Origin of the sequence: Uliginosibacterium flavum (assembly GCF_040566545.1) — a bacterium.
Classification (GTDB): Bacteria; Pseudomonadota; Gammaproteobacteria; order Burkholderiales; family Rhodocyclaceae; genus Uliginosibacterium; species Uliginosibacterium flavum.
In genome coordinates, this window is sequence record NZ_JBEWZI010000017.1 from 1 (window position 1) to 57,009 (window position 57,009).

Consider the following 57,009-nt stretch of genomic DNA (forward strand, 5'->3'; position numbering starts at 1 on the left):
TGGAGCGGGAGAAGAGTCTCGAACTCTCGACCTCAACCTTGGCAAGGTTGCGCTCTACCAACTGAGCTACTCCCGCAAAACTTGTAATTCTGGAGGCGCGGGCCGGAGTCGAACCGACCTACACGGATTTGCAATCCGGTGCATAACCGCTTTGCTACCGCGCCGTATCCGACCAACACCGGGCCTGCACTACTCCGGTACCACTCCGGTTTTACCCGGAACAAAACACTCCAACTAAAAGGGAAAGCCAGCTTCAGCTTTCCCGATTTAATTCTGGAGCGGGAGAAGAGTCTCGAACTCTCGACCTCAACCTTGGCAAGGTTGCGCTCTACCAACTGAGCTACTCCCGCATCACGAGCCGCGCATTTTACGTCACCACGCGTAGCTGTCAAGCCTTTTGCACTACTTTTCGTTCAAAACCGCCATCGCCTTGCGCATGTAATAAATCATTGACCATAAAGTCAGCACCGCCGCCACCCACATCAATATCACACCCATCTTGTGAATCGGCAGGCCCAACAAATCATCTTGAAACAGGAGTAGCGGGATCGCCACCATCTGCGCCGTCGTTTTGAGCTTGCCGATGAAGGAAACCGCCACGCTACGCGACTTGCCCAGTTGCGCCATCCACTCACGCAGCGCCGAAATCGTCAGCTCACGCCCGATGATGATGAATGCCAACAACACATTGCAGCGATCCAGCCAGACCAGCAGGACAAGTGCCGCACACACCATCAGTTTGTCGGCGACCGGATCGAGAAAGGCACCAAAAGCGGAGGTCAGCCCCAGGCGCCGCGCCAGATAACCATCAAACCAGTCGGTAACCGCTGCCACCACAAATAACGCACAGGCCACAGCATTCTGGTGATGAGGCGATAACATCTCAGCTGGCAGGAAAAATACGGCCAGCACCATCGGGATCATCACGATGCGTGCCCAAGTCAAGGCGTTAGGGAGATTGAATTCCATATTGAGTCCGAAAGCGCTTCAGTGAAGCGCGTTGTAAATCTGCTCGGCCATTTTACGGTTGATCCCGTCGACGCGGCACAAATCTTCTACCGTTGCCTCGCGCACCCCCGCCAGCCCGCCAAAGGTTTCGATCAGCTTCTTGCGCCGGGTCGGGCCGATACCGGGAATATCCTCCAGTTTCGACGTGAGCCTAGTTTTGCTGCGCTTGGCGCGCATGCCGGTAATCGCGAAACGATGCGCCTCGTCGCGCACCGTCTGGATCAGATGCAGCGCCGGATGATCCCCCCCCAAGACCAAGGCGGGCCGGCCATCGGCGTAGATAAGCTGTTCAAGGCCCGCCTTGCGCTCTTCGCCCTTGGCCACGCCCACCATCGCGATGCTCTGCAGGCCCAACTCGGACAGCACTTCCCAGGCCACGCCGACCTGGCCCTTGCCACCGTCGATCAGGATCAGGTCGGGGCGCACACCCTCGCCCGCCGCGACTTTCTCATAACGCCGCGTCAAAGCCTGGCGCATCGCGGCGTAATCGTCGCCGCCGGTGATCCCGGTGATATTGAAGCGCCGGTATTCGCTTTTCTTCATGCCCGCGCCGTCCCACACCACGCAGGACGCCTGCGTCGCTTCGCCCTGAGTGTGGCTGATGTCGAAGCACTCGATCCGCTCCGGCCGCTCAGCGAGACCCAGCGCGGCTTGCAGGGCGTCCAGCTGCGATTCGGCACGGCCGGTTTCGCGCATCCGCGTCTCGATGGCCAGATTGGCATTGATCTGCGCCATCTCGACCCAGGCCTTCTCCGCCTGGAAGCGCGCGCTGGCAACCACCGGCGAATGCTCCAGCACCTCAGCCAACAGGCCACGAATCAGCTCGACGTCAGCGCCTTCGATCACCAGCTTGGTCGGCACGGGATGAATCCGGTAATGCTGCTCGACGAAAGCCAGCAAGGCATCGGCCGGCGACAAGCCCTCGCCCGCCTGCGGGAACTGTGGCCGATCGCCCAGATGGCGCCCGCCGCGCACCATCGCCAGATTCACACAGACATGCGCATGGGATTCCAGCGCCACGATGATGTCGACATCCTCGTCCTTGCCCGAATCCACAAACTGCTTGTGCAGCACCGTCTGCAGCGAGCGAATCTGATCGCGAAACACCGCAGCCTGCTCGAAGGCGAAGGCATCGGAGGCGGCCTGCATGCGCGCGCTCAGGCTCTCGATCACGTCCGAGTGCCGACCTTCCAGAAACAGGGTCGCCAGCTTCACGTCGCGCGCATAACTCTCGGCATCAATCACGCCCACACAAGGCGCCGAGCAGCGCTTGATCTGATGCAGCAGACAGGGCCGCGAGCGGTTGTTGAACACGCTGTTCTCGCAGGTGCGCAGCAGAAACAGGCGCTGCAGCAACTGGATGCTCTCGCGCGCAGCCCAACTTGACGGAAACGGGCCGAAGTAGCGCACGCCCTTCTCGAAGGCGCCACGGTAATAAGCCAGCCGCGGCGAGGCGTCGCCCGTGATCGCAATGTAGGGATAGCTCTTGTCGTCGCGAAACAGGATGTTGTAGCGCGGCTTCAGCGACTTGATCAGATTGTTCTCAAGGATCAGCGCCTCCGCCTCGGAGCGTACCGCCGTGATATCCACGCGGGCAATCTGCGCCACCATCATCGCGATGCGCGGGCTCGGATGATTCTTCAGGAAATAGCTGGAAACGCGGCGCTTGAGGTTCTTCGCCTTGCCGACGTACAGCACCTCCTCGTCGGCGCCGATCATGCGATACACGCCGGGCGCTTCGGTCAGCGACTTCAGGAAGGGTTTGTAATCGAAACTCACATCATCCCCTGCCTGTAGAGCCGCGCGCAGCGTATATCTTCAGCCACCAACCTTGCACAGGCAATCTGCAAAAGAATCTACAGCTTACATGTCCGCAGAAGTCCGTCAGGTGCGGCTCTTCAGGCAGATCCATCACGCCAAAGCCTGCACCGAAGTCCAGGCATCTGTGAAGCGCTTGTCGATCGACAGCACTTCCATGGCCGGGTAGTGCGCGGGCTGCAAGGCGGCGATGCGTGCGGCAGACTCGGGGCGCAAGGCCGGCTGCCAGCGCGCCAGCAGATCCGCCGTGAGATCCGGGCGATTACACACCAGCACCATGTCGCAACCTGCCGAATAGGCAGCATCCGCCCGCGCGACGATATCGCCTGCGAACGTGGCGCCCTGCATGGTCAGGTCGTCGCTGAACACCACGCCTTCAAAGCCAATACGGCCACGCAAAACATCCTGCAACCAGAAAGACGAGAAGCCGGCCGGATTCGGATCAATCTGCTCATACACGACGTGCGCCGGCATCACGCCGGAGAGCACGTCTTTAAGTTCGGCACGGTAGGGCGCGATGTCCTCAGCCCAGATCGCCTCGAAGCTGCGCGTATCGACCGGCATGGCGACATGCGAATCGGCCTCGGCAAAACCGTGACCGGGGAAATGTTTACCCACGCAGCCCATGCCCGCTTCGCCCAGACCCATACACAGGGCATGCGCCAGCATGGCGGTGATCTGCGGTTCACGATGGAAAGCCCGGTCGCCAATCACGGAGCTTTGACCGAAATCCAGATCCAGCACCGGCGTGAAGGACAGATCGATACCGTGCGCGAGCAATTCAGACGCCAGCACGAAGCCCACATCCTGCGCCGAGAGCAAGGCAGCGCGCGGCGAACGGGCATACAACTCGCCCAGCTTGCGCATCGCCGGCAAGCGCGTGAAGCCCTGACGGAAGCGCTGCACACGGCCACCTTCGTGATCCACCGCGATGATCAAGGCGGGCCGGCGCAGAGCATGAATCTCTGCGCATAACGCAGCGAGCTGGTCGGGAGTATCGAAGTTGCGCGAAAACAGGATCACGCCGCCAACAAGTGGATGACGCAGCACTTCGCGCTCGGCATCGCTCAGGGCGAAGCCGGCAACATCGGCCATCACCGGGCCATGAGAAATTTGGGGAATAGCGTGACTCATGATCGTTTTTCCAGAATCGCGAAGGCGATGACGTGCTCGCGCTCGTCGCTGATCGAAAGGTGGGCTCTCAAACCAAGGCCGGCCAGATGTTCAGCCAAGGCCTCGCCGAATACGTACAGCGGCTTGCCGAGTTCGTCGTGACTGACACCGATGGCAGACAGCGTGGCGGGCGGGCGCAGACCAGTGCCGAGCGCCTTGGAGAAGGCTTCCTTGGCGGCAAAACGCTTGGCCAGAAAGCGCTCCGGCTCGCGCGCCTTGGCGTAAGCCTCCAACTCCAAGGGATGCAGCAAGCGCTGAGCAAAGCGCTCGCCGTGACGGGCCAGCGAGTCGCGCATGCGCGCAACTGTGACGATGTCGGTACCGATGCCGTAGATCACTCCCGCAACTCAGCGCGCAATACGCGTCGCGTCGGCTTCGCGCATCAGGCGCTTCATTTCAGCCACGGCTTCGCGCAGACCGACAAACACCGCACGGCTGACGATGGCGTGACCGATATGCAACTCACGCACATCCGGTAGCGCGGCAACCGGCTGCACGTTGAAATAGTTGAGGGCATGCCCGGCATTGAAACGCATGCCCAGATCGACGATGGCCCGACCGGCCACACGGATCTTGTTGAGCTCCTCCAGCACCGCCGGACTGCGCGCATCGCGGCCCTTGGTATGGAATGCTGCGGCATAAGGCCCCGTATGGATTTCGCAGACGCGGGCACCGATGCGCGCAGCCGCCTCAACCTGAGCCGACTCGGGGTCGATGAACACGCTGGTCATGATGCCGGCATCGGCCAGACGCGCGATCACGTCCTTCAGGCGCGCCTCCTGCCCGACGATATCCAGCCCGCCTTCGGTGGTGACTTCCTGCCGCCCCTCGGGCACCAGCATGGCCATCTCAGGCTTGATCTGACAGGCGATACCGACCATCTCGTCGGTCGCTGCCATTTCCAGATTGAGCTTGATATGGGTGAGTTCGCGCAGACGCCGCACATCGTGATCCTGAATGTGGCGACGGTCTTCACGCAGATGCACGGTGATGCCGTCCGCGCCGCCCAGATGCGCTTCCACGGCAGCCCAAACCGGATCAGGTTCATAAGTCTTCCGCGCCTGACGCAGCGTAGCAACGTGGTCAATGTTTACGCCTAACTCTATCATTTCAAAGCTCCTGAAGTTCCATTAGGATCCGGCGCGATTCGAGCGCCTGTCCGCCCAGATGGTACTGGATCAGACGGCGCATGAGGCCCTTGGCGTGTGCCAGCGTATCCGCAGCGCTGAAGTCCCCGGCGGCCATTGCCAGAAGCACACGACCCGGCAACAGCAGCTCATTGCCCTGAGGCCCGTCGGCTTCCAGCACCCCTTGCTCGGGCAGCACGAGATACTCGCCCTCGGCACGCACCGCCGCCCCGCTATCAGCAACGACATCCAACGAGGGGGCATAACCCATCTCGCGCAGCAATATCAATTCAAAGCCACGCAACAAAGGCGCGTATGCCTGTCCGACAGAAAGGCGGGCCAGCGTTTCAGCATAGATATCGAAAAGCGCCGGATGCGGATCTTCACGCGGCAACAAGCGCAGCAGCAGTTCATTGAGGTAGTAACCACACAAGAGCCCGACCCCACCCAGCAAAGGTTGACCGCCTTGCCAGGAGGCCTGGGTAAGCGCCTTGATCTCACCTTTGCCGGACCAGGAAACATCCAGTGGTTGAAAGGCCATCAGCACGCCACGCAAAGCCGAAGCCGGCCGCCGGGCACCTTTGGCAGCCATCGGCACGCGACCATGTTCGCGTGAAAAGACATCCACGATCAGACTGGTTTCGCGCCATGGATAACTGTGCAGCAGAAAACCAGTCTGGTTATCGATACGCAGGCGGGTGGTCATACGCCGGTCCCGTCACCAGACAGATTAATCGTAACCGAGCGACTTCAGCGCGCGCTCGTCATCGGCCCAACCACTCTTCACCTTGACCCAGGTTTCGAGATAGACCTTGCTGCCGAAAAGCTTCTCGAGTTCGACGCGCGCCTCGGAAGAGATGCGCTTGAGGCTTTCGCCGCCCTTGCCAATCACGATGCCTTTGTGACTGGCCTTGTCGACGATGATAGCGGCAAAGATGCGGCGTAACTCGCCCTCGACTTCGAATTTCTCGATCTCGACGGTCATGCCATAAGGCAACTCTTCGCCAAGCATCCGGAACAGTTTTTCGCGCAAGAATTCAGCCGCAAGAAACCGCTCGCTGCGGTCGGTCACGTCATCCTCGCCAAACAGCGGCTCGCCCTCCGGCAAATATTTGCCCAAAGCCTTGAGCAAGTGATCCACATTGTGACCACGTTCGGCACTAATCGGCACGATCTCGGTAAACGCAAACTCCGCAGACATCTGCTGCAAAAACGGCAGCAGGCGCGTCTTGTCAGCCTCAAGATCAACCTTGTTGATCACCAGCAAAACCTTTGCTTCGGCGGGCAGCAAAGCCAACACCTTGCGATCATCTGGACCAAAGCGACCTGATTCGATCAGAAACATCACGACATCCACCTCAGCCAACACCTGATTGACGGTGCGATTCATGGTGGAATTCAACGCGTTACGGTGGTGCGTCTGAAAGCCGGGCGTATCGACAAAAATGAACTGTTTGCGGCCTTCAGTCAGAACACCGGTGATACGGTGGCGCGTGGTCTGCGCCTTACGCGAAACGATGCTGACTTTCTGGCCCACCAGACGATTAAGCAGCGTCGACTTGCCCACATTCGGGCGACCAATGATGGCCACCAAGCCGGTACGAAAGACTTCCTGATTCATGCTAATTCCAGTTTCTGTAACGCAGCGGCGGCCGCCAGCTGCTCGGCGATACGCCGGGTGGCACCAACGCCTGCGGTGCGTATTTTCAGGCTATCGATCACGCAGTGCACTTCGAATTCGCGGGCATGGGCTTCGCCACGCTCATCGGCCATCGCATACTGCGGCAAAGGCAAACGACGCGCCTGCAGGGCTTCCTGCAAGGAAGTTTTGGGGTCTTTCAGGCTGCGCTCAGGATCAAGGTCAGCCAATTTTTCGGCGTACAGCGAATCGACGACGCGTTTGACCGCCTCAAAACCTGCATCCAGATAGATCGCGCCAAACACCGCCTCCAGCGCATCAGCCAGAATGGAAGGGCGACGGTGACCACCGCTCTTCAACTCCCCCTCGCCCAGACTCAGGAAACTCCCCAGATCCAGCAGTTCGGCGACATGCTGCAAGGCATCCTGACGCACTAGCTGCGCGCGCAGACGCGACATATCCCCCTCACGCAAACTGCCAAAGCGCTGATACAGTGCCATGGCAATCACCATGTTGAGAATGCTGTCGCCCAGAAACTCAAGGCGCTCATTGTTATCGGCGGAGAAACTACGATGCGTGAGCGCCTGTTTCAACAATTGCGGGCGCTGAAAATGATAATCCAGCGCACGTTCAAGGGGCTCAACTCTCACCGGAAATCATTTGTCAGAAGTGACATCGAAGTCAAAATACAGACCGACATTTGCGAATAAGGGGAGCTCGCGCCGATACAAAACCTGCAACGTCACCTTGCCCCCATCTTTAGTCACAGAAATGGTTTGGGCATCCACGGAAGTGATGTCATTCACATCTCTAAACTTTCCGAACGCCGCACGAAAAGAGCTCGCCGGAGCAGCCGGATCTACCGTCGAGACCACGCTAGCAAACGCCTTCTTGACATTAAAGTATTCATTAAAAACCGGCACCATCTTGAAGCCAAGAATCAACACTGCCATCAAAATAGCGCCAACAATCAAGACCGAAATCAAAGACATCCCGTTTTGTCGTTTCATCTCACCTCCTCCAAGAATCAGTTAAACCTGCCAACACGACTGAAGCTGACTCCACTCGGAACCGGCAGAATCTGGTCCGCATGAAACCAGACAAAGAAAGCCCGGCCCACGATATTTTCGTCCGGCACGAATCCCCAGACCCGTGAATCGGCACTCTGGTCGCGGTTGTCACCCATTACAAAATAATGGCCAGCCGGCACCGTACACGTCACACCAGAAGCTGTGTAATTACAATTACCAGAGTAAGCATGCGGCACAACCGCCTGCTCGCGCACAAGACTCTGCGCATCACGGTTATTCAGAGTCATGTGCTTGCGACCATTGCCCAGATCTTCTTCGAGCTTCTGAAATACGTCAAATGTCTGCGGAATAAGGAAGTCTCCAGCCGGATGAACGGCCATCACCTCGCCGTTGATCTTCAGCCGCTTGTTGCTGTACTCCAGCGTATCGCCCGGCAAGCCAATCACGCGCTTGATGTAATCCTGGCGCGTATCGTGCGGATAACGAAACACCATCACGTCGCCACGCTGTGGATCGCTGACCGCGATGATTTTCTTGTTAAGCACAGGTAAACGCACGCCATATGAGTATTTGTTCACCAAAATGAAATCGCCCACCAGCAAGGTCGGAATCATCGACCCTGAGGGAATCCGGAAAGGCTCTATCCAGAACGAACGCAGCATGAAAATCGGCAGGATCACCGGAAAGAAGCTGGCGCCGTACTCGACCCACCACGGATCAGGCGCCCCCTTGGGACGTTGCTTGCGCGCACTGAACACGTCATAGCACCACAACACACCCGAAACAATACTCAGAACAAACAGAATGAGAGCGAAATCCACGAACACCTCTGATCAGAAACTGGGTTTATTTGATTTCATCCGTACGCAGCACCGCCAGGAAGGCCTCTTGCGGAATTTCCACATTACCGACCTGCTTCATGCGCTTCTTGCCTTCTTTCTGCTTTTCCAGCAGTTTCTTTTTACGCGAGATGTCTCCGCCGTAACACTTGGCCAGCACGTTTTTGCGCAAGGCCTTGATCGTTTCACGCGCAATGATATGCGCACCAATCGCGGCCTGAATCGGCACATCAAACATCTGGCGCGGAATCAGGCTGCGCAGACGTGAAACCAGATCGCGCCCGCGATACTGAGCGTTGGCCCGATGCACAATCACCGACAAGGCGTCAACTTTTTCGGCAGACACAAGCACATCCAGCTTCACGACATCTGCTACGCGGTATTCCTTGAAATCATAATCAAGCGACGCATAGCCGCGCGACACCGACTTCAGCCGGTCAAAGAAGTCCATCACCACTTCCGCCATCGGCATGTCATAGATCAGCTTGACCTGACGGCCGTGGTAGTGCATATCGACCTGATTGCCACGCTTCAGATTACACAGGGTAATCACAGGTCCCAGATAGTCCTGCGGCACAAAAATCGTTGCAGTGATGATCGGCTCACGCACTTCCTGCATTTTGGTAACGTCGGGCAGTTTGGCGGGGTTTTCAACCTTGACCACCGTCCCGTCATTCATCAAAACTTCATACACCACGGTCGGCGCCGTCGTGATGAGATTCATGTCGAATTCACGCTCCAGACGCTCCTGCACGATCTCCATGTGCAAAAGCCCCAGAAAACCGCAGCGGTAGCCAAAGCCCAATGCCTGCGAAACCTCCGGCTCATAATGCAACGAGGCATCATTCAGCTTGAGCTTTTCGAGCGCGTCGCGCAGTTGCTCGTATTCACTGGCCTCGACCGGGTACAAGCCGGCGAACACCTGCGGCTTGATTTCCTTGAAGCCATCCAGAGCCACAGCGGCAGGCTTGCCCACCAGCGTAATGGTGTCACCAACCTTGGCCGAGGTCAGCTCCTTGATGCCGGCGATAATGAAGCCCACCTGCCCGGCACTAAGCGATTCGCGCTGCGTAGACTTCGGAGAGAACACTCCCACCTGCTCACACAAATGCTGCGCGCCGGTGCTCATGAACAAAATCTTGTCCTTGGGCCGCAGTACGCCATCCACAACTCGCACCAGCATCACCACGCCAACATAGTTGTCAAACCATGAGTCAATGATCAGGGCCTTCAAAGGCCCGTCGGGATCACCGCGCGGCACTGGCACTTTAGCGACAATCATTTCCAGAATATCTGCAACGCCCATGCCGGTCTTGGCTGAACAGGGAATCGCTTCCGTCGCATCAATGCCGATCACGTCTTCGATTTCCTGACGTGCGGTATCCGGGTTAGCCGAGGGCAGATCCATCTTGTTGAGAACCGGCAATACCTCGACGCCCAGCTCCAGTGCCGTGTAGCAGTTGGCAACAGTCTGAGCTTCCACGCCTTGTGACGCATCAACCACGAGCAAAGCGCCTTCGCACGCAGACAAGGAGCGGCTGACTTCGTAAGAAAAGTCCACGTGACCCGGGGTGTCAATCAGATTCAGGTTATAGATCTGGCCATCACGCGCCTTGTAGGTCAAGGCTGCAGTTTGAGCCTTGATGGTGATGCCCCGCTCGCGTTCCAGATCCATGGAATCAAGCACCTGCGACTCCATTTCGCGTTCGGACAAGCCGCCACAAGTCTGGATGAGGCGGTCTGCCAATGTCGATTTACCATGATCGATATGCGCGATGATCGAAAAATTGCGGATGTGCTGCATGCGATGTAGTTCAGGCGTCCGAAAGAAAAACGCCAAGGGGATCAAACACCCTCAGCAAGTAATTGAAAAATCGCGAGATTATAGCGGAGGAAGGCCCGGCCCCGAAGACTTTCATCCCTGAGTTACCCGAACCACCTTCAGAAGCCACGCCGCTCCACGCAAAGGCACACCCCAGCCCAGGTTCGAATAACCAGCGTCAGGCCATAACAAGGCCAGTGATGCGAGGCTGAGCACGCTGCAAAAAACCAATCCCGCGCAAACAGTAAGCGCACAGAACAGCAAGCATCAATCCACTCGCCGCGCCGAGTGCTGCAGCGAGATCTGTCTGCCAGACAAAAGATGCGGCCGCGGCCCCAAGCACCAGTGCCAGCAGAGGCAAACCATAGGCCAACAGAGCCGCCATGACTGTCGCGCCATCCGGAATTTCGAGTCGAACTTGCTGCCCGACATTTGCGCCAAATGAATTCATCACCAGAAATTCCTGGGCGCGCGACTCATCCTGATTCACCCCGCCACAGCCACCGGCTTCATGACAACGCCCACAACCTCCGGCTCGCATTACTTTTACGTAGGCCCGAGCACCATCAATGCGCGTAACAACACCTTCTGACTGCACAAAAACACTCCCAATTTACTGATGGTTCACTTCGGTCGCCGCTCAACGCCCTCAGCAATCCGCTGCAAAGCCAAGACTGGCACTTCGCCCAGCACGGTCACCATCTGGTCACCTACAACACGCCGGTAAATACCTGTCGAACCAATATTTGCTGGGCCACTCTGAGCAACAGCCACCACATTTCCCGGAGCGGTCTCGATAAATACCGACACATTTGCCAATCCGTCGGAAAAAACCGCGTGCACGGCATTTTCATCGCCGCGCCGACCAGGGCGTTTAAGCAATGACACGTTTCTGAAACCAGGCGGCAGTTTTCGAAAAATCCAACCGAAATCCTCTGCACGCAAGTCCACGCCGCGCGCGTTTATCACCCGCCACTCATTGTTTCGCACGACCCGAGGTTTCAATTTTTCATGATCGATGTCGACACCAAGTGCCACTTCGGAAAAAGAGAATTGCTCAACAATCCCACCCTGTTCATTGAGCATATGAGCGCGAAGCAAAAGACCTGACGCAAGATCAATCCACAGCTGATGTCCATAACGCATGTCATCACGCGGCTCAAGCGCCAGCTGCTGAGCATCGCGCCCCGCCACCCGTGCGAGCGCGCCAAGCCGCATGTTATAAAATTCCGCCAACGCCGCTGGTTTAGCGACCAAACGCCCCAACTGACGACCTGGCAGCAACCTGTCGTTCACGACAACTCGCTCCTGCGGCAAAAAACACTGAACCTCCTCGTTATGTCGCACCACCTCGCGAGGAACCCCAATCAAGGTTTCAAGGCGTTCATGTTCCCCTGAAGCATCCACCAGATGAACGATATAGGAAGTCTCGCTCCGACCCTGGCTCTGGTACAAAAACACCCCGGTGTAGTTGAGCACATGTGAGGCCTGATTCATGCGTTGCAGCCACAGATAGGCATCATTGCCAAAGGCTGCGGGAGCAATCAAAACCAAACAGACAAGCAGAGCCAGTCGCATAGCCTTCATCAACGCTCACCCGCTTGTTCAATACTGACAGAGCGGATGTATTGCGTAACCCCAGCCATCGGAGCCCCTCTGGCAGAAGCTTGATGGGCCATCAGATAGCTACGCTCATCAGACAAAGCACCTGCAGCCTCAGCGCTCACCACGTGTACCGACGGACTAACGGGAGTCTGCGCAAGTGTTGCTGGTGCGTCTTGCAAAGGCATCGTCCACAAACTGAGCCCCATCCAGACTGCCACCCCCACGCCAGCAGCGGCCGCGGCGACAGGCATCCAGTGGTTTAGCTGTTGGCGCGGCTTGTTTGCCACAGGCGCCAGGATCGCAGGTTCAGCCTCCAGCGCAGCCATTATCCGGGAACTCAGATCAGCCGTGCGCGGCGTATCTCCGCGCAAACAATCGCCAATCAACCAGTACGCGCTACACGCTTCACGCTGCACGGCATGTCGTTCCAGATTTTTTACGAGAATCTCAGATTCGGTCGCGCCGAGCTCACCGTCCAGCCAAGCCGACAATTGTTCATTCGCCATGATCACCACCTCTTGTCCGGCGCGATATCAAGCATCGGCCGCAAACGCTCTGCAATCGCCTCACGCGCCCTGAAAATGCGCGATCTGACCGTACCGATCGGACAAGCCATAACGGATGCAATCTCGTCATAGCTCAGCCCCTCGATTTCACGCAACACGATGGCCGTACGCAAATCTTCAGGCAAGAGTGCCATCGCATCATTCACGGCCTCACCAATCTGTCGAGTCTGCAATAAGCGCTCAGGCGTGTCGTTGTCACGCAAGAGATCGCCCGACTCATATTGCTCAGCATCCTCGACCTCGACTCCATTCGTCGTGGGCGCTCGCCGCCCTTGCGACACCAGATGGTTTTTGGCGGTATTGATCCCGATCCGGTACAGCCAGGTGTAAAACGCGCTATCGCCACGAAAAGCCGGCAAAGCCCGATACGCCTTGATGAAAGCCTCCTGCGCGACATCCTCCACCTCCGCTGGATCCCGAATCATCCGTGACAACAAACGGCACAGCTTGCGCTGATACTTGGCCACGAGCAGGCCAAACGCCTGCTTGTCGCCGCGCTGCACACGCTCAACCAATTGCTGATCAATCTCTCTATCGCTCATCGGCTAGGGACGCTGGTTTTATCAAGGCCGGGGGAGGCGAAGTATAACCGAAGCCCTGCTGACGACTTGCCGATCAGACCGCCGCCTCGCGTACAAAGTTCATCGGCCTGAAAACATTCCAGCCAACCTCACGCACGCCAGTCTTCAAGGGGCGAAACGAAAGTTTCCCAGCAACGGCCTGCATACCCGCCACCAGCTTGGTTCTTCAGCACACCATCCTGAAGAAGTCCGCCCACCGCGGGTCTTCAAGCAAGATACCTTCAGGCAAAACACACATCACTCTCCACAAACACGGCTTTTGACACAGCATGGTGCTTGGCCCCAAGCTGCACGGGCGCTACGATGGGCGCCCGTGCAAAAATTCCTAACTCAGGAGTCTGATCCTTGAAGCGTTTTGACGTACTGATTCTCGGCAGTGGCCTGGCCGGCCAATCCTTGGCCTTGCGTCTTGCCGCCACGCACAAAGTAGCGCTTGTCACCAAGCGCCACATCGAAGATGGCGCCAGTGCCTGGGCGCAAGGAGGCATCGCTGCGGTCATCGACCCACTCGACTCCATCGCCTCACACTATGAAGACACTCAGATTGCCGGCGCACACTTATGCGACCCCAAAGCCACACGCTTCGTCGTCGAAAATGGCGCCTCCGCCATCCAGTGGCTACGCGAACAAGGTGTGCCCTTTACGTCCGATTCTGAAACCGCTTGGGGGATGCACCTGACCCGCGAAGGTGGACATAGCCATCGGCGCATCGTGCACGTTGCAGACGCGACCGGAGCCGCAGTACAAGAGACCCTGATTGATCAGGTCAAGCGCCATCCGAATATCGAAATTTTCGAAAACCACGTCGCTGTAGACCTGATCGTCGGCCACAAACTGGGCAAGCCCGAAGCAGGCTGTTTGGGTGCCTATCTGCTCGACATTCCCAGCGGCAAGGTAAGCGCCTTCGCGGCCGGCCACACGGTATTGGCCACTGGCGGCGCGGGCAAAGTCTATTTATACACAACCAACCCCGACACCTCGACCGGCGATGGCATTGCGATGGCTTGGCGCGCAGGCTGCCGCGTCACCAACATGGAGTTCATCCAGTTCCACCCGACCTGCCTGTACCACCCGCAAGCCAAGTCCTTCCTGATCTCCGAAGCCGTGCGCGGCGAAGGTGGTCTGCTGCGCCTGCCCGACGGCACCCGTTTCATGCCCAAACACGACCCGCGCGCAGAGCTCGCACCACGTGATGTCGTCGCACGCGCCATAGACTTCGAGATGAAGAAGCGCGGCATCGACAGTGTTTTCCTCGACATCTCGCACAAAAGCCCGGAGTTCCTTCACGAGCATTTTCCGACCATCACGGCGCGCTGCCTGGAATTGGGCATCGACATCACCAAGCAAGCCATTCCGGTCGTTCCCGCGGCTCACTACACCTGCGGCGGCGTACAGATCGATCTGCGCGCGCGCACTGACCTACCGGGGCTGTACGCAATCGGAGAATCAGCCTGCTCGGGCCTGCACGGCGCAAACCGGCTGGCCAGCAACTCTCTGCTGGAATGTGTGGTTTTCGCCGAAGCGGCCGCGCAAGACATTAGAGCCACCCCGCGCCAAGCACAGACAAGCCTGCCGGCCTGGGATGAAAGCCGTGTTGGCGACGCAGACGAAGAGATTGTGATCTCCCACAACTGGGACGAGTTGCGACGTTTTATGTGGGACTACGTTGGCATCGTGCGCACCAACAAACGCTTGGAGCGCGCACAGCATCGCATTCGCCTGCTCAACAAGGAAATCGACGACTATTACAGCAATTTCAGGATCAGCAACGATCTCATCGAACTGCGCAATCTGGTCACCGCAGCCGACCTCATCGTGCGCAGCGCAATGCGCCGCAAGGAAAGTCGCGGCCTGCATTTTTCCAAGGATTACCCACAGATGGCGGAACGCGCAGCCCCCACCATCCTGAGCAACTCACGCTGGCCTACCGGCCTCAAACGCTGGAACCAATAAGGTCAGCTTAGCGACGGCCTGGCGAATCCTCTTGCGCCAGACTCCAGCGCAAACGCCGCCGCAAGACTCGCCAGTGTTCGGCTGAAAACGCATCACGCGTCAAAGCGGCACGTCCTTCGCGAGATGACTCAAGCTCGCGCCAATGCAATACGAGAAGCCAGTCAAAATCAAGCGAGTCCGCCAGAACTTCGATCTGCAGACGCCCCCTCGGCGTCTGCAGCCAAGCTTCGCCCGACACCATCCATTCAAGGCGCACTCCGCGCAAACGCCGTATCCGCCAGTATTGCCATCCTGCAGAGCATGCGAGCACCCCCAGCATCACGCCTCTTAGCCAAACGGAAACATTCGGCGACCACACGCACAAACCTGGTAGCAGATGGGCCAGGACGACCATAAAGGCCAAAGAAACAGAAATGCGCAGCGAAAACGACAAAGGCGCCGACATCAGTCAGGCGCCCTTGTTTGGCATAATAGCCAAGCCACTTGCGACATCGTCACAGGCGGCCTGAGTCAGGCTCAGATTTTACGGAAAACCAGCGTGCTGTTGGTTCCACCAAAACCGAAGGAATTGGAGACAACAACATTGATCGGCATATTCCGCGCCACATTGGGCACGTAATCCAGATCACAAGCCGGATCAGGATTGTGCAGATTGATGGTCGGTGGTGCGATCTGATCGCGAATTGCCAGCACCGAAAACACCGCCTCAACGCCCGCCGCCGCACCTAACAAGTGACCTGTCATTGACTTGGTGGAGCTCATCGCCAGCTTGCTTGCATGCGCACCAAAACAACGTTTGGCGGCCATGGTTTCAGCGATATCGCCCAACGGAGTCGAGGTGCCGTGAGCATTGACGTAATCAACCTCATCCGTAGCAATTCGGCTATTGCGCAAAGCATTGGCAACGCTGCGCGCAGCACCTTCACCCCCCTCTGCCGGGGCTGTCACGTGATAAGCGTCCGAGCTCATGCCATAACCCGCCACTTCAGCATAAATTTTGGCACCACGCGCCTTGGCGTGTTCGTACTCTTCCAGCACCAGAATGCCAGCACCTTCGCCCAGCACAAAACCATCGCGGCCAGAATCCCACGGACGGCTCGCCGTCTGTGGATCATCGTTGCGCACAGACAAGGCTTTGGCGGAACAAAAGCCGCCCATGCCCAGCAAGGACACCGTAGACTCGGCACCGCCAGCGATCATGATGTCTGCGTCGCCATATTCAATCAGTCGCTGCGCCTCGCCAATCGCGTGATTGCCGGAAGCACAGGCACTCACGACAGCGAAGTTCGGGCCTTGAAAACCGTAATTGATCGACAGCACGCCAGAGATCATATTGATGATCGAGCCTGGCACAAAAAACGGGGAAATCTTGCGCGCACCACCTGCAGCAATGGCATTCATGGTGTCTTCGATCAACGGCAAGCCGCCAATTCCAGAACCAATACACACGCCGATACGCTCAGGATTGCTTGGCTGCTCAGTGATGCCGGCATCCTTGATCGCATCCATGGCAGCGGCCAAGCCGTAATGAATAAAGGTGTCGAAGCGCCGCGCCTCTTTCGTCGAAAGATAGGCGCTCACATCAAAGCCCTTTACCTCACCGGCAATCCGGGTCGGCAAGACACTGGCATCGAACCGCGTTACGCGGTCGATGCCGGAGCGACCATTGACAATGCTATCCCAAGCGGAAGCAACGGTATTTCCGACCGGCGAAATAATGCCGAGCCCAGTCACTACAACTCTGCGACGCGTCAAAGGTCACTCCTTGGTGCAATATTTACAAAAACAGATCAAGCCTTCAGGTGGGCGCTGACGTAGTCAATCGCTTGCTGAACGTTAGTGATTTTCTCGGCTTCTTCGTCGGGAATTTCGCACTCGAACTCTTCTTCCAGGGCCATCACCAGCTCGACGGTGTCAAGGGAATCAGCACCCAAGTCGTCAACGAACGATGAATCGTTCTTGATATCGGCGTCGTTGGCGCCCAGTTGCTCAGCAACAATCTTGCGCACGCGCTGTTCGATGTTTTCCATGAATCGCTCCTTCTCAACAATCGGTATATAGGTGGGAAAAACTTGCCCATTTTAACAGAAATCGGCCATAACTTCAGCCAACCTCGCCGTTCGCCATCGTATGGCGACTTTATGCCATATACATTCCGCCATTGACGTGGATTGTAGCCCCCGTCACGTAGCTCGCAGCCGGCGAAGCCAGGAACCCTACTACAGCAGAAATCTCTTCCGGACGACCCAGACGGCCGACCGCAATCTGTGATTGCAACATATCACGCTGCGCATCCGGCAGCTCGCGCGTCATGTCCGTATCAATAAACCCCGGAGCCACACAATTAACCGTAATGTTGCGGCTACCCAACTCGCGAGCCAGCGCACGCGTCATGCCACTGACCCCGGCTTTGGCGGCCGCGTAGTTCGCCTGCCCAGCGTTACCCGAACTGCCAACCACTGACGTAATATTGATAATGCGACCATTGCGCGCCTTCATCATGCCGCGCATGACCAAGCGGGACATGCGGAAAACCGCCTTGAGATTGGTATCCATCACCGCATCCCACTCTTCGTCCTTCATGCGCATGGCGATATTGTCACGCGTAATGCCGGCGTTATTGACCAGGATCGACACCACGCCAAAATCTTTTTCAATTTGTGCAATCGCGGCTTCGCTCGCAGCAGCATCGGTCACATTCAGCGCCAAACCACAGCCCTTGATTCCAGCCTCCTGCAGCGCAGCGCCGATTGCAGCCGCGCCATCCTCGGAGGTAGCCGTCCCGATCACCGACGCCCCCAGCGCACCCAATTCCATCGCGATCGCACGACCAATTCCACGGCTAGCTCCGGTAACCAGAGCGATCTGACCTTCAAGTGTCTTCAAGACTATCTCCTCAAACCTGTTGGTATTGTGCAAGCACGCGCACCAGCGCGTCTGCATCAGCCACAGCCTCTACAGCCAATTCAGGGTTAATACGTTTTACCAGTCCCGCCAGAACCTTGCCCGGCCCGAACTCAAGTACACCAACCGCTCCGCTCGCCGTCACTGCCTCGACCGTCTCGATCCAGCGCACAGGACTGTAAGCTTGACGCACCAGCGCATCGCGAATTGCCGCAGGGTCAGTTTCGGTCTTCACGTCAACATTGTTGAGTACGGGAATCGTCGGCGCAGAAAACTCGATCGACGCCAGTCGCTCGGCCAGTCGGTCCGCAGCGGGCTTCATCAATGCACTATGAAACGGCGCACTTACCGGCAGCGGCACTGCACGTTTGGCGCCCAAAGCCTTGCACGCTTCCATGGCGCGTTCGACCGCCGCCGCATGGCCAGCGATCACGATCTGCACCGGCGAATTAAGGTTCGCAGCCCCCACCACCTGTCCCTGAGCCGCTTCGGCACAAGCCTGCGCCACCAGTTCCGGCGCCAGACTCAGGATTGCGGCCATCCCGCCCTCACCCGCCGGCACGGCCTCTTGCATGGCTTGCGCACGGAAACGCACCAGACGCACTGCATCAGAAAAATCCAGCACGCCAGCCGCGACCAGCGCCGCATACTCCCCCAGACTATGGCCTGCCAGCAGAGACGGCAAAGCGCCGCCCTGCGCACGCCAGGAGCGCCATACAGCGACCCCAGCCGTCAACATGACAGGCTGGGTATTGACCGTCTGCGACAAGGCCTCAACCGGACCATCAGCAACCAAAGCCCACAAATCCTGCCCGAGCGCCTCAGAGGCTTCAGCGAAGGTGTTACGCACCACGGCCGAGTCGGCAAAAGACGCCATCATGCCAACGGCCTGAGACCCCTGCCCCGGAAACACAACTGCAAATTGACCAGAAACACTCATTCAGCAAACTCCCGAAGGATCGATCAGTAACGCAGAAGAACCGCGCCCCAAGTGAAACCACCGCCCACGCCCTCAAGCAAGACCGTCTGACCTGGCTTGATGCGACCATCACGGACAGCTACATCCAGCGCCAAGGGGACGGACGCCGACGAAGTATTGCCATGCCGATCTACCGTCACCACGACGCGATCCGCCGACAAGCCCAGCTTTTTCGCCGTGGCCTGCATGATACGGATATTTGCCTGATGGGGAATCAGCCAGTCCAACTGCTCAAGCGGTAAAGCAGCCTGCTCCAGCACCTCAAGTGCAACTTCACTCAATACGCGCACGGCAAACTTGAATACCGCCGTTCCATCCATGCGAATGAAGGGGCAACCCACCACGCTTCCGCCTGAAATCTGGCCTGAAACCGACAGAATCCCGGTCTGCGAACCATCCGCGTGTAGTGCGCTCGCAAGGATGCCGGGCGTCTCATCCGCAATCAGAACCACCGCGCCGGCGCCATCACCAAACAACACGCAAGTTCCGCGATCAGACCAATCCAGAATCCGCGACAAGCTTTCCGCACCGATAACCAGCGCGCGTTTGTGGCTGCCGGAACGAATGAATTTGTCCGCCACGGTCAGTGCATAAACGAAACCACTACAAACCGCCTGCAAATCGAATGCAGCAGCTCCTGACGGCATGCCCAGCGCATTTTGCACCAAACAGGCAGTACTCGGAAAAACCATATCCGGCGTCGTCGTCGCCACAATCACCAGATCAATATCAGCGGCCGTCAAACCTGCAGCATCCAGCGCACGCCGCGCCGCCTCAATGGCAAGCTGGCTGGTCGTTACACCCTCGGACACGAGATGACGGGCGCGAATCCCGGTACGCTCGGACACCCATTCATCCGAGGTATCCACACCACGATTAACCAGATCCTGATTCGTTACAGGAGTACCGGGCACAAATCCGCCAGTACCGGCAATTCGCGAAAATATCATGCTGCTGCGCCCTCCCCGGCGGCATTCTCAGCCTTGATCGCCACCGCTTGCATGCGCGTCGCAATCCGTTCGATCAGATTATGGCGCGCGGCTTCAGCGGCACGGCGCAGCGCCCATACATAGGCAACCTGGTCAGCCGAGCCGTGACTCTTGACAACCACGCCGCGCAAGCCCAGCAGCGTAGCTCCGTTATAACGACTCGGATCAAAGACGCGCTTGAAACGACGCAACACCGGCATCGCAATCAAGGCTATCAATTTAGTCAGCAAGTTGCGTTTGAATTCCTGGCTCAACAGGCTCGTGATCATATGCGCCAGCCCTTCAGCCGACTTCAGCGCAACATTACCCACAAAGCCATCACACACCACGATATCCGTCGTGCCTTTGAAAATATCGTTACCCTCTACGTTGCCGTAGAAGTTCAAATCCGATTGGCGCAGCAACTGGGCGGCGCGTTTGACCACCTCATTGCCCTTGATGTCTTCTTCGCCGATATTCAGCAAACCCACCGTCGGTGATTCGCTGTGCTCGACAGCCTCAAGCAGCATTGCACCCATGATGGCGAACTGCAGCAGATGCTCGGCGGTGCAGTCCACATTGGCGCCCAGATCCAGCATGTAGGTCTGGCCCTTCATCGACGGAATGATGGTCGCAATCGCAGGCCGATCAATGCCGGGCAAGGTCTTCAGGACAAAGCGTGAAATCGCCATCAGCGCACCGGTATTGCCCGCTGACACGGCGGCTGTCGCCTCACCACTTTTGACGAGATCAATCGCCACACGCATTGATGAGTCTTTTTTGCCGCGCATCGCCGATGCGGGCGCCTCGTCCATTTCAACAACTTCAGAAGCTGTGCGCACGATCAGACGCTCGCCGAACTCCGTCGCCGACTTGCGGAATGCCTCGTCAAAGACTTCAGGCAGACCAACCAGAACAGCACGGGCCTGTGCGTCTTCACGCAAAAACTGGAAAGCGGCGGGAATAGTCACTGAAGGACCATGGTCGCCGCCCATGCAATCAATCGCGAGGGTAATAGGCATCAGGCAATACAGAAGCAGTAGGCGAGCGCAAACATCTGCAGACCCGTACGAAACAGGTTGCAGACAGATGCTTGGCTGCTGGAATACGCCGCAGCAGAACTGGCGGCGTCACGCGAGGAATACACAAAAGCGCCAAAACTGGCTGGCGCAAGGCGAAAAATCAACACTTGCGCCATGCTCATGCGAAGGGCGAATTACTCGCCTTTAGCCTTGGTGACTTTCTTGCCACGATAGAAGCCGGACGCCGACACGTGGTGACGCAGATGCACTTCACCAGTTGTCGGTTCGACGGCCAGCGCCGGGCCGGTCAGAAAATCATGGGAACGATGCATGCCGCGCTTGGAAGGCGACTTCTTGTTCTGTTGAACAGCCATTTCTTGCTCCTTAAAGCTTCAAATTCAATCGTTACGATTCGCGCTAGCTCTTGGTCTTGAGACTTTTGAGCAGCGCAAACGGCGAGCGGTCGTCGCCATTTTCCTTTGCCGCCGGCACACTACAGTCGTCATGCGTTGGCGCCAGCGGCAGGGCCAACAACAACTCTTCTTCTAACGCATTCAACACATCGAAATCATGAGCCGCATGTACCGGATCAAAATCATCGACTTCCAGATCCTCGTCGGGCATTGCTTCGCCCTTGGGAACCAGCAGCAAACGGGAGTCCACCTCTACTTCGCAACACACGTCGCCCAAACAGCGCTGGCACTGCATGATCAGCGAAGCCGAAGCCGAAATCGCGATGAAGCATTGATCATCGACCTGCGAGCCCAGTAATTCGTAGCTCACAGGCTGCGCCGTCACCCCTTGCACCTCAGCCGCCAACCTGGGCAAACTGCGTGCATCAACCTCGCCGTTCAGCGTATTTCTGCGCCGTGCGAACTCAAAAGGATCAGGAATAACTTGCGTCTGGTGCGACATGGGCCGGCAATGCTATTATTTTTGGCTCTCCCTGTCAAAGACTATCCCGCCTTACGCAAGCGGATAGACCGCAATTTATCCCCATGACCGCAGCCCGCCTCGTTCTCGCCTCAACCTCGATTTATCGCAAGCAGCTCCTGGAACGCTTCGGCATCCCCTTTGAAACCGCCCGCCCCGAGCTCGACGAAACGCCACAACCCGGAGAAAGCCCGGTCGCGACGGCCGAGCGCCTCGCGCTTGAAAAAGCCAAAGCCGTTGCCGCCGATTACCCGAACGCCCTGATTATCGGCAGCGATCAAGTGGCCCACCGAGGCGAAGAACGCTTCGACAAGCCCGGCACCGAAGCACGCGCCATCGCCCAGCTGCAGGCCATGAGTGGCAAGGCCATCGTCTTTCACACCGCCGTATGCCTTTACAACAGTGCCAGCGGCCAGTTTCAACTCGAAGGTGTACCGACCGAAGCACGCTTCCGTCCACTATCCGAAGCCGAAATCATTCGTTACGTACAACGCGAACAACCTCTGGACTGCGCCGGCAGCGCCAAATCCGAAGGCCTCGGCATCAGCTTGCTCGACTACATGCGCGGCGACGACCCCACCGCCCTGATCGGCCTGCCGCTGATCGCGCTGGCCCGCATGCTGCGCGCAGAAGGCGTGCAAGTCCCATGAGTGGCGTACTTCACCTGCTTCCCGTCGGTCTGGGTCATTCCGAACCAGCGGCGACCCATCCCGCCAAAGTACTGAGTCAATTCGACGCGCTCGACTATTTCATCGCGGAACGCGCCAAAACGGCCCGCTCTGAACTCAAGCGCCTCGGCTACAGTCGTCCGATTCAGGAAGCAGAGATTCACGAACTCCCCGCCCGGCTCGACGCCCAGGCCATCGACCTCCTGCTAGCCCCGATTCTCGCCGGGCGCGATGGCGGCCTCGTCTCTGAAGCCGGCTGCCCGGCTGTCGCCGACCCCGGCTCGCTGATCGTGCGCCGCGCACACGAACAAGACATCCGCGTCATCCCGCACGTCGGCCCCTCTTCGCTGCTGCTGGCGCTGATGGCGTCCGGGCTGGACGGCCAGAGCTTCGCCTTTCACGGTTACCTGCCGCAAAAGCCCGACGAGCGCGTGCTCGCCATCAAGCAACTCGAACGCGAATCCGCGAAGCTGCAGCGCACTCAGCTTTTCATCGAGACGCCGTATCGCAACACCGCCATGCTCGCCAGCCTGCTCGACGCCTGCGCGCCCAGCACGCTGATCTGTGTGGCGCGCAGCCTGAGCACCCCGAGCGAATGGATCGCCACGCGCAGCGCAACTGGCTGGAAAAAAAGCGGGCTGCCCGATCTGGATCGGCAGCCCACGGTTTTCCTGCTGCTGGCCATTTAAACAAGGCATGCTGTAGAGCCGCCCCCAGCAAGGCTCTTCAAGCAGCATGCCTGCACAGGCTTGATACACAAGCCTGTACGAAGGCACCGCCTGAAGAAGTCCGCCCTGAGCGGCTATTCAGGCATCGCCTTATTTAACGCTAATCTGATTCAGTTCCTGCACCACACTGGCGGACACGCCTGCGCCAAAGCGCTTGGCAAGTCGCTCGGCAATATTGTCGTGCTTGGTATAGTCGCGCACCTCTGCGGCCTTGATCACGTCGCGCGCCACAGAATCCAGCGTCCCGAACTCATCCGCCAGACCCAGCTCGATACTCTTGGCGCCGCTCCAGAACAGGCCAGAGAACATCTCGGGGGTTTCCTTCAGACGCGTGCCACGGCCTTGCCGTACCACGTCAATGAACTGCTGGTGAATTTCAGCCAGCATGCCTTTGGCAAACTCGATGTGCTTGGGGTTCTGTGCCGTAAAGGGATCAAGAAAAGCCTTATTGTCGCCCGCAGTAATGCTGCGCCGCTCGACCCCCAGCTTCTCCATCGTACCCGTGAAGCCGAAACCGTCCATACGCACGCCAATCGAACCGACGATACTGGCCTTGTCGACGTAAATCTTGTCGGCAGCCACCGCAATGTAATAACCACCCGAAGCGCAAACATCCTCAACCACCGCATAGACCGGCTTGGTGGGGTGCTTGGCGCGCAAGCGGCGAATTTCATCATTGATCATGCCGGCCTGCACCGGACTGCCGCCGGGGCTGTTGATCCGCAACACAATGCCTTTGGAAGTCTTGGCCTCGAATGCGGCCCGCAAAGCCTGGATGGTTTCCTCGGCCTTGACGTCGCCACTGGCGCCAATCACCCCCTCCATGTCCACCATGGCAGTATGCTCGGCGCCATCGATCGTTGCGCTCCCCTCGCCACCGCGCATGAAAAGGAAGATCACCACCGCAAAATAGAGAAAGCCCAGAGCCCGGAAGAAGATGCCCCAGCGCCGCTTGCGCCGCGCCTCTTTCAGGCTCTCCATCGCCAACTGTTCGATCACCTTGCGTTCCCAGCCTGCTTCATTTGTCTCATTCATGTTTGCGCCTCAAGATAAATATTGCCGTTCTGCTCACTGACGGCCAGTCGCGGCAGGGACTTTCCCCGGCACGGGCCGCTTACACACACACCTGAATCCGGTTGATACAGCGCTCCATGCGCGGCGCAAATCAGGAATTCGCCGTCGGCATCCAGAAATTTACCGGGATTCCAGTCAAGTTCAAGCGCCACATGCGCGCACTGATTCAGATAGGCAAACACCTCTCCGCGCCAGCGCAGCACAAAGGCGGCTTGCGCGCCGTTCGCAGTATCCACCATGAAGCGCAGACCATCACCGCCATCCGGCAATTCAGCGGACGCGCAGATCAGCCGTGACATGCCAACCACTCGCGCAAGCCCGCAATCGAATCAAGCAATGCCAGCGGCTGCTGTGCGGCCAATTCAGCCTGCGGATGCGCACCATAAGTCATCGCCAGCGTCGCCGTTCCCGCATTCCGCCCCATCAGCAGATCATGCGTGGTGTCGCCGATCATCAGCGTGCGTTCGGGCGTCACGAACAGCTCATCCATCAGCTCCTGCAACATGGCCGGATGTGGCTTGGAGAAACTCTCATCCGCACAGCGCGTCGCATGAAACATCGGCTCCAGTCCGCTGTGCGCCAGCACGCGGGCCAAGCCCCGGCGCGCCTTGCCGGTCGCGACTGCCAACTGATAACCCTGCGCACGCAAATGCTCCAGCAATTCGCGTACGCCCTCGAACAAAACCGTAGCGTGATCACGCGCCAGATAATGGTGCCGGTAGCGCTCGGCCAGCGCTTGGCAGGCCGCCTCATCCAGACCGGGCACCGCGTACTGCAAGGCATCGTGCAAGCTCAGGCCGATGACATGCGCCGCACGCTCGCGCGACGGAATCGGCAAGCCCAGATCGGCGCAGGCGGCCTGAATGGAATCGACAATCAAGGCCGTGGAGTCCATCAAAGTGCCGTCCCAATCGAATACGATCAGGTCAAAATTCCGGGTATTCACCATCAACCAAAATCCCTCTTCTGCACAGCATCGACCGCGCTCACAAAACTCGCCAATTCCGGGGGCAAGGGCGCCCGCAGCTCCAGCATTTCGCCCGTCAGCGGATGCTGCAGCCGCAGCAAAGCTGCGTGCAGGAACATGCGCGGCAAGCCCTCGCGCGCCAGGGTCTTGTTCAAAGCGAAATCGCCATATTTGTCATCACCCAGCAGCGGAAAACCTTGCGACTGCATGTGCACGCGGATCTGATGAGTGCGCCCGGTCTTAAGCTCCACCTCGACCAGACTGTAACGCTCCCAGCGCTGCACCAGACGCACAATACTGTGCGACGCCTTTCCATCCTCGCGCACCATCACGCGCCGTTCGCCATCTTCCGTCAGATATTTATACAACGCGGTCTTGATGTGCTGCAGCGGATTCATCCAGCGCCCGTTAGCCATCGCCAGATAGCGTTTTTCCATGTTGCCCTGGCGCATCGCATCCTGCACTGCCGTCAGCGCCGAACGCTTCTTGCCGATGATCAGCAAGCCGGAGGTTTCACGATCCAGCCGATGCGCCAATTCAAGAAACTTGGCCTCCGGGCGCTGGCTGCGCAGCAACTCGATCACGCCGAAACTCAAGCCGCTGCCGCCATGCACCGCCAGGCCAGCCGGCTTGTCGATCACCAGCAGCGCCTCATCCTCGAACACCACTTTGAACGCGTGACGCTGCACCGCGCCCTGCTCGGGAGCCGGTGCTTTCTCGGCTACCCGAATGGGCGGAATCCGCACTTCGTCGCCGGTCTGCAGACGATAGGTCTGGCTGATCCGGCCGCTATTGACGCGCACCTCGCCGCTGCGCAATACCCGGTAGATATGGCTTTTCGGCACGCCTTTGCATTCGCGCAGGAGGAAATTGTCGATACGCTGTCCGGCATCCTCCTCGCCAATCAGGACACGACGAACGGAATGGGCTGTCTGGGTAGATGAAATGGGTGTTTTGCCTAAAGTCATAAGTTTCAAATATACTGCAGCGGTTTCGCGGGTTTTGTCCCGTGGGTCGTCCGTGTTGCACGGTTTGCCCGTCCTGTCTGTACCGCCCCTCCGGCATGTTTGAAGCGTCCCAGGCCTTTTGGCTTCGCACGCTCCAGTCGGCAGCGGTTGGCGCCGTAGAGTTATCCGGCGCGCAGGTTACAGATCAGGTTCGGCTGAACCGGCCACCCGCCCACCTGCGCTACAAGCGCCGCGAACACACCGATCGACCGGAGAAAACGGTCGATGGTATCCCAAACCATTTGATTGATCGACCCATATTGCGCGCGAACGCGAACCAGACTGGAACGCCTTGAGCACCGCTTACGCGGCTCAGGGTGTCGTAAGGCAAACCCGATTCACTCCTTGCAGGAACACATGAAAGTATTGTTCACCACAAGTTGAGTTACCCGCCGATCCCGCAAGGGAGAGGCGGTGGTTTGCCCTGCCCGCAGGAGCGCGCGGGAGAAGAACTATGAAACGCATGCTTTTCAATGCAACGCAGGCCGAGGAACTCCGCGTTGCGATTGTTGATGGTCAGAAACTGATTGACCTGGACATCGAATCGGCCTCCAAGGAACAACGCAAGAGCAACATCTATAAAGGTGTGATCACGCGCATCGAGCCCAGCCTCGAAGCCGCCTTTATTGACTATGGCGAAGAGCGCCATGGCTTCCTGCCCTTCAAGGAAGTCTCCAAATCCTATTTCCGCGAAGGCGTGGATAGCCGTGCTTCCATCAAGGAAGCGCTGCGTGAAGGCCAGGAAATCATCGTCCAGGTCGAGAAGGAAGAGCGCGGCAACAAGGGCGCAGCCCTGACGACCTACGTCTCGCTGGCCGGCCGGTATCTGGTGCTGATGCCCAACAACCCGCGTGGCGGTGGCGTTTCGCGCCGCGTCGAGGGTGACGACCGTGCAGAACTGCGCGAAGTCATGGACGGCCTCGAAGTGCCCGGCGGCATGAGCCTGATCGCCCGCACCGCAGCCATCGGCCGCAATGCCGAAGAGCTGCAGTGGGACTTGAACTACCTGATGCAACTGTGGACCGCCATTGATGGCGCGGCCAAGGCTCAGAATGGCGCTTTCCTGATCTATCAGGAAGGCAGCCTGGTGATCCGCGCCGTGCGCGATTACTTCCATGCTGAAATCGGCGAAATCCTCATCGATACCGACGAGATCTATGAGCAGGCCAAGGCCTTCATGGGTACGGTGATGCCGGCCAACGTGCATCGCGTCAAGCGCTATCACGACGACGTGCCGCTGTTCTCGCGTTTCCAGATCGAACACCAGATCGAGTCGGCCTATGGCCGCCAGGTCAATCTGCCCTCGGGCGGCGCCATCGTCATCGACCACACCGAAGCCCTCGTGTCTGTCGACGTCAACTCGGGCCGCGCCACACGTGGTACGGACATCGAAGACACCGCGCTGCGCACCAATCTTGAAGCCGCCGACGAAGTAGCCCGCCAGTTGCGCCTGCGCGACTTGGGTGGCCTGATCGTCATCGACTTTATCGACATGGAAAACCCGCGCAACCAGCGCGAAGTCGAAAACCGCCTGCGCGATGCGCTGCGTTTCGACCGTGCCCGCGTCCAGACGGGCAAGATCAGCCGTTTCGGCCTGCTCGAACTGTCGCGTCAGCGTCTGCGTCCGGCCCTGGCCGAGACCAGCTACATCACTTGCCCGCGCTGTACCGGCACGGGCCACATCCGCTCGACCGAATCGGCTGCGCTGCACATCCTGCGCATCCTCGAAGAAGAGTCGATGAAGGAAAACACCGGCGCCCTGCACACCCAGGTTCCGGTTGACGTCGCCACCTTCCTGCTCAACGAGAAGCGTGATGACATCGCCAAGATCGAACTGCGCCACAAGGTTAACCTGCTGATCATCCCGAATCGTCATCTGGAAACGCCCGCCCACGAAATCGTGCGCCTGCGTCACGACCAGCTGAATCTGGAAGAAGGCCACCTGCCGAGCTACAAGATGGCGGCCATGCCTTCCGAAGCCTCTTACACGCCGCCCTCGGCACAGACCGAAGCGAAGCCGCTGCGCCAGGAAGCCGCCATCAAGGGCGTCACACCCGACCAGCCAGCTCCGATCGTCGAGCCGCGCGAACCACGTTCCAGCAAGGCTGCCGCGAAGTCAGGCGAAACCAAGAGCCTGTTCCGTCGCCTGATGGACTGGCTCGGTGGCGAGCCGGCAGCACCGGCCGCACCCGCTCCCGCCCCGAGCCGCCCACGCAGCAGCGAGCCGCGTCGTGACGGCCGTCAGCCGCGCGGTGGTGAGCGCAAAGGTCCGCGCAACGCCGAACAAGGTCAGGAGCGCAAGGAAGGCAGCAAGCCGCGCGACGAACAGTCCAGCGAACGCGGCGCTCGCAACGAGCGCAATCGCGGTGATCGTCCGGAACGCAACAAGAGCGAACAAGGTGAACGCACACGCCCAGAGCGCGGCGAAAAGACCGAGCGCAGCGAAGCCACAGCCAAGCCACAACGCGAACGGGGCGAGCGCAGCGAGCGCAGCGAGCGCAATCCGCGTCCGCAACGTGACGTAGCCGTTCCCGCTGCCGTGCAGGAACAAGCCGCAGCCGTGACTGACGAAACCATCACCACCGCTGCTGGCGAAGGTGAAGGCGAAGCGCGTAACGCCGAAGGCCGTGGCGAAAGCCGCAACCGTCGCAATCGTCGTGGCCGTGGCCGTGGCGGTGAGCGCCGTCCCGAAGGTGAAGCCACTCCGAACGGTGAAGTGGCTGTCATGGACGGTGCACCGCAAGCTACGCTCGCCTTCGACTCCGCGGTTGAAGCACCTGCAGCAGTTGCAGCGCCTGTCGTAACAAGCCCTATCGTGGAAGCCGCGCCGGTCGTGGCCGTGCAAGCAGCCCCCGTGGAGATCAAGGCTGCGCCTGCCGCTCCGGCAATCGTGGCTGAAGAAGTCCAGCCCGCGCCGGTCGCAGCCGCACTCGCTGCAGCTCCGATCCCAGTGCCCGAGGCGACACCGGCTCCAGCTCCAGCTCCTGTAGCAGCCCCGAAGCCAAGGGGTCCGCAAGTGGATCTGCAAGCCCTGCTCGCGGCTCAGGAAGCGGAACTGCAAATGGTTGAAACGGCCGCCAATGCTGTCGCACCAGCCCCGGTGCAAGAGTCGGCTCCCGCACCCGCTCCGCGTCGTCGCAAGCCACGCGTCGCCGCAGTAGATGTCCCGCTGGAGCAAGTTGAAACTCGCGACTAAGTCGCGGGCATCCAGACAAAAGGCTGCCACTCTTTGAGTGGCGGCCTTTTTTTCATGGGCGGCCCCTTGGCAAAACAGTGGGTCTACTACTGCACGGCGACAGCGCAGCCGCCATCAAAACCCACGCCCACAGCAACAATCGCCCCCGCAGCGCAGGCCTCCTCAAACTCGGCAACGACGGACGTCAGGAAAGTGCACAGGTCGGAAATCTCCCGCCCCAGGATGAGCAGCGGAGACTGACCGATGCTCAGAGCCAGTTAGTCAGAATCGCAGGCATCGCACATGGCGTGCCGGGCTGCGTCAGCAAACGAAGAGAAAACCGGGACGCCGCAATAGCCGTCCCTGTTACTTCACATTCCGCTCGCGCACTATCGGCGGCACGAACTTGACCGAGAACTTCCAGCCCTCCGGCATAGCCTTGAGGATCAGGGACTTGGAGTTGGCACCATCTTCAAACACCGGCCCCTCACCCGCCAGCTCGATCGCGCCAATCCCCTTGATGACACAGGCGCCTGGCAGGGTCACAAAGGAGGATTCGGCGGCAACCAGCACGAACTGCCCTTCATTGGATTCGGAACAGCTCAAACCTTTAGGTAGCGTCGCGGGATCACTTTTCCACGCATTACGCAGCGCATCCAGGGCCTTGAAGAGCTCTTCGGTGGGCTTGATGGCGAGGCTGACTTCGCACGATTTCACATGACTCATTGGCAAACTCCTGCCGTATAGGTTCGCCGGAGTTTATCCGTTTCCCCAGCACCATCGCGAGCTGAAAAAGCCTGCCCGAAGAGCCGCCCCCAGCCTTGCTGTACAAGCCACCTGCCCGCACAGGCTCTACGGGCGGTCTTCTTCAAGCATCCCAGCCTGTAATCCTTGCCGGATGCGGCTCAGCACAGCTCGCCTGATCAACAGCCAAGCAGAAAATGTCCTTACCCTCAACTTGGGCTTCAGAAAGCCGTAAAAGGACAACAACCCCTATGGCAGCCTGAGCGGAGAAGCCCATGATTTCACTTGAAAAACTGCACGTACGCACCCGCCTCGCATTAGTCATTGCTGCCGCGCTGCTCGGTCTGCTGGTGCTCGCAAGCTTCGCCTTGATCGAGTCGCGCAATGCCGCCATGAACGGTCATCAGGAACGCATCAAACATCTGGTAGAAGCCGCCAACGGCATCATCGGCAATTACCAGAAACTTGAGGCCGACGGCAAACTGCCACGCGCCGAAGCACAGAAACAGGCCATGGAGGCCTTGCGCCCGCTGCGTTTTGCCAGCGGCGACTACTTCTTCATCTACGATTTCGAGGGCAATGGCGTAATGGTCGCCGGCAGTCCGAAAATTGAAGGCCAGAACATGCTCGGCAAAACCGACGCTGCCGGCTTCAAACTCTGGGACAGCATTGTCAGTACGGCCAAAGGGCCGGGCGCAGGCTACATCAACTACGTATTCCCACGTGCCGGCCAGACCGAAGCCCACCCCAAACTGGCCTATGTGGCCGCAGTGCCCGGTTGGCAATGGATCGTCGGCACCGGCGTCTACGTGGATGACGTGAATGCCGTACTGCGGCGCCAAGCGCTACGCTACGCGCTGGTCGGAGTGCTGGCTCTGCTGCTGGCCGGCGTGATCGGCGGTCTGGCCGCGCGCAGCATCGTCCGCCAGCTCGGCGGCGAACCTGCGCAACTGATGGAGATCATGCAACACGCCGCCAACGGGGATCTGAACACCCGCTTCCCGGTGAAAGGTGATGCCAGCAGCGTTCTGGCAAAACTCAAAATCATGCTGGAAGGTTTGGGAGTGCTGATCCGCGACATTCACGCCTCGTCGACCGAACTCAGTTCGAATGCCAGCAAAGTCGCACAAAGCGCCCAGCAAGTGTCCGAAGCCGCCCTGCAGCAATCTGACGCCACCAGTTCCATGGCGGCCGGCATCGAAGAAATGACGGTGGCTGTCAATCACATTGCAGACAGCGCCCAGCAAACGGAAACAGAATCTAAACTCGCCACAGAACTGGGTGCAGAGGGCGAGAAACGTGCAGTCGGCGCCGTCAGCGTAATCTCCGACATTTCCGCCACCGTCAGCCAGGCGGGCGAGCGCATCGGCGGGCTGGTCAAGCGCACCGACGAAATCGGTTCGATAGCCAATGTGATCAAGGAAATCGCTGCCCAAACCAATCTGCTGGCGCTCAATGCCGCCATCGAAGCCGCACGCGCTGGCGAACAGGGCCGGGGCTTCGCAGTCGTGGCCGACGAGGTCCGCAAGCTCGCCGAGCGCACGACTCAGGCCACTGCCGACATTACCGGCATGGTCACCACCATTCAGACCGAAACGCGCGAGGCCGTCAGCGTCATGGAATCCGCCGTACCACAAGCCCGCTCCGGCGTAGCCTCGGCCGAGGCTGCCGCACAGTCACTACGCGAAATGCGTAATGGTGCAGAAGGCACGCTGGGGCGCATCCGCGAGGTGGCCGACGCCACCCGCGAACAAGGCCTGGCCAGCAACAGCATTGCGCAGCAGGTGGAACGTATTGCAATGATGGTCGAAGAAACCAGCCAGGCGGTTGCCGGCTCCGCCGAAACCGCCCGCCAGCTCGAAGGGCTGGCCCACTCCCTGCATACGTCCGTGAGCCGCTTCAGGGTTTGAGCGCCCCGGGTCACCCGGAGAGGCCCGCTGCGCGCGGCTCTTCGGGCAGACACACAGCAGCTTTTTTGACAAAACCGGATCCTTTCCGGGCGAAACGCGGGGGCCATCACGCCCCCGCGTGCGCTTCTTTGCTCACAAGCCCAGCGCCGACAAATCCAGTCGCCCTGCACGCAATGGCGGGCACCAGAAGTAGGCCCCCGTCATCGGCCGGGTGAAGCGGAACAGCGCATCGACAATCCCGTCTTCGGCGCCAACCATGCGCTTCAACTGGGCCTCGAATGCATCGAGTGAATGGCCGAAAGCGACGAAGACCAGACCGGCCTCGCCCGCTTCGGCCCAGGGCATGGAGCGGCGCACGACGAAGGCTTCGGGCGTGAAACTTTCCTGCGCGGTGCGTTTGACGTGGGCGCTCTCGGGCGCGTCATCAAGCTCTTCGTTGTCACTCTTGCGTCGGCCGACGCTGTGATCCTGCGCCTGCGGGCTCATGGCATCGAACTTCGCAAAATCGTGGCGCCACTGCTGCACGGCGACATAGCTGCCGCCATCAAAACCCTCGCCCACACCACAGACCACCGCTGCGACAATCGCCGCCTCGTCCTGCGGATTTTCGGTGCCGTCTTCATAGCCGGTAAGGTCACGCCCGCTGCCATGCTTGAAGGCATTCACACTGTCTGTGAGGCTGAAAGCCGGTATCAGCAAGGCTTCCAGCTTGCGCGCGGCGAGCAGCACCTCGCCCGGATCCGCGCCGCTCAGCCAGCACCAGAGGGCTGCAGGCGTAGAAGGCAATTCAAACCCGGCAAGGACGTGAGTCGGGAAAGGACGCAGGCCGGGGATTTCGTGCCCCAGGGCGAGCGCCAGCGACTGGCCAATGCCCAGCACCAGATAGTCCGGATCGCAGGCCTCACGCACGGCCTGCAAGGCTGCGCCAGCCTCCATCGCGGAACCAAGCAAGACAAAGGAAAGAAAACGCCCGGCCTGCGGGACGGGCGCCAGGATGCCCGGCTGGGCATCGGATTGGGTGCTACTCATGAAAGGACCTTTTCACCAGAATCTTGTCAGAAGATTCTAGGCGAAGAGCTCAATCATCCACTGACCCAGCTCAGAGAAACCACACCGCCGGAAAGACTGTCAACGCCAGCACGTACAGCAGCCACTCAAGATTGCGACGAGCCAGAAAGCCGGTGAAGTGCAGGATCAACACCACGATGGCAACGACGTAATACAGGGCAAACCACATACGTTTCTCCTCCCGGCAATCTGTAATTCTTATTCTTCGATATGGCGCAAAGACAGGTCAATCGCGCGCACATCTTTGGTCAAGGCGCCAACCGAGATGCGATCCACGCCGGTTTCGGCAATTTCGCGCACGCGTTCCAGACTCACGCCGCCCGAAGCTTCGAGCTCCGCCCGGCCAGCGGTGAGCTTCACGGCGGCCCGCATTTCGTCGGCATCCATGTTGTCCAGCAGGACCAGGCGGGCACCACACGCCAGCGCCTCTTCTAGCTGCACCAGATCTTCGACCTCGACTTCGATGAAGACGTTTGGCGAGGCCAGCGCCTGCGCCTGTTTCATGGCCTTGGCGATACCGTCAGCTGCGATGATGTGATTTTCCTTGATCAGGATGCCGTCATAAAGACCAATGCGGTGATTGACACCACCGCCGGTCTTGACCGCAAATTTCTGGGCCAGGCGCAGGCCGGGCAGGGTTTTGCGCGTATCCACGATATCCGCATTGGTGCCGGCTACGGCGGCCACGTATTGCGCCGTGATGGTCGCCGTCCCGGAGAGCATCTGCAGGAAGTTCAGCGCGGTGCGCTCGGCAGTGAGCAGCGCGCGGGCCGAGGCAAAGATGTCGCACAGATTCTGCCCGGCCGTGACGTGATCGCCATCCTTGGCGTGCCAGATCACCGAGGACTCGGGATCAAGCATCTGGAATACGGCATCAAACCAGGCTGTGCCGCAAAGAACCGCGTCTTCGCGGGTGATCACGCGGCCACGCGCGCTGGAATTATCGGAAATGAGCTGGGCAGTCAGGTCGCCCGTACCAACGTCTTCAGCCAGCGCCTGGGCGACGGAGCGCAGGATCTCGATGCGCAGCTGTTCGGAGAATCGGTTCATCTTTTTATCCCTGTTACGAATCAGTTGCAAATGTGCCTCTGTGTCCGGTAATCGCTACGATCCGGCGGGCTATCATGTCCCGGTGATTGTACACGGCGAAGGCGCAGCATGAACGAAATCACCACGATCCTGAGCGTCAGTCTGGGCGCTCTTCTGGCTGCTATTCTGCTCGCCACGCTGGTTTACTGGTACGTCCGCGACATTAACCAGAAGAAACACGCGATTCTGCGCAACTACCCGATTGGGTGAGGCGTGAGGCGTTGAAGTTTCACCGGCCAGGCACTAAACCTTCCCGGCGCCGGCCGCACCCTTTCGAGGAATAGGCTGAAGAGCCGCACGCAGCTTGCGTCTTGCAGTATGCATTGCAAAGAACAAAGCTGAGTGCGGCTTTACAGACAGGCTTCGCTCAACCTGATTTACGCTGCTGCTGCACCGCCACCACCACACCCGCCACGGCGATGACGCCCATCCCGAACAGGGTCAGATGGTCCGGCACACGATCAAACACCAACCAGCCAAGCAGACCGGCCCACAGCAGCTGCAGGTAGGAAAACGGCGCCAGCAGCGAGGCCGGTGCATCGTGATACGCGTGGGTAAACAGGTAATGGCCCAGGCCGCCGGTTACGCCCAGGCTGAGCATCAGCAAGGCATCGCCCCAACCCGGCATCGGCCCGTGCCACACCCAGGGCAGCGTCGTACCGAAGCACACCGCGCCGGCCAGCGCCACGTAAAACAGCAAAGTCAGCGTGCTCTCGCTGCCCACCAGCACGCGCGACAGCAACTGATAGGCCGTGCCACATAAGGCAGCCACCAGCACGAACAACACACCAGCCAGATCCAGCGATCCGCCGGGGCGCGCCACCAGCAAGACTCCGCCAAAACCACACAAGACCGCCAGCAGACGCACGAGACCGATGCGCTCGCCGAGCAGCGGGCGCGCCAGCAGCACCACCAGCAAGGGCGCCACGAAACTGATGGCGGTTGCCTCGGCCAACGGCAGCCGCTTCAGCCCCTGCATCATCAGCAGCGTCATCAACACCAGACACAGGGCGCGCAGGATTACCAGACCCGGTCGGCCGGCACGTGCCATCTTCAGACCGTGGCGCGGCACCACAATCGCCAGCATCAGCATGAGATGCACGAAATAACGCACGAAGGCGATCAGCGGCACGCTGAAGTTTTGCGTCAGGTGCTTGATGGTGGTGTCGAGACAAGCAAACAGGAAGACGGCGCTGGCAAACAGGGCGATGCCACGCAGGGGATGGGGAGCTGCCATTGATTCAGGGAGTGATCCAGAAGTTGAAAAGATGCCTTGCGGCCAGAATGGTTTCGCCCGCCGTCAGGCCGACCGGCCCGACACCTTGCGTGGCGAGCTGATCCGCCGCTGCGCCATGCAGATGCACGCCGCATAGCGTGGCCTCCAGCGCCGGCCAGCCTTGCGCCAACAGCGCGGCAATCAAACCGCTGAGCACATCGCCCATGCCGCCACTGGCCATGCCGCTGTTGCCGGAACTATTGATGAACCAGCGCCCGTCGGGCGTCGCCACGATGCTGCCACAGCCCTTCAATACGACAATGGCCTGAGTGCGCCGCGCCAGTTCGCAGGCTGTGCTGACGCGATCGGCCTGCACCTGCGCCACGGAAGTCTGCAGCAGGCGTGCCGCCTCGGCCGGATGCGGCGTCAGCACGCTTGCCCCGGCGCGCCCAGCCAATACGCCCAGCAAAGCCGGCTCAGCCGCCAGCAAGTTCAGGCCATCGGCATCAATCAACAAGGGCCTGGTAAAGCCCAGCACGCGGCGCACATGCACACTGGCCGCCTCGCCCTTGCCCAGCCCCGGCCCGATGACCAGCGCGCTGACAAGCAGAAACAGATCAGCAGGACTACGCCACATGATTTCGGGATACGCCACATCCACGCCCGCCCCTGCCGCATCCAACAAGCCAAGAAAGACTTTGCCCGGCCCCAGATGGAGCGCCGCGCGCGCCGCCAGCAGTGCCGCGCCCTGCATGCCGGCCGCGCCACCCACGACGCCAACCGCACCGAACTGGCCCTTGTGCGTGTTGCGCCGACGCGGCAGCAGGTGATCGGTGAAGCAGGCCGGACTGATCTCGCGGCCCATCGCCTGCGGCAACGGCAGATCGAGATCGAAAACGCGAACCTGACCGCAATAGTCCGGCCCGTCGAGCGTCAGCAAACCGGGCTTGAGCGCAATGAAACTCGCCGTATGCGTGGCCTGCACGCAAGGGCCGATCAGCGCACCGGTATCGGCATTCAGACCCGAGGGAATATCCAGCGCGAGACGCGGGCAGCTCAAGGCGTTCAGACGCGCAATCCAGTCGGCATGCAAGCCATCAATGGGCCGGGTCAAGCCGATGCCGAACAAGGCATCGACGACCAGCGCCCATTGCGTGCCGATGAAATCCGGCAGGATCTGGCCGCCAGCATCCAGCCAGCTTTGGCGTGCGATTGCCGCATCGGGTGGAAGCTTTGCGACTTTGGCAGCGCTGACCAGCACGACTTCGATGCCTTGACGACGCAGCTCGCGTGCCAGCACGAAGCCGTCGCCACCGTTGTTGCCCGGCCCGGCCAGCACCAGCACGCAGCCCGGACTGCACGCCAGCAATTCCTCCACCCAGCCGGCCGCAGCCAGACCGGCGCGCTCCATCAGCGGAGGCTGCGCCTCCAGCTGCGCGGCCTCGATGGCACGCACATCGCGGCAACGCAGAATCGGCAGGGCGGGCGAAAAAGCCATCAGGCTGGCCTCAACAAGGATGCATCAGAACATTCAGCTTGGCGGTTTCGGCGCCCAGCCGCAAGCGGACAAATCAAATGCGCAAGTCGCAAGTCGCAAGTCGTGAGTCGCAGACCCGCACGCCTTGCCCGCTCTGGCGGTAAAAAACAGCACCTATCTGAAGAGCCTTTCTGGATGGACGTCTTCAGCAAGGCAGGCTGTAGAGGCAGGCTGGATGGGGCTATGCGGGCAGGCGCCCCAAAAATCGCGAACGGCAAGGTGGGGCCAGAACATTCCCTCCTTTGCAAAAGGAGGGCGAGGGAGGATTGGATTTCATGCATCGAGGAGACAAACCCACCCCACCCCTCAATCCCCCTTTTACAAAGGGGAAAGCCTGCACGGTTCGCGACTTGCGACTTGCGACTTGCGACTTGCGACTTGCGACTTGCGACTTGCGACTTGCGATTTTTTTACACCAGCAAGCCCGCCAGCGGCGCCAATTCCGGCCAGCGCCGGACTTCATCGGCAATGCTGCGCGCCAGCCACTGCGCGCCCTTGAACTGGAAATGGCTCAGATCCGGTTTGCTCAGCGTGCCAGTGCTCTGCGTGGCATACCAGGGATGTTCGGCCGGATCGACCGCCAGCCAGTAGTCCTGCCAGCCATCGAGATTCGTGTTGGCGAGCTGGATCGTCAGGGCTTCCAGGTCGATCAGCGGCACGGCATTGGCCTGCGCGGTGTTGCGCACGGTCTGCGCGTAATCGCCGACGAAGGCGTAATCCGTCTGAGCGCCCTGTACGGTGCGGTGGGTCGGCCCCAACGGAAACGTCGGCCGGATGCGCGCCGTCATCGTCAGCAACACCGGGATCACGCCCAGCGCCCGCGCCGCGGCAATGTAGCGCTCCAGCGAGTGACGGAAAGCCAGTTCCGGCCGGCCTGCGGGATACTGCGGATGGCCCACGGCATCATCCGGATAAGTCGCCAGATGGGCGAGATCCGCCGCACCGCGCACCGGGCGCGCCGCGTCGGCACTCTGATCGTTATGGCCAAAGTTGATGAACAGGTAATCGCCGGGCCGCATCAACGGCGCGAGCTGCGCCAGATAGGCCTGACGGAAGAAGCTGCGCGAACTGCGCCCGGCCTTGGCCGCGTTCACGACCTGCACTTCCGGTCGGAAAACCTCACCCAGCACCTGCCCCCAGCCGGTACGCGGAAAGCGCGCACGCTCGTAATTCGCCGCCGTCGAATCCCCCACGATGAAAAGCCGCGTCGTCGCCGGATCGCGCTGGCGAGCGCGCGCCCGACGCGCATGTTGCAGATCCAGCGGCTCCGGCGCGCTGTGCGCATCAACGCGGCCGATAAAACGGTAATCCGCATCGAACAGCAGGGTCGCGCCGGGCAGGCCAGTGTCATTGTGAAAGCCGCGGTTAAGCACCAGCAGATCCAGTGCCGCCGCAACCGGCCCACACTGCACGCGCATCGGCACACTGACCGGATCGAAGTCGGCATCGCCAAGGCCGAGTTCAAGCAATGCCGGGCGGATCAGGGGCTGCAGATTCTCGCGGGCTTGGGCAATGGCCGCCAGCGTCACACCAGCACTGCTGCCCTGCTCGACCAGCCCCTGCGGCCCGCGAAAGCCCAAGCCCTGCGCCACGCCGGAGACGATCCAGTCGGTCAGGGCATTCACATGCGCCAGCGAACTCGCCCCGGCCTCCAGCGCCGGCACAAGCGCCGCCAGACTGCGCGCCCAGGGCGCACAGGCCGCATCGCCATCAGCGACGTTCGCCGAAAAAGCCGGCAGACAGGCTGAAATCAGCAGCGGTGCGCGCAGCGGCGGCAAATCCAGCGCATACACGCCCTGCGCATCGGCCTGCGTGGTCACGGATCGCCCCTCGACATCGACAATGCGCACGCTGGCATGGGCGCCGGCGCAGGAACTGGCGATCAGGCCGGACAGGCGATGCAACGGGGATTGGGCTTCGGACATGGCGGCGAGGATAAGCGCCCCAGGCCCCAAGTGACAATAGTCCACACCCCGCGCAGGGCTTCCTGCAAAGCTTTCACAGGTAGAATCGCGCCACCCATGGAAGCACAAAACCGCCCCCTCGCCAGCTGGCCCCGCCACCGGCCGAAACTGAAGCCCGCCCCGTTCCTGCCGATGAGTCGCAAGGAGATGGACGCGCTCGGCTGGGATAGCTGCGACATCATCCTCGTCACCGGCGACGCCTACCTCGACCACCCCAGCTTCGGCATGGCGCTGATCGGTCGGCTGCTGGAGGCCCAGGGCTTTCGCGTGGGCATCATCAGCCAGCCGGACTGGCTCTCGGCCGATGCTTTCCGGGCATTGGGCAAACCGAATCTGTACTTCGGCGTAACCGCCGGCAACATGGATTCGATGATCAACCGCTACACGGCGGACCGCAAGCCGCGCTCGGATGACGCTTACACCGCCGGTGGATTGTCAGGCGGACGTCCGGATCGTGCCGTCACGGTGTATGCCCAGCGCGCCCGCGAAGCCTTCCCCGGTGTGCCGGTGATCATCGGCAGCATCGAAGCCAGCCTGCGCCGCATTGCCCATTACGATTACTGGAGCGATAAGGTGCGCCGCTCCGTGCTGCCGGACTCCAAAGCCGACATGCTGATCTTCGGCAGCGCTGAACGTGCGCTGGTCGAACTCTCGCATCGACTGGCCGCTGGAGAGCCGATTGATTCAATCCGCGATCTGCGCGGCACGGCCTTCATGGTCAAGAAGAACTGGCTGCCGGACACGGAATGGAACGAGATCGATTCGCTGGAGCTGGACCGCCCGGGCCGCGTCGATCCGCATCCGGATCCTTACGCCATGGAGCCGCAGCAAACCGCCACTGCGCCGAATGCCGATGGTTCGTTGCCGATACAGATCATCCCCGCCGCCGCCCGCGTGGCTGCGCGCAAGGCGCTCCGCGCCAAGACCGTAGTGCGTCTGGCGAGCTTCGAGGCGATCAGCGAAGACCGCGTGCTCTACGCCCACAACTCGCGCGTCTTCCATCTTGAATCCAATCCGGGTAACGCCCGCGCGTTACGTCAAACGCACGGCGAGCGCGATGTGTGGCTGAACCCGCCGCCGATTCCGCTGACGACAGAGGAGATGGATTACGTCTTCGACGCGCCCTTCGCCCGCGCCCCGCACCCCAGCTATGGCAAGGCGCGCATCCCGGCCTGGGAGATGATCCGTTTCTCGATCAACATCATGCGCGGCTGCTTCGGCGGCTGCACCTTCTGCTCGATCACCGAGCACGAGGGCCGCATCATTCAGAGCCGCTCACACGAATCCATCCTCAAAGAGATCGAGGAGATCCGCGACAAGATTCCGGAATTCAAGGGGCATATCTCGGATCTCGGCGGGCCGACCGCCAACATGTACCGCATGGCCTGCAAGAGCGAGAAGATCGAGCAGTCCTGCCGGCGCCTGTCCTGCGTGTTTCCGGGCGTGTGCGAGAACCTCAACACCAGCCACGATTCCTTGATCGAGCTGTACCGCAAGGCGCGCGCGATTCCCGGCGTGAAGAAGATCAGCATCGGCTCGGGCCTGCGTTATGACCTCGCCGTGCTCTCGCCCGAATACGTCAAGGAGCTGGTCACGCACCACGTCAGCGGCCTGCTCAAGATCGCCCCGGAGCACACCGAGGAAGGCCCGCTGTCGAAGATGATGAAGCCGGGCATTGGCAGCTTCGAGCGCTTCCGCAAGATGTTCGACAAGTATTCGAAAGAAGCCGGCAAGACCCAGCATCTGGTGCCCTACTTCATCGCCGCCCACCCCGGCACGGCCGATCAGGACATGCTCAATCTGGCCCTGTGGCTGAAGGCCAACAACTTCCGCCCGGACCAGGTGCAGGCCTTCACGCCCACACCGCTGGCGATGGCCACGGCCATGTACTACTCGCGCAAGAATCCGCTACGGAAAGTCAGCAAGGATTCGGAGGACGTGGAAACTCCGCGCCTGGCCAAACAACGCAAGCTGCACAAGGCGCTGCTGCGCTATCACGATCCGGAAAATTTCGATCTGATCCGCGAATTCCTCATCGAGATCAACCGGCGCGACCTGATCGGCAACAGCCCGAATCACTTGGTCACCTGGGCGTCTGCAGCACATATAGCCGGAAAGCCTCGCCCGGCGGTCATCTCCGGACAGCCTGCCCGCAAAAGTCCGCCCCGTGCGGCTGTGCAGGCAGTGGCTGCGCGCAAGCGAAAACCCTGACGTAGCGAACCCCGGACAAGCGCAACGCGATCCGGGGATGTTTTCCACGCCACTTCCGGCACCGGATTCCGCTGCGCGTCATGCCGAGAATGTCGAAAACCTCGCCGGCCATCCCTGAGTCAGCACAACCGGCCCGAGGGAAAACCCCTTCTTGATGTTACCGGTTACAAAGATACAATCATGGGACCGGTAGCAAACCGGAGACAGAGCCGCGATCAAGCGACCAACCACCACATCTGAAGATCTGGAGACACTCATGCACACCATCTTTACCCGCAGCAGCGTGTTCGCGGCCATCGCCGTCAGCGCCCTGCTCAGCCTGCCGGCCCTGGCCGTCAGCAGCACCACCGCCCGCCCGCAACTCACCAGCAGCCAGGCCGCCAGCTACACCCTCGCCAAATACATGTCCAACGGCGGAGGCTGGGATCCGTCCAGCGGCGTCGGCGCAATCAGCGGCTTCACAGCGAATTACAAGGTTGCTGCCGATGGCACGGCGACTTACAAAACCATTCAGGCGGCCATCACCGCCGCCGTCAAGGCCGGTGGCACGACACGCAAATACATCAGCGTGAAGGCTGGCAGCTACAAGGAAGTGGTCTGCGTGCCCGCCTCCGCCCCGCCAATCACCCTGTATGGGCTGGACGCCAGCGCCGGCAACACGGTCATCTACTACGGCAACTCCAACCTGACACCGAAATCCGCCGGTTCCGCCACCCACGCCTGTACCAGCAACAGCTCGGCGACCACCGTCGGCACATCCAGCAGCGCCACCTTCAACGTCGCCGCCACAGATTTTCGCGCCCGCAACCTGACTTTCAAGAACAGCTACACCGAAGGCAGCTACAGCGGCAGCAACCAGGCAGCCATTGCACTGTCGGTGCGTGGCGACAAAGCGATCTTTGAAAACGTGCAGGTCATCGGCAATCAGGACACGCTGTACATCGGCTCCTACAGCTACTCGACGACCAACCGCGCCTTCTTCAAGGCCAGCTTCATCCAGGGCGACACCGACTTCATCTTTGGTCACGGCACGGCCGCGTTCTACGGCTGCACGATCCAGTACAACGCCACACGACTAGGCTCCAGTGCTGCGAGTTACATTTTCGCCCCCAGCACCCAGTCGTCGAACAGCTACGGCTTCCTGGTTGTCAGCAGCACGCTGAACTATGCCGGCGGCGCGCCGAACAACGTGGTCTACCTGGGCCGCAACTGGGCCGAATCCGGCGCCAAGGCCCAACTGGTCATCCGCGAAACCGCCATCGGCGCGCATGTACGCAAGACTGCTCCGTGGGGGCCTGGTACCAACGGCGCGGCCTACAGCAGCTCGACGGCCCGCTTCAGCGAGTACCTCAACACAGGCACCGGCAGCGGCAACTGATCGTTTGATGCACGAACCAGAAAGCCCGGCTGCGCAAGCAGTCGGGCTTTTTTACATGCTCTTGATCTCAATACAACCGAAACACAGAAATTTGCCAAATGTTGCGCCGCACTTTGCGGCGCTCCTGCGATGCAGCCGCTATCATTGCCCGCAAATATAAAATCAAGTTCGAGGAGCAAACCTGTGCTGCACCAAAAAATGCGCGACCTGATGGATCGCGCGCGTCCTTTCATTCCCTTCATCCTCTGGCAACTGATCGTACTGGCCTGCTGTTACAGGGTCTGGGTGGTGTATGCCTACAACCCGATGGACCACATCTGGAGCGATCCGGAGCGTCACTGGGTGCAAGGCATCGACGCCAAGCGCGACGATCCGCTAGCGATGATGGATCCGATCCTGTTCCAGCTGTATATCGGCATCTTCGCCAAGCTGACGCTTGGCATTCACAAGCTGACGGCGTTCTATACCGCGGCCCTCTCACTGCTCACGCCCTGGCTCTGGTACAGATTCCTGCGCGAACTGCAGCCCTCGCGCAACCTCGCCTTGCTGGGCTGGGCGATCCTGGCCTGGTCGCCCTCGTGGACCGCGATTTATTCCTATTTCATGCAGGAAACCCTGATGCTGCCGCTGCTCGGCGCGGCACTCTGGGCCACTTGGCGCTGCCGTCGCAAGGCTACCCTGCAAGCCTTTCTTGCTGCGGCCATTCTGTGGACCCTGGCCGGCCTGACCCGCTCGATCTGCCTGCCGCTGGGCCTGCTGGCCCTGGTCTGGCTGTGGATCGCACAGGGCGACAAAGTCCGCCGCGCAGCCACCTCACTGCTACTTCTGGCGCTGGTCTTTGGTCCGCTCACCGTTCGCAGTCTGGAACGCGCACATCTGGTCGCCCCGCACGGCATCGGCGGCCTGAATGCCTTGTACGCCCGCTCGGGCGGTTTCGAAATCAACATTGAATTCAAGCGCGAAGGCGCCGGCTGGGGGTTTGGCTTTGGCTCACCATCGGTCGGCACGGAGCCCTTCGCTCCGTATTCTGACTGGCGCACCAAACGCGAAGGCGTCGCCAAATTCAAGATCGACATGGACAAGGGCGCCGAAGATTGGGACGCCGAACAAGCCAAAATCAATCTCGACCTGCCGCGCTACCTGTGGCTCACCGGCGAAAACCTGGCCTTCCTGTTCTTCGCCGAATCCTGGCCAGACACGGATCGCAGCCGAAGCATCGGCGAAATCAATTACCGGCTGCGCTGGCTCTGGGCGCCACTGAGCCTGGCTGGCCTGGCACTGACCGTGGGCTTGTGGCGCCGCCAGCGCGAACGCCTGCTGCCCTCGCTCATCCTCGTGTGGTTCCTGCTGCAGGGGCTAGGCCTGGTTGCGGTGAATGAGGGGCGTTATCGCAAACCCTTCGAAGGCTTGCTGATCGCCCAGCTGATCCTGCTCGCCAGTACGCTGCGCAAGCCGCAGCAAGCCGCCGCTACTCCGACCGCCCCTCAAGGAGCTGGACAATGAACACCCGCCGCCGCATTTCACTAGTCATCCCCTTCTACAACGAGGAACTCAACGTCGACAACACGCTTGCGGCGATTGCCCGCGTGGTCGACCCGCAACGCTACGACTGGGAGCTCGTCGCCATCAACGACGGCAGTCGCGACGCGACGCTGGCCAAACTGCAAGCCGCCTCGCCCAGCAATTTCGAATTGATCGTGGTTGACCTGTCGCGCAACTTCGGCAAGGAAGCCGCGCTCTCTGCAGGCCTGTCCCAAGCCAGCGGTGACGCCATCATTCCGCTGGATGCCGATCTGCAGGACCCGCCCGAAATGATCGCGGCAATGCTCGAAAAGTGGGAGCAAGGCTTCGAGGTCGTACTCGCCCGTCGCGCGGATCGCAGCAGTGACGGCTTCCTCAAGCGTCAGTCCGCCGCCGGTTTTTATCGCGTGATGAACCGCCTGTCCGAAGTCAAGATTCCAGACAACGTGGGTGACTTCCGTCTAATGGATCGCTGCGTCGTCGAGGTCGTTTCCAGCCTGCCGGAAAATCGGCGTTTCATGAAAGGCCTGTTTGCCTGGGCGGGTTTCCGCACCACCAGCATCGACTACGCCCGCCCCGAACGCGAGTTCGGAGAAACCAAATTCTCCGGCTGGAAACTGTGGAATCTGGCCGTTGAAGGGATTACATCCTTCTCCATCGCGCCACTGAAAATCTGGACCTACATCGGCGTCTTTGTCGCCCTGATGTCCTTTGGCTACGGCAGTTTCATCATCCTGCGCACTGCCATCCAGGGCGTCGATGTGCCGGGCTATGCCTCGCTGCTGACCGTCGTGCTGTTCATGTCCGGCCTGCAGCTGATCGGCCTTGGCGTCATCGGCGAGTATCTGGGACGGGTCTATCTGGAAAGCAAGCGTCGCCCGCCCTTCGTGATCCGTTCGGTGCAACAACGCGGAGGCAAGGCCGCAGAATGATGCAGAAGGAGTTCGGCCGCTTCGTGCGCTTCTGCCTGGTCGGCGTCGCCAATACCGGCGTACACATGCTTATCGTGGTAAGCCTTGCCGAACTCCTGCACTGGCCGCCGGACTGGGCAAATGTCACAGCCTTTGTCTGTGCCAATCTGTTCTCGTATGCAGTTAACAGCCGCTGGACCTTTGCGGTGATGAAGGGCGACGCCTCACGTTATCCGCGCTTCCTCGCCGTTTCACTGGTGGGTCTGTGCTTGTCCTGGGCCTGCGTAAAACTGGCCATACACCTGAACCTCCACTACCTGATCGGCGTCGCCGGCTCGGTCGTGCTGGTCGCGGTCAGCGGCTATGTGCTGAACCGCTTGTTCGTGTTTCGCCACCCGTAAGCCCTGAAAACCTCATCCAGCAAGGTTCTTCAGGCAGGCTATGCCGGAAGCCAATACTGGCGCGGTTCTCCGGCACAGAGGCCGCAAACGGCCCGCCCGAAGGACCCGGGCAGGCACCTGCTCAGATAAAAAAGACCATGATCACGGTCCCGAACAACAAACCAGCGGACAGCAGGATGCTGAGCACGAGCTGTGCGTTTTCCCAGGTTTCATCGAGTTCCGGCCGACAGATCTGCAGCAGCAACAAGCCCGGCAGGTAATAACGAGGTTCGATCAAGGGATGCATGGCCGCGGCCAGCACAGCCACCGCATACAGCCAGTAGAAGCGCGGCTGCGCCAGACGGGTCACGCACAGGGTCAGCGCCATCCAGGCAACCCCCAGATAAGCCAACGCCCGCACGGACAGGAACTTGGTCGGCCAGTACAGCAACTCGTTGTGCAGCCAGAAACGCATGCCTTCGCCGTTGTAGCCATGGGTGTTGGAGTAGCTCCCCATGTAAATGAGGAAGCCCAGAATCAGACAAGCCACAACCGCCGGCTTGCGCAGCAGGGTGAGGATGCGCGGCACCGCCTCAAGGTTCATGGGCAGGAACATCAGCCAGCCACAGAACAGGAACACATAGATATTGGTGACCGTGAAACCGCTCTGATGCTGCGAACGATCCCCGACCGCCACACCCTTGTTCCAGAAGACAAAACCGACAAACAGCAGCATCACAGCAAGCAAGGGCAAACCCCGAACGCAGGCATTGGCAATAATCTTGCGCCACTCCAGTTGCCGCAGATTCATTGAGCTGCCATCGAATGCCACCAGCAGCCAAGCCAACCCGACCCAGATCACCGCATCTTGGCGCAACAGGACAGCCACCAGCCCGGTCAGCCCCGCCAGCAGGAAACGGCGATTCATCGCACACAGACAGGTCGCGATGATCGCCGTTGTCGTCCACACATCCGTATAGATCAGGAAAAAAAACGGAAACAGGATTGGAAAATAGAACAACTGCACGGCTCTGCGCCCTGCGGCGAGCGGCGCGTGCAGTTTCACCATGCGGAATGCCAACCAGGGCATGGCCAGCCCCACCAGCAAAGTCACCAGCCTGTGCAGGCTATCGCTGTAGTAACCCAGCAGCTTGGCAACCAAAGCCAGAACTGCGTGATAACTGGGAATCATCGTGGTGCTGCCCAGGATCGTGAAATTATTGGTGAAAAAATTCCAGATCTGGGGACCGTGAAAACCCTCGTCATTAATGAGACCTGGGTGAGTGGACACCAGCGCAAAGCCAAACACGGCACCGAGCAGCACGCAAACTCCGCTTAGCCATCCGCTCCATGCGGAGCTGCCACTTGAGCCTGCGGCCGCAAGAGGCTCGCATGCAGACAGCGACAGCGCTGATGCCACAGTCTCGTCCGGCGCCAATACAACTTCGGGTTCTTCAGGTATTTCAGACTCCACGACGAGCGGCAGTTGCTCCCCCGCTTCGCCCACACTCGCCTCCTGGTCCAGCTGTTCCATGTCCCATCCTTTGTTATTGTTGATGCCTCGGCCTTTCCGGCCAAGCCATGGATAATACTGGGAAAGATCACGCGGCAAACGTATTGGATCATTGACGCTCAACAATGCTGCTTTACACCCCCGCAAGCCCTGCAGCCAGCCATGGAAATCCACATGAACTTCACTTACCTCCTGCGCCGTCCCGCCACCCCGCCCAGCCACCGCCCGCCCCTGCTCGTATTGCTGCACGGCAAGGGAGCGAACGAGGAGGATCTGTTCGGGCTGGCGCAGTATTTTGATCCGCGCTTCATGGTGATCAGCCTGCGTGCACCGCATGAAATGGCATCCGGTTATTACCGCTGGTATGAACGCACGGAAACACTGCAGGGCTCGGTCTTCGATGCCGCAGAAATCGAAACCAGCCGCCTGTGGTTGATCCAGAGCATCAATGACGCGGTGATGGGCCTGGGTGCCGATCCACAGCAGGTGCATGTGCTGGGCTTCAGTCAGGGTGGCGCGATGGCCCTGACCCTCGCCCTGACGGCCCCGCGCCATCTGCGCTCGGTCGTGAGCATTGCCGGCCGCCTGCTCGCAGCCAGTGCGCCGTATGCGGCTACAGCCGAAGCGATAAGTCACCTGACCCTGCTGATCCAGCACGGCACCCAGGACGACATGGTGCCGCACGCCGAATCCGTGGCGGCCTGCGCCTTGTTTGCCGAGTTGGGCGTCAAGCTGGGTTTCAAGGAATACACCACCGGCCACACGATCAGCCCGGCAATGCTCAAGGACGCGCTGGATTTCCTGCGCGTGCGGCTGGATGCGTCGCTGGACGGGCCAGCCTGAGCAAGCTGCCTGCAGAGCCACGCCGGTATTGGCCCTACAGAATACTTACCTGAAGACACCCTCCCGGAGAGGCTCTTAAGGCACACCCACTTCAGAGCCCGTTGTAGGAGCTAACGAAGCTGGCGATTTGAGCCCCAATTTGCGTCCGAATCGCCAGCTTCGCTAGCTCCTACGTCACCCTCGCGCAGAGCCTCGCCGGTATTGCCTCACCGCGATGCCTGCCCGAAAACCGAGTACCCGCGCGGCTCTACAAGCACGCCCCACTCAGCACTCAACCCTCAGAACTCAGCACTTTTTTTAAATATCCGCCAGCGCCCGCACATGCGCCAGCACGCTGCGTCCCAAGGCCGGCAAGGAGTAACCGCCTTCCAGCATCGACACAAGCTTGCCGCCACAGTGCGCATCGGCCCACTGCCGCAGCTCGCGGCTGATCCAGGCGAAGTCCGCGTCGACCAGGCCCATCGAGGCCATGTCGTCTTCGTAGTGCGCATCGAATCCGGCGGAGATGAACAGCATCTGCGGTTGATGCTGCGCCAGTGCGGGCAGCCAGGCATCCGTCAGCAGATCGCGGATCTTGTCGCCGCGCGTGCCCGCCGGAAAAGCCGTATTGAGCAGGTTCGGCGCGATCAGCTTGGTGCCGCTGTAGGGATAGAGCGGATGCTGGAAGAAGCTGAGCATCTGCACGCGCGGATCGGCGAGGAAAATGTTCTCGGTGCCGTTGCCGTGATGCACGTCGAAATCGATGATGCTGACTCGCGCCAAGCCACAGACTTCGAGCGCGTGGCGCGCGGCGACGGCCACGTTGTTGAAAAAACAGAAGCCCATCGCGCGCAGGCGCTCGGCATGGTGGCCGGGCGGGCGCACCGCGCAGAAGGCGTTATGCGCCGTGCCGGCCAGCACCAGTTCGGTCGCGTAAATGCCGGCCCCGGCAGCGCGCAAGGCAGCCTTGAGCGTATGCGGCGTCATCGCGGTATCGGGATCGAGGTGGCGCAAGCCTTGCTCAGGCGAAATCTCGAACAGCTCATCGACGTAAGCCGGTGAATGCGCCCGGTAGAGCTGCTCCAGCGTGGCCTGCGGCACGTCTTCGCGCATGTCGAGCAAACCGTCGAGGCCGGAACCTTTGATCTGGTCAAGGATCTCAGTCAGGCGATCCGGCGATTCCGGGTGCATGGTGCCCATGCTGTGCAGCCAGCAGTCGGGGTGGCTGATAAATACGGTTCCGCTCATCGGCTCTCCTTTTGGGCATATTTTTCTTTGCCTGCCCGCCGATACATGCCGGCGAACTTCTTGTGTGCCGTAAACTACTGCCAAACTCCGGCACTCGCCAGCCAGTCTTACCCGAACAGCCACCCAAGGATTGCCCCATGCCTGTAGCAGCAAACGAGCGCACCGAACTCATCCTCGCCCAGCTTGGCCAAGTGTTGCTCGGCAAACCGCAGGCCTTGCGCCTCGCCTTGGCCTGCCTGCTGGCGCGCGGCCATCTGTTGATCGAAGATCAGCCCGGCGTAGGCAAGACCACCCTGGCGCATGCGCTGGCGGTCACACTGGGGCTGGGTTTCCAGCGCGTGCAATTCACCAGCGATCTGCTGCCGGCCGACCTGATCGGCATCACGATTTTCGACACCGTGCAGCAAGGTTTCCGCTTCCATCCCGGGCCGCTGTTCTCGCAGGTCTTACTCGCCGATGAAATCAACCGCACCACGCCGAAGACGCAGAGTGCGCTGCTCGAAGCGATGGAGGAGCGCCAGGTCTCGGTCGATGGCAAGACCCACCCGCTGCCCGAACCCTTCTTCGTCATCGCGACCCAGAATCCCTCGCAGCAGATCGGCACCTTCCCCCTACCCGAATCGCAGCTCGACCGCTTCCTGATGCGCCTGTCCTTGGGCCTGCCGGATGCGGCGGCCGAGCGCGAGCTGCTGGCCGGGCAGGATCGACGCGAGATCCTCGCGCGCCTGCCGGCCTGCATCACCAGCAGCGAACTGCAAACCCTGCAGGCGCAAGCCAGCGCGGTGCTGGTGAGCGAACGCATTCTCGATTACGTGCAGGCCCTGCTCGCCAAGAGCCGCAGCCTGCCGGAGATTGCGCAAGGGCTGAGCCCTCGCGCCGGCCTCGGCATGCTTGCCGCCGCCCGCGCCTGGGCGCTGATCGCCGGGCGCGATCACGTGCGCCCGGAAGACGTGCAGGCGATCCTGCCCTGCGTCGCCGGTCACCGCCTGAATGCCGCCGACACGCGTCAGGGCGGCGAAACGCTGGTGCGCCAGTTGATCGAATCCGTCGCGCTCTGACGATGGCCGCCGTGCTTGCCCGGCTGCGGCGCCAGTTCCGGCGCTGGGCCACCCGCGCCAAAGTGCCCGAGGCGCAGCCGATCACGCTGCGCCAGGCACGCGTATATGTGTTCCCGAGCCGTGCCGGTTTTGCCCTGCTGCTCACGCTGCTGCTGATGTTCATCGCCGCGGTGAATTACAACCTGTCGCTGGGCTACGCGCTGACCTTCTTCCTCGGCAGCGTCGGCGTGGTGCACATCCTGCACAGCTGGCGCAGCCTGACACGCCTGCAGATCAGCCTGCAGGCCAGCGATGAAGCCTTTGCCGGCGGCAGCGCGCACTGGCAGATCAGCCTGATCAATGCGCAGAACATCAGCCGCCCGGCGATCCGCGTGCTGGATGCCGACGGGCGCGAACTGCTGTGCGCCGACCTCGCGCCGAACGCCACGTTCAGCACCCGCATCGCCCTGCCCTGCGCGCAGCGCGGCCCGCTGCAGCCGGGCCAGCTGACCATCGAGACGCGCCAGCCGCTGGGCTGGATCCGAGCCTGGAGCTACATCGAACCGTATGCGCCGCAGCTGATTTTCCCGACGCCAGCGGGCTCGCAAGCCCTGCCGCTGCAAGCCGGCGAGCAGGCCGACAGCGGCGTCGGCCAGATCCTCGGCCAGGACGATTTCGCCGGCCTGCGCGGCTTCCATCCCGGCGACTCCCTACGCCATGTCGCCTGGAAACAGCTCGCCAGCGGTCGCGGCATGCTCACCAAGATTTTCGCCAGTGGTCAGGCGCCCACCTGCGTACTGGATTGGCATGCCCTGCCGCCCGGCATGCCGCTGGAGTCCCGCCTGAGCCAGCTCACCCAATGGATTCTCGCGGCACGTCAGAGCGGCGCACGCACCACCCTGATCCTGCCAAATCAGCGCATCGGGCCGGGGCAGGATGCGATCCATCACCACACCTGCCTGAGCCGCCTGGCCTTGTTTGAAAAGATACCGGGCTAAGCGCACCGGTATGAACTCACTGTGCGCGGCCTACCTGTAGAGCCGCGCCGCGCCTGGATCTTCAGCCCCCCCTCCGCACAGGCCCGTCACACGGACCTGTGCAGCATGGCATGAATCAACCTAGAAGCCGCAGTTGACCGCTTCCAATCGCGGGCAAGTTCGCATGAGCATTAAGTTTTGTCCTCACGGCAATCCTCATCATTTGGGTGAGAGCGCTACACACCCGATTGAACCACGCTGTGGCACGCTGGCGGCGTTGCTTCTCCTTGCGGGCAAAGGCCCGCTGCGTCGGCGCGCCTTGCCAACGCACCGCATCGCGGCCCACTCGGATGCGTCCAACTACGGCTTCTAGGTTCAAAGGGGTAAACTCGCGGCCATGCCCGATCTTCGCCACCGCGCCCTCGCCGCCCTCGCCCTTGCGTCACCGGCTGAAAAATGCGCCGCACTGCGCGCCATCCCGGCTGATTGCCGGCTCGACCCCAACGCCAGTCTCAGCACTGAAGTCCCCCTGCCCGGCCGCGAATCCCGCCCGCATCTGGTCATGCCGCGCGATGTGCCGCAGCGCTCACTGGCCACACTCGAAGGCCGCGCCGCGCTGATTCACGCCCTGGCACATATCGAACTGAACGCGGTGAATCTGGCGCTGGACATCGTCTGGCGCTTCGCCGATCTGCCGGAAAAGTTCTATCGCGACTGGCTAGGCGTGGCATGCGAAGAGGCCGATCACTTCGACCTGCTCGCCGCACATCTGGCGACGATGGGCTACGCCTACGGCGATTTCCCGGCGCACGATGGACTCTGGCAAATGGCCGAGAAAACGGCCGACGATGCGCTCGCCCGCATCGCGCTGGTGCCGCGCATTCTGGAGGCACGCGGGCTGGATGTTTCCCCGCAGATCCGCGCCAAACTCGCCAGCGCGGGCGACAAGGCCGGGGCGGCGATTCTGGACATCATCCTGCGCGACGAGATCGGTCACGTCGCGCTCGGCAACTACTGGTATCACTGGCTGTGCGCGGCACGCGGGCTCGATCCGCTGGCCGCCGACGCAATGCTCGCCGCGCAATACGGCGCCCCGCGCCAGCGCGGCCCCTTCAACCTGAGTGCGCGACGGGCGGCGGGATTCACCGACGCCGAACTTGCCGCACTCGATTCCGGAACACCCCTGTGAAAAACCTTCTGCGCCAACTCTTCCGCCGTCTGAGCGGCCGCGATCCACTCGCCATGCTGATCAAGCGCGGTCTCGTGGTCGGCAAGAATTTCTACATGCAAGATGGCTGCAAGATCGACGCCAGCCACTGCTGGCACATCCGCATCGGTGACGACGTCACCCTGGGCGCAAACGTCACCCTGCTGGCCCACGATGCCAGCACCAAGCTCGCGCTCGGCTACGTCAGGCTTGGCAAACTGCACATCGGCAACCGCGTCTTCATCGGCGCCGGCAGCATCGTGCTGCCCGGCGTGACCATCGGCGATGACGTGATCATCGGCGCTGGCAGCGTGGTCAGCCGCGACATCGAGGCCGGCAGCCTGGCCGTTGGCAACCCGGTTCATATCCTCGGCAGCAGCAGCGACTACATCGCGCGCCGCAAGGCGCTGATGGAGGAATCGCCCTGCTTCGGCGAGGAATACACACTGCGCGCGAACGTCAGCGCCGCCATGAAAGCCGAGATGAACGAGAAGATGCACAGCGGCACCGGCTTCATCGTCTAGCGCGGGCGTGTGGGCAAACCACACGACACCCCGACAAACGCAGCGGGCGGGCGTTCTGAACAAACCTGCCCGCACAGCCTTATTCCGCGTAACTGTGCAGCACCCATACCGGCACAGGTCCGCTGCATGCGGCTCTTCAGGCAGCCCCGCCTGGCGTGCCAGGCTTTAATTTTTCTTACTCTCCAATTACAAGGCTTAACCCTCGCCAAAGGTCGCTTGCGGGACAATACGCCCACACCCTCAAGCACAATGCCGCAGCTCGGCAGCATCCCCATCATGGCTCTCAAGAAAAATAACTGGTTCACGCTGCGCAATGGCGTGATTGCGCTCGTCGTGCTGGCGGTCCTGCTGCTGGCCGGGTTCAAACTCTGGTCTCCGCCAGAGCGGCCGTCCTACCTGACCGCAGCCGCCGAGCTGAGTGATCTGGAGGATGCGGTGCTCGCCACCGGCACGATCCAGGCGTTCAAGCAGGTCAGCGTCGGCGCCCAGGCCTCGGGGCAGATCAAGTCGCTCAAGGTCAAACTCGGCGACCGCGTCAAGGCGGGCCAGTTGATCGCTGAAATCGATTCGCTGACGCAGCAAAACTCGCTGCGCAACGCCGAGGCGGCGCTCGAAAGCGTACGCGCCCAATTGTTGTCAAAGCAGGCCACACTCAAGCAGGCCGAACTCGCTTTCAAGCGCGCCGAATCCCTGATGGACCAAGAGGCCGGATCGCGCGAAAGCTTCGAAGCCGCCGAGGCCACGCAAGCGGCCACGCGCGCCGAAATCACGGCGCTGAATGCGCAAATCGCGCAGGCCAAAATCAGCGTCAATACGGCAAACCTCAACCTGAGCTACACCCGCATCGTGGCGCCGATGGATGGCACGGTGGTCGCCTTGATCGCCCAGGAAGGTCAGACCGTGAACGCCAACCAGAGCACGCCGACGATCATCAAACTGGCGCGCATGGATACGGTGACTGTCAGAGCTCAGATCTCGGAAGCCGACGTCACCCGCGTCAAAGCCGGTCAGAAAGTGTATTTCACGATCCTCGGTGAGCCTGCCAAACGCTACACGACTACGCTGCGTGCCATCGAACCGGCGCCCGACTCGATCAGCACCGACACGAGCACCTCAAGCACGACCAGCACTTCAACCAGCACCGCGATCTACTACAACGGCCTGCTTGACGTACCCAACCCGGATGACAAGCTGCGCATCTCGATGACCACTCAGGTACGCATCGTGCTGGCCGAGGCGACCCAGACGCTGACGATTCCCTCGGTCGCCCTCGGCGAGCAGGCACCCGATGGCCGTTACGTCGTGCGCGTGCTGGATGAACAGGGTCTGGTCATGCCGCATCGGGTACGGATCGGCCTCAACAATACCGTCAGCGCGCAAGTGCTTGAAGGCCTTGCCGAAAGCGACAAGGTGATCCTCGGCGAAGCCACGGCCGACACCCCGACCAGCACCAAGCGCATGGGCCCGCCCCCGATGTAAGGGGAGGTACACACATGACAACCCCACTCCTCGAACTGCGCGACCTGTGTCGCGACTACCCTGCCGGCGAAGAAACGCTGCGCGTGCTCGATCATGTCAACCTGGTCATCAACGCGGGGGAAATGCTCGCCATCGTCGGCGCCTCCGGCTCGGGCAAATCCACGCTGATGAACATTCTCGGCTGTCTGGATCGGCCCAGCGAGGGCAGCTATCGCGTGGCCGGCCGCGAGACTGGCGCGCTGGAACCCGATGAGCTGGCCAAGCTGCGCCGCGAGCATTTCGGTTTCATCTTTCAGCGCTACCACCTGCTGCCGGACTTGACTGCGCTGGGCAATGTCGAAATTCCCGCAATCTATGCCGGCAAGGATCGCCAGGAACGCCACGCCCGTGCCCGTCAACTGCTCGAACGCCTGGGCATGGGCGATCGCCTGCAGCACCGCCCCGGCCAGCTCTCCGGCGGCCAGCAGCAGCGCGTCTCGATCGCCCGCGCCTTGATGAATGGCGGGCAAGTCATCCTTGCCGACGAACCCACCGGCGCGCTGGACAGCCGCAGCGGCCAGGAGGTGATGACCGTGCTCAAGGAGCTGCACGCCGAGGGCCACACCATCATTCTGGTGACCCACGACATGCAGGTCGCCAGCCATGCTCATCGCATCATCGAAATCCACGACGGCAAGATCATCGCCGACCGCCTGCGCGAGGACGCACCCGCCCTCCTGGAGAAAGCCCCCATCACCACCCCGGGCCGCACCGCGCGGGCCTGGCAGGCCGGTCGTGATCGCCTTGGCGAAGCCCTGCGCATGGCGCTGGTGGCCATGAGCGCGCACCGTATGCGCACCTTCCTGACCATGCTCGGCATCATCATCGGCATCGCTTCGGTGGTCTCCGTCGTGGCGCTGGGCCAAGGCACCCGCGCCAGCATTCTCAAGGACATCAGCGCGATGGGCACCAACACCATCGACGTCTATCCCGGCTCGGGTTTTGGCGACATGCGCTCGGCAGCCGTACGCACGCTGGTCTCGGCTGACGCCGAGGCTTTGGCCGGCCAAGCCTACGTGGATAGCGTGACGCCGATGGTGTCGACGTCAAAGACCCTGCGCTTCGGCAACATCTCGGCCACCGGCAATATCAACGGCGTGGGTGCCCAGTATTTCCGCGTGCGCGGCCTCGAGTTCACCGAAGGGCGTGCCTTCAACCTGCAGAGCGAGCAAACCCTGGCGCAAGACGTGGTGATCGACAACAACACGCGCAAGGCCTTGTTCGGCCAGCAACGCCAGGTGATCGGCGAGATCATCCTGCTCGGCAGCTTGCCGGCACGCGTGGTGGGCGTGACGAAAAAGAAGGACAGCGGCTTTGGTAACAATGACAGCCTCAATGTCTGGTTGCCCTACACCACCGTTCAGAGCCGCCTGCTCGGCCAGCATTATCTGAAGAGCATCACCGTACGGATGCGCGATGGCGTCTCCACTGCAGCGGCTGAACAAGGCATCAAGAAACTGATGATCCTGCGTCACGGCGGGCGTCAGGATTTTTACCTGTTCAATTCCGACAGCCTGCGCCAGACCATCGAGAAAACCACCGCCACCCTGGCCCTGCTGATCTCCTCGATTGCGGTGATCTCACTGATCGTGGGCGGCATCGGCGTCATGAACATCATGCTCGTGTCAGTCACCGAACGCACCCGCGAAATCGGTGTGCGCATGGCCGTCGGCGCCCGCCAGAGCGACATCATGCAGCAGTTCCTGATCGAAGCCGTACTGGTGTGCCTGGCCGGCGGAGTGCTCGGCGTGCTGCTGGCGCGCGGCATCGGCCTGCTTGTCACACAAATCGCCCCGAGCTTCCTGATGGTGTATTCGACGACTTCCATCCTCGCCGCCTTCGGCTGCTCTACCCTGATCGGCCTGATCTTCGGCTTCATGCCGGCGCGCAATGCCGCGCGCCTCGATCCTATCGACGCACTGGCAAGAGAATGACAAATGCATCACGCCCCGCCCGGCGCCTTTGCTGTGCCGCGCTCATGGTCTTCCTGCTCGGCGGCTGCGCCAGCCTCACGCGCACGCCCTACGTCGCACCGCCCGCCAGCGTAGCAGCCGCCTGGGCCCATGCCGACAGTGCTCCCGCCGCCAACGCCGGGCGCTGGTGGCAGGCTTTCGGTGACGCGCAACTCGCCACGCTCATCGACGAAGCACTGGCCCGCAACGCCGATCTGGCCGCAGCCGGTATCAAACTGCAACGCGCGCGTCTGAATACCGGCCTGGCTGAAGACAAATTCATTCCGGCACTCGGTGCCAGCCTTGGCAATTCGGTGAGCAAATCGCTCAAGGGTGCTGGCGATATCAGTCGCAGCTATTCGGCAAAAACGACGCTGAGCTGGGAAGCCGATCTGTGGGGCAAGCTCGCCAGCACGCGTGACGCGGCGCAATGGGAAGCCCAAGCCACCGAACAGGACAAGGCCAACACCGCACTGGCACTGATCGGCAGCACCGCACGTCTGTATTGGCAAATCGGCTATCTGAACCAACGCATCGATCTGAGCACGCAGAGCATTGCCTACACGGAACGCACGCAGGCGCTGGTCCAGCGCAAGTTCGAAGCCGGCGCCATTTACCGGCTCGACGTCCTGCAGGCCGAACAGGATCTGGCCAGCCAACGGGCCAGCCGGACCCAGCTCATCCAGCAACGCGAA

At 60.7% G+C, this 57,009-nt stretch carries 56 protein-coding genes and 3 tRNA genes (1 of these 59 only partly in view); 19 read left to right on the plus strand and 40 right to left on the minus strand.

The genetic code is table 11. From position 1 onward, the window contains the following. From ABXR19_RS14630 to rpoE, 18 genes are all read right to left on the minus strand, one after another. Positions 1-76 (minus strand) — tRNA-Gly (locus ABXR19_RS14630). Positions 77-90: 14 nt separating this feature from the next. Beyond that, a tRNA-Cys gene (locus tag ABXR19_RS14635) sits at positions 91-164 on the minus strand. Between the two features lie 110 nt (positions 165-274). Continuing rightward, positions 275-350: transfer RNA gene (locus ABXR19_RS14640), tRNA-Gly, on the minus strand. 52 nt (positions 351-402) lie between these two features. Beyond that, the gene (gene pgsA / locus ABXR19_RS14645) at positions 403-969 is read right to left on the minus strand and encodes a CDP-diacylglycerol--glycerol-3-phosphate 3-phosphatidyltransferase (protein WP_354601881.1); all 567 of its coding nucleotides are present in this window, start codon (positions 967-969) and stop codon (positions 403-405) included. An 18-nt stretch (positions 970-987) separates the two neighbouring features. Next, positions 988-2,727 (minus strand): excinuclease ABC subunit UvrC, encoded by a 1,740-nt coding sequence (uvrC, locus tag ABXR19_RS14650; RefSeq protein WP_435594332.1) that lies wholly within the window; start codon positions 2,725-2,727, stop codon positions 988-990. Positions 2,728-2,919: 192 nt separating this feature from the next. Further along, a complete protein-coding gene (nagZ, locus tag ABXR19_RS14655) occupies positions 2,920-3,960 on the minus strand; it encodes a beta-N-acetylhexosaminidase (protein WP_354601883.1) in 1,041 nt (346 codons plus the stop codon). Further along, positions 3,957-4,337 (minus strand): holo-ACP synthase, encoded by a 381-nt coding sequence (acpS, locus tag ABXR19_RS14660; protein ID WP_354601884.1) that lies wholly within the window; start codon positions 4,335-4,337, stop codon positions 3,957-3,959. Before acpS ends, nagZ begins: the two co-directional genes overlap by 4 nt. Positions 4,338-4,346: 9 nt before the next feature. Beyond that, positions 4,347-5,108 (minus strand): pyridoxine 5'-phosphate synthase, encoded by a 762-nt coding sequence (locus tag ABXR19_RS14665; RefSeq protein WP_354601885.1) that lies wholly within the window; start codon positions 5,106-5,108, stop codon positions 4,347-4,349. A gap of 1 nt (position 5,109) precedes the next feature. Continuing rightward, a complete protein-coding gene (recO, locus tag ABXR19_RS14670) occupies positions 5,110-5,832 on the minus strand; it encodes a DNA repair protein RecO (protein ID WP_354601886.1) in 723 nt (240 codons plus the stop codon). Positions 5,833-5,856: 24 nt separating this feature from the next. After that, a complete protein-coding gene (era, locus tag ABXR19_RS14675; protein ID WP_354601887.1) occupies positions 5,857-6,747 on the minus strand; it encodes a GTPase Era in 891 nt (296 codons plus the stop codon). Then, on the minus strand, positions 6,744-7,415 hold the full coding sequence (gene rnc, locus ABXR19_RS14680) for a ribonuclease III (protein ID WP_354601888.1): 672 nt from the start codon (positions 7,413-7,415) through the stop codon (positions 6,744-6,746). Before rnc ends, era begins: the two co-directional genes overlap by 4 nt. 6 nt (positions 7,416-7,421) lie before the next feature. Next, positions 7,422-7,775 (minus strand): DUF4845 domain-containing protein, encoded by a 354-nt coding sequence (locus ABXR19_RS14685; protein WP_354601889.1) that lies wholly within the window; start codon positions 7,773-7,775, stop codon positions 7,422-7,424. A 17-nt stretch (positions 7,776-7,792) separates the two neighbouring features. Continuing rightward, positions 7,793-8,617 (minus strand): signal peptidase I, encoded by an 825-nt coding sequence (lepB, locus tag ABXR19_RS14690; protein ID WP_354601890.1) that lies wholly within the window; start codon positions 8,615-8,617, stop codon positions 7,793-7,795. 25 nt (positions 8,618-8,642) lie between these two features. Continuing rightward, on the minus strand, positions 8,643-10,439 hold the full coding sequence (gene lepA / locus ABXR19_RS14695) for a translation elongation factor 4 (protein ID WP_354601891.1): 1,797 nt from the start codon (positions 10,437-10,439) through the stop codon (positions 8,643-8,645). A gap of 196 nt (positions 10,440-10,635) precedes the next feature. Further along, on the minus strand, positions 10,636-11,055 hold the full coding sequence (locus tag ABXR19_RS14700; protein WP_354601892.1) for a SoxR reducing system RseC family protein: 420 nt from the start codon (positions 11,053-11,055) through the stop codon (positions 10,636-10,638). A 26-nt stretch (positions 11,056-11,081) separates the two neighbouring features. Beyond that, positions 11,082-12,035: a MucB/RseB C-terminal domain-containing protein gene (locus ABXR19_RS14705; protein ID WP_354601893.1), complete on the minus strand. Its 954-nt coding sequence runs from the start codon at positions 12,033-12,035 to the stop codon at positions 11,082-11,084. Between the two features lie 8 nt (positions 12,036-12,043). Continuing rightward, entirely contained in the window at positions 12,044-12,568 is a 525-nt protein-coding gene (locus ABXR19_RS14710; protein ID WP_354601894.1) for a sigma-E factor negative regulatory protein, read from the minus strand. A 2-nt stretch (positions 12,569-12,570) separates the two neighbouring features. Continuing rightward, positions 12,571-13,170, minus strand: coding sequence for an RNA polymerase sigma factor RpoE (rpoE, locus tag ABXR19_RS14715; protein ID WP_354601895.1), 600 nt, complete (start codon positions 13,168-13,170; stop codon positions 12,571-12,573). 384 nt (positions 13,171-13,554) lie between these two features. On the opposite strand from rpoE, the gene nadB reads away from it, so the two are divergent. Further along, entirely contained in the window at positions 13,555-15,162 is a 1,608-nt protein-coding gene (gene nadB / locus ABXR19_RS14720) for an L-aspartate oxidase (protein WP_354601896.1), read from the plus strand. Positions 15,163-15,169: 7 nt separating this feature from the next. Here nadB and ABXR19_RS14725 read toward each other — a convergent pair whose 3' ends face one another. From ABXR19_RS14725 to ABXR19_RS14765, 9 genes are all read right to left on the minus strand, one after another. Then, positions 15,170-15,607: a protein YgfX gene (locus ABXR19_RS14725; protein ID WP_354601897.1), complete on the minus strand. Its 438-nt coding sequence runs from the start codon at positions 15,605-15,607 to the stop codon at positions 15,170-15,172. 71 nt (positions 15,608-15,678) lie between these two features. Further along, entirely contained in the window at positions 15,679-16,917 is a 1,239-nt protein-coding gene (gene fabF, locus ABXR19_RS14730; protein WP_354601898.1) for a beta-ketoacyl-ACP synthase II, read from the minus strand. A gap of 35 nt (positions 16,918-16,952) precedes the next feature. Continuing rightward, positions 16,953-17,192, minus strand: coding sequence for an acyl carrier protein (gene acpP, locus ABXR19_RS14735; protein WP_354601899.1), 240 nt, complete (start codon positions 17,190-17,192; stop codon positions 16,953-16,955). Positions 17,193-17,301: 109 nt separating this feature from the next. After that, positions 17,302-18,048, minus strand: a complete 747-nt coding sequence (gene fabG, locus ABXR19_RS14740) for a 3-oxoacyl-ACP reductase FabG (protein ID WP_435594331.1) — start codon at positions 18,046-18,048, stop codon at positions 17,302-17,304. A 10-nt stretch (positions 18,049-18,058) separates the two neighbouring features. After that, positions 18,059-19,006, minus strand: coding sequence for an ACP S-malonyltransferase (gene fabD, locus ABXR19_RS14745; protein ID WP_354601901.1), 948 nt, complete (start codon positions 19,004-19,006; stop codon positions 18,059-18,061). A gap of 23 nt (positions 19,007-19,029) precedes the next feature. Beyond that, positions 19,030-19,995, minus strand: coding sequence for a beta-ketoacyl-ACP synthase III (locus ABXR19_RS14750; protein WP_354601902.1), 966 nt, complete (start codon positions 19,993-19,995; stop codon positions 19,030-19,032). Beyond that, on the minus strand, positions 19,992-21,035 hold the full coding sequence (plsX, locus tag ABXR19_RS14755) for a phosphate acyltransferase PlsX (RefSeq protein ID WP_354601903.1): 1,044 nt from the start codon (positions 21,033-21,035) through the stop codon (positions 19,992-19,994). Before plsX ends, ABXR19_RS14750 begins: the two co-directional genes overlap by 4 nt. Positions 21,036-21,229: 194 nt before the next feature. Then, a complete protein-coding gene (gene rpmF, locus ABXR19_RS14760; RefSeq protein WP_354601904.1) occupies positions 21,230-21,409 on the minus strand; it encodes a 50S ribosomal protein L32 in 180 nt (59 codons plus the stop codon). Between the two features lie 43 nt (positions 21,410-21,452). Next, a complete protein-coding gene (locus tag ABXR19_RS14765; protein ID WP_354601905.1) occupies positions 21,453-21,950 on the minus strand; it encodes a YceD family protein in 498 nt (165 codons plus the stop codon). 83 nt (positions 21,951-22,033) lie between these two features. On the opposite strand from ABXR19_RS14765, the gene ABXR19_RS14770 reads away from it, so the two are divergent. Together ABXR19_RS14770 and ABXR19_RS14775 are read left to right on the plus strand one after the other, a co-directional pair. Continuing rightward, complete coding sequence (locus tag ABXR19_RS14770) at positions 22,034-22,618, plus strand: Maf family protein (RefSeq protein WP_354601906.1); 585 nt, start codon at positions 22,034-22,036, stop codon at positions 22,616-22,618. Next, positions 22,615-23,325 carry an SAM-dependent methyltransferase gene (locus tag ABXR19_RS14775; RefSeq protein ID WP_354601907.1) on the plus strand — a complete coding sequence of 237 codons (711 nt, stop codon included), beginning with the start codon at positions 22,615-22,617 and terminating at the stop codon, positions 23,323-23,325. Before ABXR19_RS14770 ends, ABXR19_RS14775 begins: the two co-directional genes overlap by 4 nt. Before the next feature lie 129 nt (positions 23,326-23,454). On the opposite strand, the gene ABXR19_RS14780 is transcribed toward ABXR19_RS14775, so the two are convergent. From ABXR19_RS14780 to ABXR19_RS14795, 4 genes are read right to left on the minus strand one after another with little or no spacing between them, the layout of a single operon-like run. Then, a complete protein-coding gene (locus ABXR19_RS14780) occupies positions 23,455-24,399 on the minus strand; it encodes a S49 family peptidase (RefSeq protein WP_354601908.1) in 945 nt (314 codons plus the stop codon). Continuing rightward, positions 24,396-24,737: a Rieske (2Fe-2S) protein gene (locus tag ABXR19_RS14785; RefSeq protein ID WP_354601909.1), complete on the minus strand. Its 342-nt coding sequence runs from the start codon at positions 24,735-24,737 to the stop codon at positions 24,396-24,398. The genes ABXR19_RS14780 and ABXR19_RS14785 overlap by 4 nt, the downstream gene beginning before the upstream one ends. Further along, entirely contained in the window at positions 24,725-25,387 is a 663-nt protein-coding gene (locus tag ABXR19_RS14790) for an HAD family hydrolase (RefSeq protein WP_354601910.1), read from the minus strand. The genes ABXR19_RS14785 and ABXR19_RS14790 overlap by 13 nt, the downstream gene beginning before the upstream one ends. Continuing rightward, positions 25,387-26,373 carry an RluA family pseudouridine synthase gene (locus ABXR19_RS14795; protein ID WP_354601911.1) on the minus strand — a complete coding sequence of 329 codons (987 nt, stop codon included), beginning with the start codon at positions 26,371-26,373 and terminating at the stop codon, positions 25,387-25,389. The genes ABXR19_RS14790 and ABXR19_RS14795 overlap by 1 nt, the downstream gene beginning before the upstream one ends. Positions 26,374-26,866: 493 nt before the next feature. On the opposite strand from ABXR19_RS14795, the gene ABXR19_RS14800 reads away from it, so the two are divergent. Then, positions 26,867-29,608 (plus strand): Rne/Rng family ribonuclease, encoded by a 2,742-nt coding sequence (locus ABXR19_RS14800; protein WP_354601912.1) that lies wholly within the window; start codon positions 26,867-26,869, stop codon positions 29,606-29,608. A gap of 345 nt (positions 29,609-29,953) precedes the next feature. Here ABXR19_RS14800 and ABXR19_RS14805 read toward each other — a convergent pair whose 3' ends face one another. Then, positions 29,954-30,313 (minus strand): hypothetical protein, encoded by a 360-nt coding sequence (locus ABXR19_RS14805; protein ID WP_354601913.1) that lies wholly within the window; start codon positions 30,311-30,313, stop codon positions 29,954-29,956. Positions 30,314-30,606: 293 nt separating this feature from the next. On the opposite strand from ABXR19_RS14805, the gene ABXR19_RS14810 reads away from it, so the two are divergent. Then, on the plus strand, positions 30,607-32,241 hold the full coding sequence (locus tag ABXR19_RS14810) for a methyl-accepting chemotaxis protein (protein WP_354601914.1): 1,635 nt from the start codon (positions 30,607-30,609) through the stop codon (positions 32,239-32,241). Positions 32,242-32,373: 132 nt separating this feature from the next. Here ABXR19_RS14810 and ABXR19_RS14815 read toward each other — a convergent pair whose 3' ends face one another. From ABXR19_RS14815 to nadC, 3 genes are all read right to left on the minus strand, one after another. After that, entirely contained in the window at positions 32,374-33,270 is an 897-nt protein-coding gene (locus ABXR19_RS14815; RefSeq protein ID WP_354601915.1) for a Dyp-type peroxidase, read from the minus strand. A gap of 70 nt (positions 33,271-33,340) precedes the next feature. Next, positions 33,341-33,478 (minus strand): hypothetical protein, encoded by a 138-nt coding sequence (locus ABXR19_RS14820; protein WP_354601916.1) that lies wholly within the window; start codon positions 33,476-33,478, stop codon positions 33,341-33,343. A gap of 29 nt (positions 33,479-33,507) precedes the next feature. Continuing rightward, positions 33,508-34,359: a carboxylating nicotinate-nucleotide diphosphorylase gene (gene nadC, locus ABXR19_RS14825; protein WP_354601917.1), complete on the minus strand. Its 852-nt coding sequence runs from the start codon at positions 34,357-34,359 to the stop codon at positions 33,508-33,510. A gap of 108 nt (positions 34,360-34,467) precedes the next feature. Here nadC and ABXR19_RS14830 point away from each other — a divergent pair, with 108 nt between their 5' ends. After that, on the plus strand, positions 34,468-34,608 hold the full coding sequence (locus ABXR19_RS14830; protein WP_354601918.1) for a hypothetical protein: 141 nt from the start codon (positions 34,468-34,470) through the stop codon (positions 34,606-34,608). A 157-nt stretch (positions 34,609-34,765) separates the two neighbouring features. On the opposite strand, the gene ABXR19_RS14835 is transcribed toward ABXR19_RS14830, so the two are convergent. The 3 genes from ABXR19_RS14835 to ABXR19_RS14845 form a co-directional block, all read right to left on the minus strand. Further along, complete coding sequence (locus ABXR19_RS14835) at positions 34,766-35,635, minus strand: DMT family transporter (RefSeq protein WP_354601919.1); 870 nt, start codon at positions 35,633-35,635, stop codon at positions 34,766-34,768. A gap of 4 nt (positions 35,636-35,639) precedes the next feature. Further along, entirely contained in the window at positions 35,640-37,112 is a 1,473-nt protein-coding gene (locus tag ABXR19_RS14840; RefSeq protein ID WP_354601920.1) for an NAD(P)H-hydrate dehydratase, read from the minus strand. A gap of 449 nt (positions 37,113-37,561) precedes the next feature. Then, positions 37,562-39,076: a GDSL-type esterase/lipase family protein gene (locus ABXR19_RS14845; RefSeq protein WP_354601921.1), complete on the minus strand. Its 1,515-nt coding sequence runs from the start codon at positions 39,074-39,076 to the stop codon at positions 37,562-37,564. 171 nt (positions 39,077-39,247) lie between these two features. Between ABXR19_RS14845 and ABXR19_RS14850 the strand changes: the two genes are divergently transcribed. The 5 genes from ABXR19_RS14850 to ABXR19_RS14870 all read left to right on the plus strand — a co-directional run bounded on the left by ABXR19_RS14850 (position 39,248) and on the right by ABXR19_RS14870 (position 45,537). After that, positions 39,248-41,326 (plus strand): YgiQ family radical SAM protein, encoded by a 2,079-nt coding sequence (locus ABXR19_RS14850; protein WP_354601962.1) that lies wholly within the window; start codon positions 39,248-39,250, stop codon positions 41,324-41,326. Positions 41,327-41,582: 256 nt separating this feature from the next. Beyond that, on the plus strand, positions 41,583-42,704 hold the full coding sequence (locus tag ABXR19_RS14855) for a pectinesterase family protein (RefSeq protein ID WP_354601922.1): 1,122 nt from the start codon (positions 41,583-41,585) through the stop codon (positions 42,702-42,704). Between the two features lie 183 nt (positions 42,705-42,887). Further along, entirely contained in the window at positions 42,888-44,207 is a 1,320-nt protein-coding gene (locus ABXR19_RS14860) for a glycosyltransferase family 39 protein (RefSeq protein ID WP_354601923.1), read from the plus strand. Then, the gene (locus ABXR19_RS14865; RefSeq protein WP_354601924.1) at positions 44,204-45,157 is read left to right on the plus strand and encodes a glycosyltransferase family 2 protein; all 954 of its coding nucleotides are present in this window, start codon (positions 44,204-44,206) and stop codon (positions 45,155-45,157) included. Before ABXR19_RS14860 ends, ABXR19_RS14865 begins: the two co-directional genes overlap by 4 nt. Beyond that, positions 45,154-45,537, plus strand: a complete 384-nt coding sequence (locus ABXR19_RS14870; protein ID WP_354601925.1) for a GtrA family protein — start codon at positions 45,154-45,156, stop codon at positions 45,535-45,537. The genes ABXR19_RS14865 and ABXR19_RS14870 overlap by 4 nt, the downstream gene beginning before the upstream one ends. Before the next feature lie 121 nt (positions 45,538-45,658). Here the strand turns inward: ABXR19_RS14870 and ABXR19_RS14875 are convergent, their stop codons facing one another. After that, entirely contained in the window at positions 45,659-47,050 is a 1,392-nt protein-coding gene (locus tag ABXR19_RS14875) for a Dol-P-Glc:Glc(2)Man(9)GlcNAc(2)-PP-Dol alpha-1,2-glucosyltransferase (RefSeq protein ID WP_354601926.1), read from the minus strand. Positions 47,051-47,203: 153 nt separating this feature from the next. Here ABXR19_RS14875 and ABXR19_RS14880 point away from each other — a divergent pair, with 153 nt between their 5' ends. Further along, entirely contained in the window at positions 47,204-47,872 is a 669-nt protein-coding gene (locus ABXR19_RS14880) for an alpha/beta hydrolase (protein ID WP_354601927.1), read from the plus strand. Between the two features lie 297 nt (positions 47,873-48,169). Here ABXR19_RS14880 and ABXR19_RS14885 read toward each other — a convergent pair whose 3' ends face one another. Next, complete coding sequence (locus ABXR19_RS14885) at positions 48,170-49,099, minus strand: histone deacetylase family protein (RefSeq protein WP_354601928.1); 930 nt, start codon at positions 49,097-49,099, stop codon at positions 48,170-48,172. Between the two features lie 137 nt (positions 49,100-49,236). Here ABXR19_RS14885 and ABXR19_RS14890 point away from each other — a divergent pair, with 137 nt between their 5' ends. The 7 genes from ABXR19_RS14890 to ABXR19_RS14920 form a co-directional block, all read left to right on the plus strand. Further along, positions 49,237-50,157 (plus strand): AAA family ATPase, encoded by a 921-nt coding sequence (locus ABXR19_RS14890; RefSeq protein WP_354601929.1) that lies wholly within the window; start codon positions 49,237-49,239, stop codon positions 50,155-50,157. A 2-nt stretch (positions 50,158-50,159) separates the two neighbouring features. Further along, the gene (locus ABXR19_RS14895; protein WP_354601930.1) at positions 50,160-51,134 is read left to right on the plus strand and encodes a DUF58 domain-containing protein; all 975 of its coding nucleotides are present in this window, start codon (positions 50,160-50,162) and stop codon (positions 51,132-51,134) included. Positions 51,135-51,510: 376 nt separating this feature from the next. Then, on the plus strand, positions 51,511-52,302 hold the full coding sequence (locus ABXR19_RS14900; protein WP_354601931.1) for a ferritin-like domain-containing protein: 792 nt from the start codon (positions 51,511-51,513) through the stop codon (positions 52,300-52,302). Beyond that, positions 52,299-52,844 (plus strand): acyltransferase, encoded by a 546-nt coding sequence (locus tag ABXR19_RS14905; RefSeq protein ID WP_354601932.1) that lies wholly within the window; start codon positions 52,299-52,301, stop codon positions 52,842-52,844. The genes ABXR19_RS14900 and ABXR19_RS14905 overlap by 4 nt, the downstream gene beginning before the upstream one ends. A 276-nt stretch (positions 52,845-53,120) precedes the next feature. Further along, a complete protein-coding gene (locus ABXR19_RS14910; RefSeq protein WP_354601933.1) occupies positions 53,121-54,323 on the plus strand; it encodes an efflux RND transporter periplasmic adaptor subunit in 1,203 nt (400 codons plus the stop codon). 14 nt (positions 54,324-54,337) lie between these two features. Further along, positions 54,338-56,296: a MacB family efflux pump subunit gene (locus ABXR19_RS14915; protein ID WP_354601934.1), complete on the plus strand. Its 1,959-nt coding sequence runs from the start codon at positions 54,338-54,340 to the stop codon at positions 56,294-56,296. Continuing rightward, on the plus strand, positions 56,293-57,009 hold the 5' portion of the coding sequence (locus ABXR19_RS14920; protein ID WP_354601935.1) for an efflux transporter outer membrane subunit. The gene runs 675 nt beyond the window's last position; 717 of the gene's 1,392 nt are visible here — the first part of the coding sequence; it begins with the start codon at positions 56,293-56,295; the stop codon falls past the right edge of the window. The genes ABXR19_RS14915 and ABXR19_RS14920 overlap by 4 nt, the downstream gene beginning before the upstream one ends.

Bases quoted from the DNA above. Each gene is read 5' to 3' on its own strand.
- pgsA (WP_354601881.1), bottom strand. From the start codon at position 969: ATGGAATTCAATCTCCCTAACGCCTTGACTTGGGCACGCATCGTGATG.
- uvrC (WP_435594332.1), bottom strand. From the start codon at position 2,727: ATGATCGGCGCCGACGAGGAGGTGCTGTACGTCGGCAAGGCGAAGAAC.
- nagZ (WP_354601883.1), bottom strand. From the start codon at position 3,960: ATGAGTCACGCTATTCCCCAAATTTCTCATGGCCCGGTGATGGCCGAT.
- ABXR19_RS14665 (WP_354601885.1), bottom strand. From the start codon at position 5,108: ATGATAGAGTTAGGCGTAAACATTGACCACGTTGCTACGCTGCGTCAG.
- recO (WP_354601886.1), bottom strand. From the start codon at position 5,832: ATGACCACCCGCCTGCGTATCGATAACCAGACTGGTTTTCTGCTGCAC.
- era (WP_354601887.1), bottom strand. From the start codon at position 6,747: ATGAATCAGGAAGTCTTTCGTACCGGCTTGGTGGCCATCATTGGTCGC.
- ABXR19_RS14685 (WP_354601889.1), bottom strand. From the start codon at position 7,775: ATGAAACGACAAAACGGGATGTCTTTGATTTCGGTCTTGATTGTTGGC.
- lepA (WP_354601891.1), bottom strand. From the start codon at position 10,439: ATGCAGCACATCCGCAATTTTTCGATCATCGCGCATATCGATCATGGT.
- ABXR19_RS14705 (WP_354601893.1), bottom strand. From the start codon at position 12,035: ATGCGACTGGCTCTGCTTGTCTGTTTGGTTTTGATTGCTCCCGCAGCC.
- ABXR19_RS14710 (WP_354601894.1), bottom strand. From the start codon at position 12,568: ATGGCGAATGAACAATTGTCGGCTTGGCTGGACGGTGAGCTCGGCGCG.
- rpoE (WP_354601895.1), bottom strand. From the start codon at position 13,170: ATGAGCGATAGAGAGATTGATCAGCAATTGGTTGAGCGTGTGCAGCGC.
- ABXR19_RS14725 (WP_354601897.1), bottom strand. From the start codon at position 15,607: ATGTCGGCGCCTTTGTCGTTTTCGCTGCGCATTTCTGTTTCTTTGGCC.
- acpP (WP_354601899.1), bottom strand. From the start codon at position 17,192: ATGGAAAACATCGAACAGCGCGTGCGCAAGATTGTTGCTGAGCAACTG.
- fabD (WP_354601901.1), bottom strand. From the start codon at position 19,006: ATGAGTGTTTCTGGTCAATTTGCAGTTGTGTTTCCGGGGCAGGGGTCT.
- ABXR19_RS14750 (WP_354601902.1), bottom strand. From the start codon at position 19,995: ATGATATTTTCGCGAATTGCCGGTACTGGCGGATTTGTGCCCGGTACT.
- plsX (WP_354601903.1), bottom strand. From the start codon at position 21,035: ATGCCTATTACCCTCGCGATTGATTGCATGGGCGGCGACCATGGTCCT.
- rpmF (WP_354601904.1), bottom strand. From the start codon at position 21,409: ATGGCTGTTCAACAGAACAAGAAGTCGCCTTCCAAGCGCGGCATGCAT.
- ABXR19_RS14765 (WP_354601905.1), bottom strand. From the start codon at position 21,950: ATGTCGCACCAGACGCAAGTTATTCCTGATCCTTTTGAGTTCGCACGG.
- ABXR19_RS14770 (WP_354601906.1), top strand. From the start codon at position 22,034: ATGACCGCAGCCCGCCTCGTTCTCGCCTCAACCTCGATTTATCGCAAG.
- ABXR19_RS14775 (WP_354601907.1), top strand. From the start codon at position 22,615: ATGAGTGGCGTACTTCACCTGCTTCCCGTCGGTCTGGGTCATTCCGAA.
- ABXR19_RS14780 (WP_354601908.1), bottom strand. From the start codon at position 24,399: ATGAATGAGACAAATGAAGCAGGCTGGGAACGCAAGGTGATCGAACAG.
- ABXR19_RS14785 (WP_354601909.1), bottom strand. From the start codon at position 24,737: ATGTCACGGCTGATCTGCGCGTCCGCTGAATTGCCGGATGGCGGTGAT.
- ABXR19_RS14790 (WP_354601910.1), bottom strand. From the start codon at position 25,387: ATGGTGAATACCCGGAATTTTGACCTGATCGTATTCGATTGGGACGGC.
- ABXR19_RS14795 (WP_354601911.1), bottom strand. From the start codon at position 26,373: ATGACTTTAGGCAAAACACCCATTTCATCTACCCAGACAGCCCATTCC.
- ABXR19_RS14800 (WP_354601912.1), top strand. From the start codon at position 26,867: ATGAAACGCATGCTTTTCAATGCAACGCAGGCCGAGGAACTCCGCGTT.
- ABXR19_RS14805 (WP_354601913.1), bottom strand. From the start codon at position 30,313: ATGAGTCATGTGAAATCGTGCGAAGTCAGCCTCGCCATCAAGCCCACC.
- ABXR19_RS14810 (WP_354601914.1), top strand. From the start codon at position 30,607: ATGATTTCACTTGAAAAACTGCACGTACGCACCCGCCTCGCATTAGTC.
- ABXR19_RS14815 (WP_354601915.1), bottom strand. From the start codon at position 33,270: ATGAGTAGCACCCAATCCGATGCCCAGCCGGGCATCCTGGCGCCCGTC.
- ABXR19_RS14820 (WP_354601916.1), bottom strand. From the start codon at position 33,478: ATGTGGTTTGCCCTGTATTACGTCGTTGCCATCGTGGTGTTGATCCTG.
- nadC (WP_354601917.1), bottom strand. From the start codon at position 34,359: ATGAACCGATTCTCCGAACAGCTGCGCATCGAGATCCTGCGCTCCGTC.
- ABXR19_RS14830 (WP_354601918.1), top strand. From the start codon at position 34,468: ATGAACGAAATCACCACGATCCTGAGCGTCAGTCTGGGCGCTCTTCTG.
- ABXR19_RS14835 (WP_354601919.1), bottom strand. From the start codon at position 35,635: ATGGCAGCTCCCCATCCCCTGCGTGGCATCGCCCTGTTTGCCAGCGCC.
- ABXR19_RS14840 (WP_354601920.1), bottom strand. From the start codon at position 37,112: ATGGCTTTTTCGCCCGCCCTGCCGATTCTGCGTTGCCGCGATGTGCGT.
- ABXR19_RS14845 (WP_354601921.1), bottom strand. From the start codon at position 39,076: ATGTCCGAAGCCCAATCCCCGTTGCATCGCCTGTCCGGCCTGATCGCC.
- ABXR19_RS14850 (WP_354601962.1), top strand. From the start codon at position 39,248: ATGAGTCGCAAGGAGATGGACGCGCTCGGCTGGGATAGCTGCGACATC.
- ABXR19_RS14855 (WP_354601922.1), top strand. From the start codon at position 41,583: ATGCACACCATCTTTACCCGCAGCAGCGTGTTCGCGGCCATCGCCGTC.
- ABXR19_RS14865 (WP_354601924.1), top strand. From the start codon at position 44,204: ATGAACACCCGCCGCCGCATTTCACTAGTCATCCCCTTCTACAACGAG.
- ABXR19_RS14870 (WP_354601925.1), top strand. From the start codon at position 45,154: ATGATGCAGAAGGAGTTCGGCCGCTTCGTGCGCTTCTGCCTGGTCGGC.
- ABXR19_RS14875 (WP_354601926.1), bottom strand. From the start codon at position 47,050: ATGGAACAGCTGGACCAGGAGGCGAGTGTGGGCGAAGCGGGGGAGCAA.
- ABXR19_RS14880 (WP_354601927.1), top strand. From the start codon at position 47,204: ATGAACTTCACTTACCTCCTGCGCCGTCCCGCCACCCCGCCCAGCCAC.
- ABXR19_RS14885 (WP_354601928.1), bottom strand. From the start codon at position 49,099: ATGAGCGGAACCGTATTTATCAGCCACCCCGACTGCTGGCTGCACAGC.
- ABXR19_RS14890 (WP_354601929.1), top strand. From the start codon at position 49,237: ATGCCTGTAGCAGCAAACGAGCGCACCGAACTCATCCTCGCCCAGCTT.
- ABXR19_RS14895 (WP_354601930.1), top strand. From the start codon at position 50,160: ATGGCCGCCGTGCTTGCCCGGCTGCGGCGCCAGTTCCGGCGCTGGGCC.
- ABXR19_RS14900 (WP_354601931.1), top strand. From the start codon at position 51,511: ATGCCCGATCTTCGCCACCGCGCCCTCGCCGCCCTCGCCCTTGCGTCA.
- ABXR19_RS14910 (WP_354601933.1), top strand. From the start codon at position 53,121: ATGGCTCTCAAGAAAAATAACTGGTTCACGCTGCGCAATGGCGTGATT.
- ABXR19_RS14915 (WP_354601934.1), top strand. From the start codon at position 54,338: ATGACAACCCCACTCCTCGAACTGCGCGACCTGTGTCGCGACTACCCT.